Annotated in this window: 53 protein-coding genes (2 of these 53 running past the window's edge); 23 read left to right on the top strand and 30 right to left on the bottom strand. The window is 38.7% G+C overall.

Going from position 1 to position 57671, the window contains the following annotated elements; translation table 11 throughout:
- On the bottom strand, positions 1-229 hold the beginning of the coding sequence (locus tag GQR52_RS04900; protein ID WP_165721108.1) for a glutathione S-transferase family protein. The gene continues 449 nt to the left of window position 1, outside the view; the window shows 229 of its 678 coding nt (coding positions 1-229); its start codon is at positions 227-229; its stop codon lies off the left edge, out of view.
- 177 nt (positions 230-406) lie between these two features.
- Between GQR52_RS04900 and GQR52_RS04905 the strand changes: the two genes are divergently transcribed.
- Entirely contained in the window at positions 407-1177 is a 771-nt protein-coding gene (locus GQR52_RS04905) for a DUF1223 domain-containing protein (protein WP_165727646.1), read from the top strand.
- Positions 1178-1242: 65 nt separating this feature from the next.
- Here the strand turns inward: GQR52_RS04905 and GQR52_RS04910 are convergent, their stop codons facing one another.
- A complete protein-coding gene (locus GQR52_RS04910; protein ID WP_165727647.1) occupies positions 1243-1896 on the bottom strand; it encodes a hypothetical protein in 654 nt (217 codons plus the stop codon).
- Between the two features lie 184 nt (positions 1897-2080).
- Here GQR52_RS04910 and GQR52_RS04915 point away from each other — a divergent pair, with 184 nt between their 5' ends.
- Positions 2081-3439 (top strand): serine hydrolase domain-containing protein, encoded by a 1359-nt coding sequence (locus GQR52_RS04915; protein ID WP_165727648.1) that lies wholly within the window; start codon positions 2081-2083, stop codon positions 3437-3439.
- A 164-nt stretch (positions 3440-3603) separates the two neighbouring features.
- Here the strand turns inward: GQR52_RS04915 and GQR52_RS04920 are convergent, their stop codons facing one another.
- The gene (locus tag GQR52_RS04920) at positions 3604-4425 is read right to left on the bottom strand and encodes an AraC family transcriptional regulator (RefSeq protein ID WP_165727649.1); all 822 of its coding nucleotides are present in this window, start codon (positions 4423-4425) and stop codon (positions 3604-3606) included.
- Between the two features lie 126 nt (positions 4426-4551).
- On the opposite strand from GQR52_RS04920, the gene GQR52_RS04925 reads away from it, so the two are divergent.
- Positions 4552-5022 (top strand): YHS domain-containing (seleno)protein, encoded by a 471-nt coding sequence (locus GQR52_RS04925; protein WP_024599510.1) that lies wholly within the window; start codon positions 4552-4554, stop codon positions 5020-5022.
- A gap of 110 nt (positions 5023-5132) precedes the next feature.
- On the opposite strand, the gene GQR52_RS04930 is transcribed toward GQR52_RS04925, so the two are convergent.
- On the bottom strand, positions 5133-5474 hold the full coding sequence (locus GQR52_RS04930; RefSeq protein WP_007581433.1) for a YajD family HNH nuclease: 342 nt from the start codon (positions 5472-5474) through the stop codon (positions 5133-5135).
- Between the two features lie 144 nt (positions 5475-5618).
- Here GQR52_RS04930 and GQR52_RS04935 point away from each other — a divergent pair, with 144 nt between their 5' ends.
- Positions 5619-6095, top strand: coding sequence for a YqhA family protein (locus tag GQR52_RS04935; protein WP_007581432.1), 477 nt, complete (start codon positions 5619-5621; stop codon positions 6093-6095).
- A 95-nt stretch (positions 6096-6190) separates the two neighbouring features.
- On the opposite strand, the gene GQR52_RS04940 is transcribed toward GQR52_RS04935, so the two are convergent.
- The 3 genes from GQR52_RS04940 to GQR52_RS04950 all read right to left on the bottom strand — a co-directional run bounded on the left by GQR52_RS04940 (position 6191) and on the right by GQR52_RS04950 (position 8474).
- Positions 6191-7126, bottom strand: coding sequence for a hypothetical protein (locus tag GQR52_RS04940; protein WP_165727650.1), 936 nt, complete (start codon positions 7124-7126; stop codon positions 6191-6193).
- Between the two features lie 84 nt (positions 7127-7210).
- The gene (locus GQR52_RS04945; protein WP_165727651.1) at positions 7211-7825 is read right to left on the bottom strand and encodes an acyl carrier protein phosphodiesterase; all 615 of its coding nucleotides are present in this window, start codon (positions 7823-7825) and stop codon (positions 7211-7213) included.
- Between the two features lie 154 nt (positions 7826-7979).
- Positions 7980-8474 (bottom strand): hypothetical protein, encoded by a 495-nt coding sequence (locus GQR52_RS04950; RefSeq protein WP_165727652.1) that lies wholly within the window; start codon positions 8472-8474, stop codon positions 7980-7982.
- Between the two features lie 469 nt (positions 8475-8943).
- Between GQR52_RS04950 and GQR52_RS04955 the strand changes: the two genes are divergently transcribed.
- The 4 genes from GQR52_RS04955 to GQR52_RS04970 all read left to right on the top strand — a co-directional run bounded on the left by GQR52_RS04955 (position 8944) and on the right by GQR52_RS04970 (position 11958).
- A complete protein-coding gene (locus GQR52_RS04955) occupies positions 8944-9327 on the top strand; it encodes a hypothetical protein (protein WP_165727653.1) in 384 nt (127 codons plus the stop codon).
- A gap of 255 nt (positions 9328-9582) precedes the next feature.
- The gene (locus tag GQR52_RS04960) at positions 9583-9828 is read left to right on the top strand and encodes a DUF4235 domain-containing protein (protein WP_002958040.1); all 246 of its coding nucleotides are present in this window, start codon (positions 9583-9585) and stop codon (positions 9826-9828) included.
- 392 nt (positions 9829-10220) lie between these two features.
- Positions 10221-10529, top strand: coding sequence for a hypothetical protein (locus tag GQR52_RS04965; protein WP_165727654.1), 309 nt, complete (start codon positions 10221-10223; stop codon positions 10527-10529).
- 280 nt (positions 10530-10809) lie between these two features.
- The gene (locus GQR52_RS04970) at positions 10810-11958 is read left to right on the top strand and encodes a hypothetical protein (RefSeq protein ID WP_165727655.1); all 1149 of its coding nucleotides are present in this window, start codon (positions 10810-10812) and stop codon (positions 11956-11958) included.
- 231 nt (positions 11959-12189) lie between these two features.
- Here the strand turns inward: GQR52_RS04970 and GQR52_RS04975 are convergent, their stop codons facing one another.
- From GQR52_RS04975 to GQR52_RS05005, 7 genes are all read right to left on the bottom strand, one after another.
- Positions 12190-13083, bottom strand: coding sequence for an Abi family protein (locus tag GQR52_RS04975; protein WP_165727656.1), 894 nt, complete (start codon positions 13081-13083; stop codon positions 12190-12192).
- A gap of 504 nt (positions 13084-13587) precedes the next feature.
- A complete protein-coding gene (locus GQR52_RS04980) occupies positions 13588-17451 on the bottom strand; it encodes a hypothetical protein (protein ID WP_165727657.1) in 3864 nt (1287 codons plus the stop codon).
- A 294-nt stretch (positions 17452-17745) separates the two neighbouring features.
- Complete coding sequence (locus tag GQR52_RS04985; protein ID WP_165727658.1) at positions 17746-18030, bottom strand: addiction module antidote protein; 285 nt, start codon at positions 18028-18030, stop codon at positions 17746-17748.
- A 335-nt stretch (positions 18031-18365) separates the two neighbouring features.
- Positions 18366-21257: an aminomethyl-transferring glycine dehydrogenase gene (gene gcvP, locus GQR52_RS04990; RefSeq protein WP_165727659.1), complete on the bottom strand. Its 2892-nt coding sequence runs from the start codon at positions 21255-21257 to the stop codon at positions 18366-18368.
- Positions 21258-21418: 161 nt separating this feature from the next.
- The gene (gene gcvH / locus GQR52_RS04995) at positions 21419-21808 is read right to left on the bottom strand and encodes a glycine cleavage system protein GcvH (protein ID WP_165727660.1); all 390 of its coding nucleotides are present in this window, start codon (positions 21806-21808) and stop codon (positions 21419-21421) included.
- Positions 21809-21881: 73 nt separating this feature from the next.
- Positions 21882-22964, bottom strand: coding sequence for a glycine cleavage system aminomethyltransferase GcvT (gene gcvT, locus GQR52_RS05000; protein WP_165727661.1), 1083 nt, complete (start codon positions 22962-22964; stop codon positions 21882-21884).
- A gap of 114 nt (positions 22965-23078) precedes the next feature.
- Positions 23079-23678 carry a hypothetical protein gene (locus tag GQR52_RS05005; RefSeq protein WP_002958026.1) on the bottom strand — a complete coding sequence of 200 codons (600 nt, stop codon included), beginning with the start codon at positions 23676-23678 and terminating at the stop codon, positions 23079-23081.
- 126 nt (positions 23679-23804) lie between these two features.
- Here GQR52_RS05005 and GQR52_RS05010 point away from each other — a divergent pair, with 126 nt between their 5' ends.
- Together GQR52_RS05010 and GQR52_RS05015 are read left to right on the top strand one after the other, a co-directional pair.
- Positions 23805-24656, top strand: a complete 852-nt coding sequence (locus tag GQR52_RS05010; RefSeq protein ID WP_165727662.1) for a LysR family transcriptional regulator — start codon at positions 23805-23807, stop codon at positions 24654-24656.
- A gap of 188 nt (positions 24657-24844) precedes the next feature.
- Entirely contained in the window at positions 24845-27001 is a 2157-nt protein-coding gene (locus GQR52_RS05015; protein ID WP_165727663.1) for a TonB-dependent receptor, read from the top strand.
- Between the two features lie 416 nt (positions 27002-27417).
- On the opposite strand, the gene rlmB is transcribed toward GQR52_RS05015, so the two are convergent.
- The 5 genes from rlmB to GQR52_RS05040 form a co-directional block, all read right to left on the bottom strand.
- On the bottom strand, positions 27418-28161 hold the full coding sequence (rlmB, locus tag GQR52_RS05020; protein WP_007378377.1) for a 23S rRNA (guanosine(2251)-2'-O)-methyltransferase RlmB: 744 nt from the start codon (positions 28159-28161) through the stop codon (positions 27418-27420).
- Positions 28158-30653: a ribonuclease R gene (rnr, locus tag GQR52_RS05025; protein ID WP_165727664.1), complete on the bottom strand. Its 2496-nt coding sequence runs from the start codon at positions 30651-30653 to the stop codon at positions 28158-28160. The genes rlmB and rnr overlap by 4 nt, the downstream gene beginning before the upstream one ends.
- A gap of 409 nt (positions 30654-31062) precedes the next feature.
- Positions 31063-31797 (bottom strand): enoyl-CoA hydratase/isomerase family protein, encoded by a 735-nt coding sequence (locus tag GQR52_RS05030; protein ID WP_165727665.1) that lies wholly within the window; start codon positions 31795-31797, stop codon positions 31063-31065.
- Between the two features lie 100 nt (positions 31798-31897).
- On the bottom strand, positions 31898-32512 hold the full coding sequence (locus GQR52_RS05035; RefSeq protein WP_165727666.1) for a response regulator transcription factor: 615 nt from the start codon (positions 32510-32512) through the stop codon (positions 31898-31900).
- Entirely contained in the window at positions 32509-33612 is a 1104-nt protein-coding gene (locus GQR52_RS05040) for a sensor histidine kinase (protein ID WP_165727667.1), read from the bottom strand. The genes GQR52_RS05035 and GQR52_RS05040 overlap by 4 nt, the downstream gene beginning before the upstream one ends.
- Positions 33613-33933: 321 nt before the next feature.
- Here GQR52_RS05040 and GQR52_RS05045 point away from each other — a divergent pair, with 321 nt between their 5' ends.
- From GQR52_RS05045 to queG, 4 genes are all read left to right on the top strand, one after another.
- Complete coding sequence (locus tag GQR52_RS05045; RefSeq protein WP_007579930.1) at positions 33934-34800, top strand: DMT family transporter; 867 nt, start codon at positions 33934-33936, stop codon at positions 34798-34800.
- The gene (locus GQR52_RS05050) at positions 34797-35501 is read left to right on the top strand and encodes a glycerophosphodiester phosphodiesterase family protein (RefSeq protein WP_165727668.1); all 705 of its coding nucleotides are present in this window, start codon (positions 34797-34799) and stop codon (positions 35499-35501) included. The genes GQR52_RS05045 and GQR52_RS05050 overlap by 4 nt, the downstream gene beginning before the upstream one ends.
- A gap of 45 nt (positions 35502-35546) precedes the next feature.
- Positions 35547-36767: a methyl-accepting chemotaxis protein gene (locus GQR52_RS05055; RefSeq protein ID WP_165727669.1), complete on the top strand. Its 1221-nt coding sequence runs from the start codon at positions 35547-35549 to the stop codon at positions 36765-36767.
- A gap of 66 nt (positions 36768-36833) precedes the next feature.
- Positions 36834-37967: a tRNA epoxyqueuosine(34) reductase QueG gene (gene queG, locus GQR52_RS05060; RefSeq protein WP_121955309.1), complete on the top strand. Its 1134-nt coding sequence runs from the start codon at positions 36834-36836 to the stop codon at positions 37965-37967.
- A 46-nt stretch (positions 37968-38013) separates the two neighbouring features.
- Here the strand turns inward: queG and GQR52_RS05065 are convergent, their stop codons facing one another.
- The 3 genes from GQR52_RS05065 to GQR52_RS05075 all read right to left on the bottom strand — a co-directional run bounded on the left by GQR52_RS05065 (position 38014) and on the right by GQR52_RS05075 (position 41799).
- Positions 38014-39141 carry a response regulator gene (locus GQR52_RS05065; protein WP_165727670.1) on the bottom strand — a complete coding sequence of 376 codons (1128 nt, stop codon included), beginning with the start codon at positions 39139-39141 and terminating at the stop codon, positions 38014-38016.
- 55 nt (positions 39142-39196) lie between these two features.
- Complete coding sequence (locus GQR52_RS05070) at positions 39197-41191, bottom strand: ATP-binding protein (protein ID WP_165727671.1); 1995 nt, start codon at positions 41189-41191, stop codon at positions 39197-39199.
- 119 nt (positions 41192-41310) lie between these two features.
- Positions 41311-41799 carry a GNAT family N-acetyltransferase gene (locus GQR52_RS05075; protein ID WP_165727672.1) on the bottom strand — a complete coding sequence of 163 codons (489 nt, stop codon included), beginning with the start codon at positions 41797-41799 and terminating at the stop codon, positions 41311-41313.
- A gap of 81 nt (positions 41800-41880) precedes the next feature.
- Between GQR52_RS05075 and GQR52_RS05080 the strand changes: the two genes are divergently transcribed.
- The 6 genes from GQR52_RS05080 (at position 41881) to GQR52_RS05105 (ending at position 47337) form a co-directional block, all read left to right on the top strand.
- Entirely contained in the window at positions 41881-42456 is a 576-nt protein-coding gene (locus GQR52_RS05080) for a glutathione peroxidase (protein WP_024590220.1), read from the top strand.
- Between the two features lie 86 nt (positions 42457-42542).
- Positions 42543-42824 (top strand): peptidylprolyl isomerase, encoded by a 282-nt coding sequence (locus GQR52_RS05085; protein ID WP_002958009.1) that lies wholly within the window; start codon positions 42543-42545, stop codon positions 42822-42824.
- A 64-nt stretch (positions 42825-42888) separates the two neighbouring features.
- Positions 42889-43467, top strand: a complete 579-nt coding sequence (locus tag GQR52_RS05090) for a glutathione S-transferase family protein (protein ID WP_007579913.1) — start codon at positions 42889-42891, stop codon at positions 43465-43467.
- A gap of 17 nt (positions 43468-43484) precedes the next feature.
- Positions 43485-43835, top strand: a complete 351-nt coding sequence (locus GQR52_RS05095) for a DUF2750 domain-containing protein (RefSeq protein ID WP_007579911.1) — start codon at positions 43485-43487, stop codon at positions 43833-43835.
- Positions 43836-43934: 99 nt separating this feature from the next.
- The gene (locus tag GQR52_RS05100) at positions 43935-44615 is read left to right on the top strand and encodes a hypothetical protein (protein WP_024590219.1); all 681 of its coding nucleotides are present in this window, start codon (positions 43935-43937) and stop codon (positions 44613-44615) included.
- Positions 44616-44763: 148 nt separating this feature from the next.
- Positions 44764-47337 (top strand): M1 family metallopeptidase, encoded by a 2574-nt coding sequence (locus GQR52_RS05105; protein WP_165727673.1) that lies wholly within the window; start codon positions 44764-44766, stop codon positions 47335-47337.
- A gap of 82 nt (positions 47338-47419) precedes the next feature.
- On the opposite strand, the gene GQR52_RS05110 is transcribed toward GQR52_RS05105, so the two are convergent.
- Both GQR52_RS05110 and GQR52_RS05115 read right to left on the bottom strand, forming a co-directional pair.
- Entirely contained in the window at positions 47420-47785 is a 366-nt protein-coding gene (locus GQR52_RS05110; RefSeq protein WP_007579906.1) for a hypothetical protein, read from the bottom strand.
- A 75-nt stretch (positions 47786-47860) separates the two neighbouring features.
- Positions 47861-48736 (bottom strand): hypothetical protein, encoded by an 876-nt coding sequence (locus GQR52_RS05115; protein WP_165727674.1) that lies wholly within the window; start codon positions 48734-48736, stop codon positions 47861-47863.
- A gap of 157 nt (positions 48737-48893) precedes the next feature.
- Here GQR52_RS05115 and GQR52_RS05120 point away from each other — a divergent pair, with 157 nt between their 5' ends.
- From GQR52_RS05120 to yjjG, 3 genes are all read left to right on the top strand, one after another.
- Complete coding sequence (locus GQR52_RS05120; RefSeq protein WP_007579904.1) at positions 48894-49793, top strand: phosphoribulokinase; 900 nt, start codon at positions 48894-48896, stop codon at positions 49791-49793.
- Between the two features lie 66 nt (positions 49794-49859).
- Complete coding sequence (gene yjjX, locus GQR52_RS05125) at positions 49860-50405, top strand: inosine/xanthosine triphosphatase (RefSeq protein ID WP_165727675.1); 546 nt, start codon at positions 49860-49862, stop codon at positions 50403-50405.
- Positions 50406-50418: 13 nt separating this feature from the next.
- On the top strand, positions 50419-51093 hold the full coding sequence (gene yjjG / locus GQR52_RS05130; protein ID WP_165727676.1) for a pyrimidine 5'-nucleotidase: 675 nt from the start codon (positions 50419-50421) through the stop codon (positions 51091-51093).
- 92 nt (positions 51094-51185) lie between these two features.
- On the opposite strand, the gene lpxC is transcribed toward yjjG, so the two are convergent.
- The 6 genes from lpxC to murC all read right to left on the bottom strand — a co-directional run.
- Positions 51186-52097 (bottom strand): UDP-3-O-acyl-N-acetylglucosamine deacetylase, encoded by a 912-nt coding sequence (gene lpxC / locus GQR52_RS05135; protein ID WP_007582940.1) that lies wholly within the window; start codon positions 52095-52097, stop codon positions 51186-51188.
- 106 nt (positions 52098-52203) lie between these two features.
- Positions 52204-53451, bottom strand: coding sequence for a cell division protein FtsZ (gene ftsZ / locus GQR52_RS05140; protein WP_007582938.1), 1248 nt, complete (start codon positions 53449-53451; stop codon positions 52204-52206).
- A 21-nt stretch (positions 53452-53472) separates the two neighbouring features.
- The gene (ftsA, locus tag GQR52_RS05145; RefSeq protein WP_165727677.1) at positions 53473-54705 is read right to left on the bottom strand and encodes a cell division protein FtsA; all 1233 of its coding nucleotides are present in this window, start codon (positions 54703-54705) and stop codon (positions 53473-53475) included.
- Positions 54702-55481, bottom strand: a complete 780-nt coding sequence (locus GQR52_RS05150; RefSeq protein ID WP_007582934.1) for a cell division protein FtsQ/DivIB — start codon at positions 55479-55481, stop codon at positions 54702-54704. Before GQR52_RS05150 ends, ftsA begins: the two co-directional genes overlap by 4 nt.
- Position 55482: 1 nt before the next feature.
- Positions 55483-56403 (bottom strand): D-alanine--D-alanine ligase, encoded by a 921-nt coding sequence (locus GQR52_RS05155; RefSeq protein ID WP_024592944.1) that lies wholly within the window; start codon positions 56401-56403, stop codon positions 55483-55485.
- On the bottom strand, positions 56400-57671 hold the 3' portion of the coding sequence (gene murC / locus GQR52_RS05160; RefSeq protein ID WP_002957994.1) for a UDP-N-acetylmuramate--L-alanine ligase. It continues 180 nt past the right edge of the window; 1272 of the gene's 1452 nt are visible here — the last part of the coding sequence; the start codon falls outside the window, past its right edge; it ends in the stop codon at positions 56400-56402. Before murC ends, GQR52_RS05155 begins: the two co-directional genes overlap by 4 nt.

The raw sequence follows: 57671 nt of genomic DNA on the forward strand, positions 1-57671 counted from the left end.
CATATTTTTCAGAAAGGTACATTAAAATAGCATTCGAATCGAACACACGCGTTTCACCATCAACAATGGCTGGCGCTTTAGCGTTTGGGTTAATTGCTTTAAATTCAGGTGTATGTTGCTCACCTTTTAAAGTATCAAGAGGAACAAGTTCAAACGGCAAGCCTGTTTCTTCTAAAAAAAGAGCAACCTTCATTGGGTTAGGAGTATGGTGAAAATAAAATTTAATCATGTAAAGTTCCTCAATAATTGAGCAACGATTAAAACACAACTTGAGCGGGTGTTCAAATTAAGTTTTAACCAAGTAAAATATACAGTTAAAACGTGATTTAATTGTGAGTATTTCGTGATACTTCATTCGTAAATATCATTTAGGCTGAATGCAATATCAACCTTTGCGAGAAGTAACATGCCTTTTAAAGCACTATCCCGTCCATTTTTTATCTCACTTGTTGGGTTAATAATTTTTTGCTTTCAAAGCCAAGCTGCTGAGCAAGTGACTATTTCCAGTACAGCTAATCCGACTACCTTTTTAGAGCTTTATACATCGCAAGGCTGCAGTAGTTGCCCACCAGCAGAGCGCTGGATTTCAACGTTTACAGATGATGAAAAACTATGGACTGATTTAATCCCTATTAATTTTCATGTTACTTATTGGGATTATTTAGGATGGAAAGACCCGTTTGCCTCTGCTGTTTTTAGTAAAAGACAACGTACTTATAAGGCACTCGGTAAAAGTAGGATTGTAGCAACCCCAGGATTTATGGTTAACGGCAGCGGGTGGCAAGGTTGGTTTTATAAGCAAGCTATTCCTGTAGCTAAAGCCCCTTATTTAGGTAATTTAAAAGCGACTATAAACAACAGTAAAATTAATCTCGAATACGATACTGTTAATACCAAAGATGATACTAACCAAAACTTAATAGCCCATGTAGCTCTGTTAGGCTTTGGCATAGAAACACAAATACACAGCGGCGAAAACGCAGGCCATAAGTTAAAACACGACTTTGTTGTTATTGGCTACGAGCAAAGTGACATGCAGACCAAGCAGCAATTATCATTAACTGACTTACCCCTGCCTCGCGCTAATAATGTATCGCCAACAAAGCAAGCCTTAGTATTTTGGGTATCTGAAAAAAGCGACCCTACCCCACTACAAGTTGCAGCAGATTGGTTTTAATATGGATAAAATAAACAGCTGAAGTTTAAAAAGCATCAGCTGTTTAAAATCCATCTCAAAAAAGTTTAAAAGTAGGCCACCATAATGCCTTTAGCGATACAGCTTGTTAGTAGTCCACTCATACCCATATACGTAAACATAAAGCGTTGTTCAGAATCTGTTTTAAACACGAAAGCGACTAAATAAAGAGAAGCAATAATAGCTACGCTTAGCATAAGCCCATAAATAAATGAGCCGCAATAGTGTGGTAATACAGCTAAAGCGAGTGCGGTTAAATTAGTGCCAAAGAATGCTACGGGCTTTTTAATACCGCGTAAAATGGCAAATAGCGGTATAACAAAAGTAAGACAATACAACCAAATAATATGAGTAGACCATCCGTAACTTAAGGGAGCTTTAACTTCAAAAGTAGAAAGCTTAAAATTACTCGTAAATGTCCATGCAGCATTAATAATTATACTTACAATAAAAGCCCCAATAAATAGAGCGACTAACACCGCAATTGCACCGCCTGCGGTAGCCCCTGCTTTCTCTTTTTCTATAATTAAAATAATGACACTTAACAGCCCACTTAATTGTAACCACTGCCAATAATCGCTCGTAAATAGAGGAATAGCAGCTAAAACGATCGTAGTTATAATTAACTTACTTCCATCATTTGAGCGCAATAAATAAAAGGCCATTATGGCAATATAAAATAGAGCCGTTACATCAGGCATATCAACAACTTCCTTGTAAAAATATAATAAAAACCAATAAACGCAGCGATTATACCTATTACTGAGCCCCTATAAAATCCGATAATTGTGTTTACTTTTTAGCTGTGCAATATTAACTCACTATAAAACACAAGGATCGCTAAGCCTATCTAGAGGTTTGGTATAAAAACTAAAAAGGATGAATATGATTAAGCCATTTTACGCTAGCTGTTTGTTAGCCCTCTCGCTATTAACACCCAGCCTTGTAAAAGCCAACCCGACAGCCTCGCAATATCAGGAAATTCTTAACGAGAACCTTGCTGAAAACGAGCCTGGGGTATCGGTAATTATAAGTAAAAATGACAAAGTACTTTTTAAAGGAGCGCGCGGGCTTGCCAACCTTGAACATAACATTGCACTTAATGAGCAAAGCGTTTTGCGTTTAGGTTCTATTTCAAAACAATTTACTGCAGCTGCAATTATGATGCTGCAAGAGCAAGGTAAGCTAGCGGTTACCGATGATATTCATAAGTATGTTGCAAACTTCCCAACAGAGGGCAACCTCGTCACAATCGAAAACTTATTAACCCACACCTCAGGCATCGCCAACTACACAGATGACGACGACTTATTCGATAAAGAAATACAAGTACCCACCAGCGTTGACGATGCGTTAGCGAGATTTGCCAAACACCCAATGGTGTTTAAACCCGGCGAAGCCATGGCTTATTCAAATACCGGTTATTCACTGCTTGGTAAAATAATTGAAGTAGCAAGTGGCCAGTCTTACAAAGACTTTATTGAACAACACATATTTAAAAAGCTAAAAATGAACCAGAGTAGTTATGAAGGGCAAGAAATTGTTGCCCATCGCGCCTCTGGGTATGAGCAAACAGAGCAAGGATTTATCAACACCAACTACATTAATATGGATTGGCCATATGCCGCAGGTGCGCTTATATCTACTCCAACTGACTTAAACATTTGGTTTAGTGCGTTATCGTCTGGCAAGCTTATTAGTGAAGCAAGTTATGAGAAGATGGTAAGCCCTTTTAAATTAAATGACGGCAGCTTTTCATCCTATGGTTACGGATTAATTATTAAGCCTTTGAATGAATACACCGTAATTAAACACACTGGCGGAATAAATGGTTTTTTAGCGCATGCACGCTATATTCCAGAACAAAAGCTATATGTTGCAGTACTGGCTAATTCAAACCACATAAACCCTATTTTTATCAACGAAAAACTCACAGCCAGAGTACTAGGTATTGCACTCCCCGAGTTTAAAAAAGCAGAGGTAACAGAGCAGCAATTAGCGCCCGTATTGGGTGATTATCGCATTGATAAAAACACCTTACGCAGCCTAATTTTTGAAAATGACGTTTTGTATTCAAAGCGCACTGGTGGCGATAAAACAAAACTTATTACGATGTCTAAAAATAGCTTTTACTATCCTAATTCAAACAATTACTTAGTAATAGAAAAGAACAGCCAAGGGCAATTAGTGATGAAGTACTTTAGTGGGTTATCAATAATCCCTACTGAGGCAATTAAAATTTAATTTCAAGATTATCTAAATAAAAATGCCCGAAGTTCACTCAAGTCGTAACCTCGGGCATGACTGGTTTTATCGTGATTCTGAGGTAAATTAAGACCCTATTAATTTGATATTACGAAAACCTTCACCAGATTCAAAAATGCAGCTTACTCAAAGAAACTAAAAATTTACTGCTGACTCAATAACCACTCCTTTGGCGCTTGCCCTGTTTTTTTTCTAAATACACGAGCAAGTGCAGAGCCATTTTCGTACCCAACCTGATTAGCCACTAAATCCATATTTTGATTTTTTAAAATAAGCTTTTTAGCAACTGACAAACGCCAATCAGCCAAATAGTCAGCTGGTGTTTGCTCTATAATTCGCTTAAACGTGTCAGCAAATTTAGAGCGCGACATGCCACACGCCTCAGCCATAACACTAAGCGACCAGCTTTGCTCTGGGGTTTGGTGTATTTTTATTAATACCTTAGCCAACTGAGGATGGGCAAGCCCTGCCATCATCCCGGTTTTAATGGTGCCCTCTTCTAATACCTTGCGCAAAACACTAATTAAAAATACATCGCATAAGCGATCTATAATTAAATGCTTACCGCTGGCGTCTTTAAATGCCTCATCAAAAATCCAAAAAGCGCTCTGCGCTAATAATCCATCACCCGTTAATTCGTAATTTAAGCAAAAAGGCAGCGCCTGCAATAAAGGGCTATGCCCGCCGCTTTGATAGTTAATTTGTGCACACACTAAATCAGCACCGTCACCCTTATCCGAAAATAAACAGTGCCCTGTAGAGTGAGGAAAAAAAATAACCGAAGGCGTAGACAAAACTACTTCAAAGCCACTATTACTACGCACTTTTAACGTACCAGAACGTAATAAATGTAAATGCCCAACACCTTGATCGTCACTAAAGTCACTCGTACCGCACATGTTCCCACTAAAAAACACATTGGCATTAAGCGAAAAGTGACTCAGTACACTCGAAAGTACGTCCATAAGCGCCTCTTTGGATTATTGGTATGAAAATATAGACTAATAGACGCATATTAACCAAGCAATAACGATAAAGTACAGTTGAGTTTTAAACAAACACACTAATTAAATTACCCTTTGGAGATACACATGAAATTTTCGACACTCACTAAATCAGCTTTTTTTGCAGCATCAGTCCTTGCAAGTTCACTAAGCTTTGCAGCAGACATAGACGCAAATGCCGACGTTAACGACATTGCAATTAGTGGTTACGACACCGTTGCTTACTTTACCCAAAACAAAGCGGTAACAGGCAGCTCTGAATATACTGCAACGCATAAAAATGCCATTTATAAATTTACCTCAGCTAAGCACCGCGACTTATTTAGAGCTAACCCAGAAAAGTACGCACCACAATTTGGTGGCTTTTGTGCGTTTGGTGTATCAATGGAGAAAAAGTTTGACGTAGATCCTGAAGCTTTCAAAATTGTTGAAAATAAACTTTATTTAAATCTTGATAAATCAGTTCAAAAACAATGGCTAAAAGACGTACCTGGCTTTATTACTTCAGCCGATTCAAACTGGTTTGACATAAAAGACAAAACAGCAAAAGAGCTTTAATAAAACCAATTTAAAGTTAATTTTGAGGTTGCTTCGGTTTATAACCGTTCACCCTCAAAATGCCATTTAAATTAATAAAAATTAGGTTTAGGCTCTTAATTTAACTAATATTACTTTGATTTATTAAGCATCGCTTTTAAATCGGCAAATGGAGAATGCGTCGCAGCCTCAACTTTGCGATCTGTAGTCGACCCGCCATACATAATATGCTCGTGGTATTTATTGTGCTCATTGTCGTGGCAATAAATACACAATAACTCCCAGTTACTTCCGTCTTCAGGATTATTACTGTGGTTATGATCAACATGATGCACCGTTAACTCACGTAAATTTGAGTATTCAAACTCACGAGCACAACGCCCGCATACCCAAGGATATAATCTTAAGGCTTTTATTCTATAACCTTCCTCTTGCTTAACATAAGCCTGAGGTACATCGTTATTCTTACTCATAATATTCCAGTTAAATTTGTTATTTCTATGCTTAACAAGTAAATAGCCAATATGTTAAAGCAAATATAAAAGTAAAAAGTTCGTAAGGGATCTAACTTAAGCTACGTTTCGTATAAGTCAGGTCTAATTATAAAGTTGAGCAACATGGAAAATATATTCCAAACAAGTCGGTTTTTGGTCGTAATCGCCGTTATTACCGCTGCAATATCATCATTACTCGTTTATGTTTCATGCATTAATATTGTAGCTAATATAGTAATAACAACGCTATTTGACCTGCCTGATTCAGCTAAAGCCGGTAAAGCCCTAATAGTTGAACTACTGAAAATTCTTGATTTGCTACTAATCGGAATTACCTTACAAGTTATTGCTATTAGCTTGTACCGACTATTTATAACACCATCTAAGCCTGAGGAAAGTAAATTTCTTGCTGCTTTTAATATTAAAGACTTTCATGATTTAAAAATAACTCTGGTACAAGTAACTTCGGTTGTACTGGTAATACTATTTTTAGAGCACGCAGTTGAGTTCGGCGGCACAATAGAAACACTCTACTTAGGTATTGCCATTGCGATCGTTATTGCAGCATCTACATTTGCATGGCGCTCAATGAAAGACTAACTAAGCACTCATTACTATTAAGTAATTACATGAAGGTGTAATTACTTATCCCTAAAATTCTGCAAAAACTTAAGTGAGAGCCCCAGCACTCAATATTAAAAAAACTTAATTACTGACAAGTCACCAAAAGAAGTATCTATATGCCTACCTGTTTGCTCCCACGCACGTAGTACTACCATGAGTTTTTTGTTACTTGAAGTCCAAGAAATACTACCGCCGTATGCCGCTACTTTTTCACCGCCCGAATCTTTTAACCCCAGTCCTGGGTCTGTATTTCGAATATTTCCCTTACCTACTTTGTATTCAGCAAATACGTGAACATTATGCGGTAACGAAAATGATAAAAGCGAGCCAATACTCGCCCCGTACGAATTAGAAATTAACTTAGTGACCTGTGGTGCAGACGAATTTAAAAAATCAGCTTGAAACACAATATTATCTTTATTCTCAAGAGATACATGCTTGAAAGACCACGCGCCAACAACACTTAACGACAAATCAAATTTGCTGCTTAGCTTTGGTCTATTAAGAAAAAAATGCTCAAACAAAGACTCTTTATTATTGAAGGTATAAAAATTGTGTTGGCCAGATAGCTCAAACTTGGTTGAACGTGTATTTTGCGAGAAAATTTGATCCGTTTGATTGCCGCTTAAATTGCTAGCCGTGCTTTGTAGCCCTTCAAGCGTTTGATAGTTAAATGTGATTTTAGAATTTTTAAATTTTCTATACGAAAGCAGTATATCTTGTGTTTTTGTTTCAACATCATCTTCAAAAATATCGGCAGAATAACCAATTTCAATGTCGTTAATATCAAAAAACACACCCACACGTTGATTGTTTATGGGCTCTAACGAAAACAGTGTTTTTTGATTACTCCCAGCCAAGTCGTCATATATTAACGCGTGGCTAGTGTTAGGGTTTGAAATAGTGGTTCGTACCGACTTTAAGTCAAAGTCGAAAGCCAATACAGCACCAGATTGAAATGCCGCTAAAACAGCAAAGCTCACAATAACCAAGTAATTGCGATTCATTAAAAACACTCAAAAATTAATTTGTATTAGAGTAGCGTTTTTTTACCTTAAATTATCACAAAAGGTTAACAATTGATGAAAACTTTAAATAATGCGCTTTATGCCATTTTTTGAGGTGCTTTCAAGATCAAACTCACTTACATGCTTAATCAGTTCAGGGAAGAATTCTAAAAAAGTAGCCTCTAGTTCGTCGTAGTTGCGCGCAATATCGTCAGCAGCGCCCGCAAAAGTGTTAGCAAAGCGAATGCGCTTGGCAATGTTATCCAGTGCTAACCCTATTCCCTCAACGGTTTCGTACTCTTTAAACCAATCGTTTTTAGTCATGCTTGTTACAACATGCTGCATTCGCGGTGGCATAACGGGTAGGCGGTTATTTAAAAGCTGATAACTGGTGTACTTAAAATCACTTAAAGGTTGCTTGCTAAATCGTTGCCAATGCACAATTAAAAAATGATCAAATACCACATCAATAGCTACACCAGCAAAGCGCTTACGCTCGGGTGAAAAGTACTGTTTAGCGTGTTTTACTGCGCGGTGAGAGTCGGTAAATTTATCGACTAAATAGTGGTTATCGAGCCCGTTTTTAACCGTATTTGGTAAGTGTTCTACATGCCTTTTACCACCAAAGTCGCCCAACAAGTTCCCAAAGTGAGAATCGGCTGTAGGCTGTGCTAAATAAAGGTGAGCTAAATAATTCAAAGTGTTCTCGGGCTTAGTATTAATACAGTTAAAATAATAACTTAATTGTAAGCGCTACTTAAAGTTAGATTTTATGCCTAATCAAAAAAATAGCATAAAAAAGGTGAAACTAAGTTTCACCTTTCATATTAATTTTGAAACTAATTAGCTAGCATTACGCTGTAGAAACGTTACTTGCGCCTGCATTGTTAAGTATTTCTTCAATAGCGTTTTTGTTGTCACTATCGTACTTAATACCAATTAATATAGAGCCTTTTTCAATGGCGTCTTCATAATACTTAATTTCGTGCTCGGGGATAAACGCACCAACTGCGGCACCTAAAGTACCACCTACTGCAGCGCCTGCGCCACCAGCGGCAAATGCAGCGACTAATGGACCGGCAACTAATAAGCCCGTACCACCTGTTGCTACAGTCCCTACGGCAGTGAAACCGCCAATAATTGCAGCAAGAATACCACCTGAAGCCGCGCCTATAAGGCCGCCTTCGGCAGCTTTAGTACCTTCGTCTACAGCAAAATCTTCCTTTGCGTATGAGTCGTTGGCTACAATGCTTATATCTGCTTCATTAATACCTAAAGCTTCTAATCTATAAATTGCGAGTGTTGCTTGTGATGCACTTTCGAATAACCCAGTAATAACGGTACTCATAATAACTCCTTTATTTATTTAAGAAAATACACTTACTACCAAGCAAAACTCAAACCAAAAAAATTATTAAATTAAATCAATAAGATAAAACAAAACCCCTGTACTAGCACTCTTATTATTAGAGTAAAAATTGCTAAATTTTGTAAAAAACTCCTATCTACATAAACAAAATCCCTTGCGAAATAAAGAGAGGTTTTTATCACTCTCTTGTTTATGGTTATTACCGTGCTTACCAATAAAATTAAAAACACCAACAGAGCATTATTTTTCATGCGATTTGAAGGTTAAAACAAAGACGCTTATCCTCTTCAATTCCCCTACCCAGTTACAATTGTGTTTTATTAATTCAGTAAAGAGTCAGTCTAATTTTGTTATCACTGTGGTTCATTTTTCGGTGCGCATGAATCGTAAAACGCTGTGCTAAATTTCCTTTTTATATTGCCCTGCTATTAGCAGATATAGGCCACCCATGGATTACGAAAACTACTTTTTAAGTCAATCACAGCAAGCGGCACTGCAACAAGCGATGGTCAATACCAAGCTTTTAAACAGCACTTCAATAAATTCTGACAACATGCCAACACCTGAACAGCAGGCTTATAGTATTATTGCTGTCGCGCTTTATCGCTTTAATTTACAAAAAATAAAATGGTCATCATTTTTAAAAACAGCAATAAACACAGTTAACAACGCCTGCCAATGGCTAGCCACCGAGCTTGCAAGATGCCAACAAGAATATAAAGCCCAACCTAATGACGCTGTAATAATTGAGCAAAATGCATTTTTTAACGGGATTTTTAGCGAAGAACTCGCCTACATTGGCGCCTTACTAGGAAATGAAGCACAAGCTTAATAGACTTCCTAAGCATGAGTAGAATACCTTTTCAGTTAAACGCTCTGACTCTTGCCGTAATCTTACTCAGATTTTTACGCTTAAAGTTTTACGCTTAAAGTTTTACGCTTAAATTTTTAAAACTTTGAGTGAGTTTTTTTATAACTGTGCTTATTACTCAAACATCTATCGGTACGTAAATTGCTGTTATTAATATTCTTACTTAAAAAGTTACACATAAATAACGCTGCCGTTATTTATAAAAAGGAGAACATTATGAGTAATAAACAACTAATTACGACGATAGGTATAGGTCTGGCCGCTGCATCTGCAGGTATGCTAACAAGGAAAACTTTACAAAAATCGTGGGAAAAGGTTACCAACGAACCAGCCCCAAAAGATAGACCAAGCGAAGAAACAGATCTTAAAGAGGCCGTTACATGGGCGGTAGTTTCGGGCATTGGTGCGGGCGTTGCAAGAATGGCCGTACGTTATGTACTAGACAAGCGCCGATCTAAATAAACAGTCCCTATTGATACCTCTTATAAGTATTAAACGTAATACGGTGAGGCTCTAAAAGCGGCTTGCGACAGCTACTCCTTAGTTGTTGCAAGCAACCTGGCAAAAACCTTAATTAAGGTTATTAACCATAGAGTTAAAACACGCGTTAAAATTAATATCTAAAAAGGGGTTCTGTGGTGAAATTTAAAATGTCGGATGGCACGGCTGCGCCGCTTATCCGACCTGCGTAAGTTAGAAAAGCCGAAGGCGCCTTGCGACATGCACTTCTAAATTTTAAGCAGATACACTCTATTAAACATTAACTCCCTTTCAAAGTTGTTGCCTGCCTACAAGCTTGCGTATAATGCCCGTATTCCGGCTGCATTTATTAGCCGCTAACTTGGATTTTAATAATGAAAAAACTCTCTGCAGTGCAAATAAAACAGCAAGCACTTGTACTCAATACTGCTGAAAAATTAGAAGAACAAGGCCGCGCTGAGCTCCCAGGCATGCTGCAATGCTGGTTTGATGTTCAATATCACTTATTTCCAAGTACACTACTGCTGTGCTTTCAGTTTGAAAACGAGCAAGCCTTAGCCGCCGCAGAGCCAGATTTATTAAAATGGCAAAAGCGTTTAAGCGGAACAATGCTTAAAAAAGGCGTTATTTTAAAAGATATGCGTAAACATTTAAAATTTACGCTCAAAGGGCCTGATGAATAAAGCGAAGGTGTTCAAAGGTTACTTCGGGCTAACGCCATAAAAAAGCCGTTGCATTGCTGCAACGGCTTTTTACTTTTTATTAAAACTTAAAGTAGAACCCATAAAGATCAATTTAGACTCAGGGATTTTTATTAGCCGATAATGCTAATTGGCCTGTTAAACAATACCAACACTCGGCAAAAGCAAATATCAGTCGATTCAACGTTAATTGGTTGCTCTAAATTAGCAATAGTAGGATAGTAAATTACATATAAAACAATAGCTTTATCTTAGGAAGATTATGATCAAAGTATTATTAGCGACCAGCTTAATTGCCTCTTCATTCGCTGCTTTAAGTAACCCTTTAACTGTTGAAGAGCAGCGTATCAACAAAGCCCAATCAGCAATGCCAAATGTTTTAAATGCATTTACACCACAAGTATCAGCTTTTGAGCAACAATTTAAAGTATTAAACAACTTTAAAAGTGCAAAAATATTAGTACAAAGCTTTAGCTTTGAACTGTGGGAAAACGCCAAGCAACGCATAGTAAAAACTAATAATTACGACGATCGAGAGCTTTACTGGGCACGCCTGCTTTCAAGCAAAGTAATACGCACAACATCGCCTAAATTTTCAATTACGCAGGCTCAACTAAATACTTTACTGACCATACTTGAGGACGGCAGCAGAGGCCGTACCGACCTTGCTTTTTCATCAGGTAGCACTAAAAAAATATTACTTACAGGCTTTGACCCATTCTTACTCGATAAAAACATAAACCAAAGTAACCCCTCTGGTGTTGCGGCGTTATTGCTCGACGGCCAAGTTATTAATTACAACGGCGTGAGCGCAGAAATTAACACTGTTATGGTACCTGTACGCTATGAAGATTTTGATCAAGGCATAATAGAATCCTTACTTGCCCCTTACTACGCACTTAATAATGTAGACATGGTAGTAACCGTAAGTATGGGCAGAACAGAATTTGATTTAGAGCACTTTCCGGGTAAACGTCGCAGTGTAACTGCCCCCGATAATGCCAATATTGTGTATGGCGGAACGCAAACAAACCCAGTAATACCAAAACTTAATGGCCGACCACTTCCAGGCAACGAGTTTGTAAAATTTAGCTTGCCTGTAAGTTACATGCAACAAGCTAAAGGCCCTTATAAAGTTATCGACAATCACGAAGTCACCACGCTTGAAAAAACCTATAAAGCCGGTTCGTACGGCGAGCTTAAAAATAGTATTGCGGTAAATGGCGGCGGCGGTGGTTACCTGTCTAACGAAATATCGTACCGAAGTATTCGCCTGCGCGATGCGCTTAATTCAAGTATACCTACAGGGCACATTCATACCCCACGTATACAACAATTCGAACCTGAAACAGAAGCTAAAATAGTAAAACAAATAAAGGCAATGCTAGAGCAAAGCTTAGTAGCGCTATAGTTTATAACAACCAATTTAAGCGCATAAAAAAGGGCAATAATATTGCCTTTTTTTATGCCCTCTGCCACGGTCAATCACATGATAAACGCATTCTTAAACTCTATCCGCCGTGGTCTAGACACAGTAATTAACTCGATGAGCAATAAACTAAAAACCTAGGTACTTGATGTGTAATAAAAATCTAGTGCCTCTGGTTTTTACAATTAACTGAGGGCTTAATTAGCTCTTAATTTATTTAATGCTATTCCAGATAGGTAACGTTTTCCAATTTTCAGGGAAGCCCATTTCGGTTACGTCAATATTATACACCTCAATCAAGCTAGCTAACTTTTGTTTCCAATGGTGATTAGGGCTAGTTAAATCCATAAAATAAGCACACATAACGAGTGTGTTGTATAACTGCTTAGTTGTATCGCTAAAGCTATTAAGTAAAACACTGTCGCCATTTGTTGGCAGCTTCATGGTAAATGTAAAATCTCGGTTATATAAGCGACTATGATGGGCACAGATATTACGCACCGTAGTTATGTGGTGTAAAAAAGATGAAAGTATTGTTTCTTTTACTTTATATGAATCTGCAATATCATTTTTTAGCGCTCGTCGCCCTATTGCATCATAGCTCCTTGAAAGCCAGCCGAAGCTCATTACTTCAGCAATAATCCAAATAGCGGGTGTTTCTTCATTATATTTGTAATTTTGCTTTTTTATATTTGTATCTGACGTTCGTTGAATTTCAGCACAAATATTACTAACAAAGTCGTTATGATTAAATTTAGAAGAAAATGCAGCAGGCTCTAAGTGTGCATGTGAACCATGCTTTTTTGCTAAATGATATGCCCACTGAGTGCGCACAGATACTTCTATTCGCTCAATGGCATCAAGTAATAACAACCTTAGCTCTCTATCAAAAGAATACAGATTTAACACTTGCTCAAACGTAGTACCAGACTTAAAAGTATGATTTTGATGATCTTCAATAAACGACCACCAATAAGTGCCTAGCCTGTAATAATTAATATGGCTAAGATAAAAGGCTGCTGATTCTTTATCATTAATTACTAGCCCGCGCTCTTCTAGTAAGTCGACTTGCTGCGCAAATGTTATGGGGGCTTTAGGGAACTGCATGAAGGCTAAATCCTTTTACCATGCTATAGAAATAATTAACCCCTCGCAGGGCGCTGAGCTTACGGGTAGCGGGAGGGGTGTTGTTACGCGTAATTATAGAGCTTAAAAGTATAATTTCAAGATATTTATAGTTTGGGCTGATACTGGTACTAAACGATGAACGAGGCGCAAACCAAGAGCCTTAATTTATATGGAGTTCTTTGTTCAAGCCACGGTGCATACTCACACAAATCGACGTCATTACTAGGTTCGTAGTCATATTTAAAGTGAGTTTAAAAATAATAAGAGCACTTGGTTTTTGAATAAAAAGGTCAAGGAGATAGAGCAGCCTGCTTGACAGGAGTTATCTAATGGGTGACGACTTTGGTTCTTCGAAAAGTTTGGTTATAAAATAAAGCTGAAAATTTTTTCAGAGGCACTCAAGCAATTAAATAAGGATTGCCATGAGTGCTTGTAGCTTATTAGCAATTGTGGGGATCCCTCAGGATTTGACCCCTTTGGTTTTCAAAATCGTAAATTAATCATCATATGATATATAACAATTGGTTTACGGTCCCTGTACCGTACCTCTTTAAAGTAATTCAAGTTCTGTGATTTTTCTATAGGTGTAATCAAATCATTTTGCGAAGCCGACTTTTTAAACCCTATATAATCTCGACTTTTTGTATCCTTATAATATTTATCACAAAGGTCTATAAAGTTAGTTACATCGCAATAAGCGATAATAAAAACAGGGCTAAGACTCTCCTGATCATACCCTACTATTTTATTCAAATGACTATTTATGACAGTTGTATCATTGGAAAATAATCGAAAAGCCTCCATTATCGCAATACGCTCGTTATTATTGCCACATAAGAAAAAGTCTATTTCGCCGGGGTTCTTACTATCAAGAGAACCTGAACGCCCACCTCGTTTTTGATCCCTACAGTTTAAGCCAATATAAGATAATCTGTGATCAAACAACGAAGTGACCCAATCGTTAATTGAATCCTCATTTATTATTCGATAAGAGTTTGGTGTATCACCCTTTACGAGTTTATTATTTAGATTATTTTTTCTAAGTTGTATTTCCTTCATGATAAGGCTTAATTGTTTATATAGAAAACTCTCTATTGTAGAGTTAGGCTCTTCAACTATTATTACAAGATCAGCCAATTTTTTAGATTTTATTTCATAATATCTCTGCCTTAACTCGTCACTAGTCCTTGGCTGGTTAGCAAGCATACTAGTCAAAGCAGATGCTCGTTTCGGCTCTATATCTTTTATAATTAACTCTTCTAATTCAGAGAGTTGAAAATCCGCTTCATCTCCCAACGAGGAAACATTATGATAACCCTTTAACTTTTCAAAGATAGATTGTGCTGAATAATGATCTCCTCTTAGCTTTAATGAATGGCAATAAGAAGTAGCTATTAATATGTTGTGCTGTTGATTTTTAGACAGTTTACTCCAAAGAGCATCAACACCACGAAGGTCATGCACTTTGACTAAACAATAAATCCAATTTGAAATTATATTAAAGTCTAGTTCATGAATATTTTCATCATTAAAAAACTCTAACCACTCATTTAACGCTCTTTTATATTCAACGTCGGTGCTTTCTTGATTTGTATCTAAGAACTTCAATCTTGAAGCAAAACGATTTCCGGCGTAGTAGCCGGTTCTCCACTGTCTATATAATCCATCGAAGTATCTATATGCTGCTTCTGGGTTTAAAGTAAAGAGTACTAAAGCGCTCATTTGCCTTCGAAAACGTTCGCAATTTGAAACTAAACTTTGCTGTATTTGATTTGTACGATTACTTTTAAAAGGAACGGCGGTTTTTCTAATTTCTTCTAATTTACCTTCATCACTCAAATTTGCATCATTAACGATTATTAATAGCCTGACTTTGAATTCATAGACTTTCCATTTATCTTGAAGCCTTAAAATTTCAAGAGAAGGTAATCTCTTATTTAAATAGCTGTCTTCATCTGACAATAGCGTTAGTCCCTTCTCTAACATAACTTTTGCAGTATCAACTTGACCAATACTACATGTAAAGTCCAATGATTCCTCTAGAGCTATGATACTTAACTTATCTAAAGTTTTATCTGAGGCAAAATCCCCTATATTTCTTAATAAGTCAGATTTTCGAGCTTCTCTTTTAAGTTGGCTATATAACTCTAATACTTTATTTAAGGGTACTTCATCCCTTAGAACTAAAGTAACTCTATTGAATTCGTCATCATTTAAATTATCAACAAATAGCGTGAACTGCCGCCACAATGGGTAGTCATATTGAGATTCGTAACCAAAGATTTCATAGTCTTCATCAGAAAAGCCAAAACTTTCCAATAAATTAAGAGCCTTTGAAATAATCATTGAATTGTAAGAATTTTTTCGATTTTCGGTATGTAAACCTAATAAAAGTTGAAAGTAGCTTCTAATTAAGTCTTTATTGCCATATCCAAAATCATTTGAATTAGAAATTTTGTTAGCCCACTTGTTTGGCTTTTCAATCAGACCTAAATACTCGGGAATATACTCATCATCAATCCGCCACCAAGGAAGATAATCAAACATTTTGTAAGCATTAATTCCGCTCTCTTTATTATCAATACAGGATTTGAAATATTCACAATATAAATCAACTACTATGTGCTGGGTTTGTTCAGAGATTTTCTTCCCGCCTAATAAGTTAAAATCTTGGGCTTTTTCTAATAACCAAAAGAGTAAATAAAACTTCCAAACAGGTAGGCTTCGCTCAAATTCTTCTTTATCATTTCCGATTTTTGACAATAAACAAACAGAAACATCTGAAATTTGTTCTGAAGTAAATTTACTCATTAAGATATCTAAACAGCCTTTTTTAGCATTCAACTCTCCAGCATAATTATTATGAATAGAATTTTTTGCCATTAATATGAGTAACTCAACAATGTCAGTAGAAGGGCTTGCTTCTCCCTCAACCAATGATCTATTGAAAAAATTCTTAGAATATATATCCATAAATTCATCGCATACAGCAGGAAAGTATTCTAAATAAAAAGAGTCATTCTCCTTATGGTGTAAGTTAAGACTATTGCTTAAAGGGTTATTTGCGAAAATATATAATGCAGTTGTGGCCGTTTCCTTTTTTGTTAGAAGATATAATAAATACTTAACTCCAGTACTATGTATACTACCATTTAATAACATGAACCTCAGTTCATGGCTTTCATTTGAGTTTTCAAATAATCTATCTAACCTGCCACAGCTATTTATACTAGAGCTATCGACATAAACGTCAGAATTAATGATTTTCGTCAAGGAGCTTGAATAAAAATTACTAGTGTCATTTACATAAAAGAGATTACGATATGAATCATAAAAAGCTAAATTTGAAATAGACATATTATTACTATTCGTAAATAAACTTTCTTTTATATCATCTAGGCTTTTAGCTGTTTTTGTTTCTTTATAAGAGTTTTGCTTTTTTGAATCTGAAGCGGTAAGGTTTATATCTATACTATATTCTGAGCGAATATCTAAAAAGACCCGTCGAATATCAGAGGAACATAGCCATTTATTATCTAACACAGACTTCGGGTGCTTTAATTGCTCATCAGAAGCGACCAAAAGCTCCAAGTATTCTAAATATACATACTGATGAGTGTAGCTAATAAAAGAAAAATTTAATTGACTCAAGTAATTATCAGAATAAACACGACATATTAACAACCATTTACTCATTAAATTTAATTGCTGCTGATTAAAACCAATTCTATAGCTACCTGCTTCTTCATCTTTCAAAGCAAGTTTATTAACTAACGAATCCCACAGGTATTCAGCTATTATATTTTTAAAATCATGCTCTAAAGTGTCTAAATGGTAATAACCATTTCTCTCTTTAAAGTCACTAATAATACAAGGTAATGACCTCTTTGCTAGAATTGATTCAGCTTTTTGTTTATCTATTTTAAAGTGAGGTTTAACGAAGCTTTCCCAACCAAATATAATATTACGAAGTAGATCTAGTGCTTCAAGTAAAGGCCGACACGATTCATCAATTTCATTTATTTCAGGAATACTTCTAACATGTACTTGGCAATAGTTAGCATAAAAGGTCACCGCTCCTAATTTTTCTAACGTAGCCAATTCTACATTTAAGTTTTTTTTGTATTCTTCTCCATTGTCTTTAGGCCAAGCTAATTCTCCAGAAAATAACTTAGCAACATTTTCCCTATTTAACTCAGGGGTTGCTATGTTTGAGTTTAAGAGAAGTTCAGCTATAACTTTACTTTTCAAAACCGAATCAAAATTGGATAGATACTCTTCATTTCGCTCAGTATGTTCTTCCCTAAATAACCTTAAAATTCTTCCTATATTTTCTGAATAATACATATTGAGTTTGTGTTCCGTTTTATTTTAATTAAATGTAAGAGCTAAAAGGCTCAAACTTTGACTTCATACACCAAGCTATCCAGAAGTTTTTCGAATTGTAATTTGACCTTATTATCTGTAATTATTAACTTATTCAGTCGGGATACTGCTGAATAATGCTTTACTTTAAAAGAATAAATAAACTCAGGCTTTGCACTTTTTCTAGCTTGATTTTAATAGATAAATTTACTTGACTGACCCAAATGACTTATCAGTAAGCCATAAATTTACAGATTCTGATTAGGAGGAAAGCTTTTAAACAATTTGGCTAGTTAAGCGAAAATTAAGTGCTTTCATCACTTTAAAAATAGTTTCCCAACGTGGCTTGGTTTTACCGTTAACTGCTTTATATAAGCTTTCACGGTTTAATCCCGTTGCTTTAGCAATATCACTCACGCCATGCTTTTTAACTAATAAGCCAAGTGCTTCAATAAAGGTATTTGGATCATCATCAGCTAAACACTCTTCTAAAAATGTATTAATTTCTTGCTGTGTTTCCATATAGTCAAACGGGTTAAAATCTGATGTTTGTAGCGCCATAATAATTACTCCAATTTATTCAACCTGCTAAATAAATGTAGCCTAAAAGCTACAAGCGCACAATGTTATTTATAACTTTTGGGCTATCGCCCGCGCGTCAGCAAGCTAAACGCCTACAATAAATAACACATACGCTTGGCTTTTGAGCGAGTAAGTATATTTGCGACTTGTTGAGTTTCGTTTCACTCATCCCAACCTACGCCATATTATTTATGGCTTATCGCTACACACAAAAAAGCCGTTGCATTGCTGCAACGGCTTTTATAATTTTGATAAATTTTCAAACTATAATGGGATTTACTACCCATTAAAGCTCAAAAAATTAGTCTCTGCTCTTAGTCGCGATAAGTCTCAACCGCTGGGCATGAACATACTAAGTTACGGTCGCCGTATACGTCATCAATACGAGTAACGGTTGGCCAAAACTTGTTTTTAGCTACTGCAGGCACTGGGAATGCAGCGTAAAAACGGTCGTATGCACGGTCCCATTCGTTACCTAACACGTCGCCTTGTGTATGCGGTGCAAACACTAGCGGGTTGTTTTCGATTGACCATTCGCCAGAGATTACTTTTTCAATTTCGCCTTTAATCGATACCATTGCTTCAATAAAGCGGTCAATCTCACCTTTTGATTCAGACTCAGTTGGCTCAATCATTAATGTACCAGCTACTGGGAACGACATAGTGGGTGAATGGAAGCCGTAATCTTGCAAGCGCTTAGCTACGTCCATTTCAGTAATGCCTGATTGCTCTTTAAGCGGGCGTAAGTCAACAATACATTCGTGAGCAACACGGTTGTTACGACCACGGTATAAAATTGGGAAGTGCTTGCTTAGCTCATGCGTTAAGTAGTTAGCATTAACGATAGCCATTTCAGTGGCTTGTTTTAAGCCCTCTGATCCCATCATGGTGATGTAAGCCCATGAAATAGGTAAAATAGCGGCTGAGCCGTAAGGCGCTGCCGATACCGCACCGTTACCGATGTTAGTACCTGGTACGTTAATTACGCTGTGGTTTGGCATAAATGGCGCAAGGTGCGATTTAACACCAATTGGGCCAACACCTGGACCACCGCCACCGTGTGGAATACAAAATGTTTTATGCAAGTTTAAGTGCGATACGTCTGAGCCAATAAAGCCTGGGCTTGTTACGCCAACTTGCGCGTTCATGTTTGCGCCGTCCATGTAAACTTGGCCGCCGTGCTCATGAATAATGTCACAAATTTCGCGAATTGTTTCTTCGTATACGCCGTGCGTAGACGGGTATGTGATCATGATGCACGATAAGTTTTCAGCAACTTCTTCAGCTTTCGCTTTTAAATCTGCCATGTCTACGTTACCGTTTTTGTCGCAGTTAACTACCACAATTTTCATGCTTGCCATTTGCGCTGATGCAGGGTTAGTACCGTGCGCAGAGCTTGGAATTAAACATACATTACGGTGTGCATCGCCGCGTGACTCGTGGTATTTACGAATCGCGATTAAGCCTGCGTATTCACCTTGCGCGCCAGAGTTTGGCTGAAGTGATACTGCATCGTAACCGGTAATGTTTACTAGCCAGTCGTGAAGCTCGCCAATCATTATTTGGTAACCTTCTGCTTGATCTAGCGGGCAGAATGGGTGAAGGTTTGCAAACTCAGGCCACGTAATTGGGATCATCTCAGCAGTCGCGTTTAGTTTCATGGTACATGAGCCTAACGAGATCATTGAGTGATTAAGCGATAAGTCTTTGCTTTCTAATCGCTTTATGTAGCGAAGCATGTCTGTTTCGCTGTGGTAGCTGTTAAAGTTTGGATGCGTTAGTACTTCGTCATCACGTACTAAACTTGCAGGAATTGACTCGCTGCCATTTGCTTCAACGTCGGCTGCAATAGCATCAACACTTAAGCCATGGCCTTCGCCTAAAATAATATCGAATAACTCAGCGATATCGGCACGTGTTGTTGTCTCTGATACCGAAATTGAGTACTCGCCTTCGTGGTTTGTTGCAAAGTTTACGCCTTTTGCAATTGCACGTGCTGTTACGTCGTTTTTGTTGTCGCTTACTACTGTTAGCGTATCAAACCAAGTATTGTGCTTAAGTGCGATGCCTTTAGCTTTAAGACCACTTGCTAAAATATCAGCAAAGCGATGTATACGCTGCGCGATAGTTTTTAAGCCTTGTGGGCCGTGGTACACCGCGTAAAACGCTGCCATGTTGGCAAGTAATACTTGCGCTGTACAAATGTTTGAGTTGGCTTTGTCGCGGCGAATGTGTTGTTCGCGCGTTTGCATTGCCATACGTAGTGCGTCGTTACCTAAACGGTCTTTAGATACACCAATAATACGACCTGGTAATGAACGTTTGTATGCGTCACGTGTTGCAAAAAATGCAGCATGTGGGCCGCCGTAACCCATAGGTACACCAAAACGCTGAGCCGAACCAAGTACTACGTCTGCGCCTAGTTTACCCGGTGCTTTTAATAGTAATAAACTCATTATGTCGGCAGCAACACAGGCAATGGCCTTTTTGCTTTGTACGCCAGCAATTAGGTCAGTTATATCTACCACTTCGCCTGATGTAGTTGGGTATTGGAACAATGCGCCAAAAATGTCGTGGTTAACGGCATCTTCTGCTTTACCTACAATTATTTCAAAACCAAACTGCTCGGCACGCGTTGTTACTACGTCGATTGTTTGTGTGTGTACGTCGTCAGCGATAAAAAAGGCATTGGCTTTTTTAGCTTTTGATACGCGTTTTGCAAGGCCCATAGCCTCTGCAGCGGCTGTTGATTCGTCAAGGAGTGATGCACTTGCTAAATCAAGACCGGTTAAATCTAGGGTCATAGTTTGGAAGTTTAATAATGATTCTAAACGCCCTTGTGCAATCTCTGGCTGATACGGTGTGTACGCTGTATACCAACCTGGATTTTCTAGTACGTTACGTAAAATTACGTGCGGTACGTTAGTTGGGTGGTAGCCTTGGCCAATGTACGATTTGAAAACTTTATTTTTGCTTGCTACAGATTTTAAGTAGCTTAGTGTTTCAACTTCAGTACGGCTTTCGCCAACTGTTAGCGGCTGTTCTAGACGAATGCTAGCCGGTACAGTTTGGTCAATGAGCTCTTGCACACTCGATACTTCTAAAGCACTTAGCATATCGCTTACTTGTGCTGGGCTTGGCCCAATATGGCGGCGAATAAAATCTTGCTTTTGCTCTAGTTCTTCAAGAGATTTGGCGTTTGACATGAATCCAGATTCCTATGATCCTAAATGCTAATGGGTAACTAGCATTAATTAAAATATTTGACGATTTAACAGTTCACTCAGTATGGGGTTGTGCGCTGTAAAATCATAAAAGCCCCATTTTTATACATTAAACGGGGCTTTTAGTTATCTTCAAAAAATGATTATTCTTCGTCGATAGTGTGCGAGTAACCTTCAGCGTCTAATAAGTTGTCTAGCTCAGACTCGTCAGATGCTTTAATACGGAATAACCAACCGTCGCCGTAAGCGTCGCTGTTTACTGTTTCAGGTGAATCTTCAAGCTCTTCGTTAATAGCAACAATTTCGCCACTGATAGGTGCGTAAATGTCTGATGCTGCTTTAACTGACTCTGCTACTGCACAGTCTTCGCCAGCGTCTACTTCGTCGCCAACTTCTGGTAATTCAACAAATACCATGTCGCCAAGAAGTTCTTGTGCATGCTCAGAAATACCAACAGTAAATGTACCGTCGCCTTCACTGCGAACCCACTCGTGTGAAGGTGCGTATTTTAACTCGCTAGGAATGTTGCTCATTTTATTTGTCCTTTGGTTTATATTGGGAGGATACCAATCGCAATAATTATTGTGATTGGTATAACCAAATTATTTAAATTATTGATTTACCGTTACGTACAAAGCTAGGCTTTACTACTTTAACGTTTACTAATTTTTTACGCATTTCTACTTGAGCTGTATCGCCTGTTGAACGTGGTACACGTGCAAGGGCTACACTAAAACCAAGTGTTGGTGAAAAAGTACCAGAAGTAATAATACCTATCCCACCGTCAACAATTACTTTAGAACCGCTACGCAAAACGCCTTTTTCTTCAAACACTAAGCCAACTAGTTTGTCAGTGCTTTTTTCTGCGCGTTGCTTAACAAGTACGTCACGGCCAATAAAGTCGCGATCTTCTGGTTCCCATGCAATGGTCCATGCCATGTTAGCTGCAAGTGGTGATACGCTTTCGTCCATATCTAGGCCGTAAAGGTTCATACCTGCTTCTAAACGTAGCGTGTCGCGTGCACCTAAACCAGCTGGCGCAACACCTGCATCTAGCAGTTGTTGCCATAAATAGGCTGCTTGGTCGTTCGGTACTACTATTTCGTAACCGTCTTCGCCAGTATAACCCGTTGTGGCAATAAATAAATCACCTACTTGAACGCCAAAAAACGGCTTCATACCTTCAACGGCTGCTTGTTGCTCAGCATTTAAAAGTGTGGCTGTTTTTGCTTTAGCGTTAGGACCTTGTACTGCAATCATTGCAAACTCTGGGCGCTCTGTAACTGTTACGTCAAAGTCGCTCGATACGTTAGCTAAATGTGCTAGGTCTTTTTCGCGCGTTGCTGAGTTAACAACCAGGCGGTAAAAAGTTTCGCTAAAGAAATAAATAATTAAGTCGTCTATTACACCGCCTTGCTCGTTAAGCATGCCTGTGTAAAGCGCTTTACCTGGTACGGTTAATTTTGCAACGTCGTTAGCTACTAGCTTACGTAAAAATGCTTGTGCTTGAGGCCCTTCAATATCAACAATAGTCATGTGTGATACATCAAACATGCCTGCGTCGGTGCGAACGGCATTGTGTTCTTCTATTTGTGAGCCGTAGTTGATTGGCATTTCCCAGCCATGAAAATCAACCATTTTTGCGCCCGCTTCTAGGTGCTTAGCATGTAGTACAGTTTTAGAAGTCATAACATTCCTTCACGTTTAAATTAACCCTGTTTAGGGCGTGGCTTAAATTAGTTTTTACTTAACCGTAACTAAAAACAGGTAAACATTGTTATGTTCACCTGTTGTTTGTATTCGTTATGCGGCTTCACTATGCATAAGTGCAAAACCTTGCGCTTGCATGTAGCTTTGCCATTTTTGTAATTCTTGTTGTTTAGCTACTAATACAAAGTGTTGTTCGTCGTTTTTATCAATGGCGGTAATAAATACATCACCACTTTGCGCACCGTAGCATAGTTGCGCGTCAGAAAGGCGCAAACCTGGTGTTAATTTAAAAGCATTTACTAGAGTATCAAACGCGTTGTCGCCACTTAAAATAAAGCTTGCTAGGTCGGTGCGTACTACATAATCAATATCAAAACGTAGCTGTTGCTCGTTTATAAGTGCTTGTAGTTGAAGGCTTGCGTTGTGTGGCAGTACAAATCTAAAGGCGGTTTCGCTAAAGTAATAAACAGCAAAGCTGTAGTCAGAATTATAGTCGCCATCAAGCGTGCCCTTTAAGCCTAAACCGCTGGCGGTAAGCTTCGTTAAATCAAGGCCTAAAATAGTGCTTAAAAATACACTGGTTTCGGTGCCACTAAAATCCATTACAACGTGATTGTTGTTAGTTTGCAAAGCGTTAGTAACCGCACTACTTGCGTTGCTGTGGCGGGCAAACATTATTGGGTTAAAAGTCATAACAAACACCTGTGTATTTTCGATTATAAAAGTATATTGCCCACGCCTATCAACAACAAATTGTAATTTTTTATCAATTGATAAATAATACTTATATATATAGCTATATAAATTGTAATTTTAAATATGAAAAACATATCAACCGACAGTTTACGTACTTTTGTGATGGTAGTTGAAATAGGTGGCTTTGCTAAAGCAGGCGATTTACTTGGCCTTTCGCAACCTGCAGTCAGTTTGCAAATAAAGCGCCTAGAAGACGTGCTTGGCTATAAACTATTTAAAAAACAAGGACAGCGCCAAGTATTAAACCAGTACGGCGAGCTATTATTGCCTATGGCAAAACAAATGATGCAACACAACGATGCTATTTTGCAGCAGTTCACATCAGAAAACATTGCGGGTAAAGTGCGCTTGGGTATTCCGAGCGAATTTGCAGCGCGTATTTTACCCTCAATTATTGGCGACTTTGTCGCGCTCTACCCTGAGGTGTCGTTAGAAGTTAAGTCGCGTTTAAGTAAACATTTACTTTCGGCCTCAAGGCAAGATCAGTTCGATTTAGTACTTGCGCTAAATGAGCGACTTAACTCTGATAAGTTTCCTATTTTTATGCAAGACGAACTGGTGTGGGTGGGCGACCTGTCACTTGCGCAAAACGACGTGGTTACGCTAGTTACCGCACCAGAGGGGTGTATTTATCGCCGCCGTGCAATTGATGCATTAAAAAGTGCGGGCATAAAATACCGAATTGTATATAGCAACGCCGATTTAACCGGCCTTATTGCGGCATTAAAAGAAGGCTTAGGTATTACGGTACTAGCTAAAAGCACAGTACCGAGTGAGCTTAACTATCAAGTTCAAACCAAACATTTACCCACGCTTGGTAATATTGGTATTAGTTTAATTAAAAGCTCGGGCGAATCTGACCATGCAGTAGACAAACTCGCGGAGTTTATAGCGCTACGTTTAGGTTATAGCTAATCAAAACTTTATAACGAGTAAAGCAATTACAAACTAATACAAAAGAAACAATTTAGTTAACAAAGTTGCATAAGTAGGTGCTTTTAGTTCTATTAAACTGAATAATTAAATACTTAATAACATTGATTCGTATTCGTTAACGTGTTCAAATTACGCCAATTAAGATAATTGACATGATTAGGAACACAATGAACCCTAAGTTTTTAGTATCTACCCTGGCAACTGCGGTTGCTTTGTCTTTTAATGCTACTGCAATAGCAAAAGACACCATCAATAAAGAACAACGCTTTGAACAAATTACTGTTATTGGCTCACAGCAAGCAATTAACGATATTCCGGGTTCGGCTACGTTTATTTCTGATGAAGAACTTCAAAAATTCAAATTTACTGATATTTCTCGCGTTTTAGCGTCTGTTCCGGGCGTTTACGTGCAAGAAGAAGACGGCTACGGCCTTCGCCCTAATATTGGTATGCGCGGTACAGGTACAGGCCGTAACGATAAAATATCGGTAATGGAAGACGGTGTATTAGTTGCACCAGCACCCTATTCAGCACCATCTGCTTACTACTTCCCTACAATGGGTCGTATGGAGTCTATTGAAGTATTAAAAGGCGCGGCATCAGTTAAGTACGGCCCGCGTACTACGGGTGGTGTTTTAAACTTACTTTCGCGCAGCTTACCAACTGAGCCAAATAGCTCAAAAGGTATGGTAGATGCAGCCCTTGGTAGCGACGGTTACTACAAAGGTCACGCTTACTTCGGTAAAGAAAAAAACAACACAGCAGGCTTAATTGAAGTATTTACTTACGGCGCAGACGGCTTTAAAGAGCTGCCAGTAGGCAATGACAACACCGGCTTTGAGAAAACAGATTTACTATTAAAGTTTGGCAATACGTTTGGTCAAAACGATGCGCATAATCTTGAGCTAAAAATTAAGTACTCTGACGAAACATCAGACGAAACTTACATGGGCTTAACAGACGAAGACTATCAAGAAAGTCCTTATCGTCGTTATGCTGCATCGCAAAACGATGAAATGAATACTCGCCATAACGCATACCAACTTAACTACGCGTACCGTTTTGGTGATGGCTATGAATTTTTAGCTACGGCTTACTTAAACGATTTTCATCGTAACTGGTATAAAGCCAGCAAAGTAAGCGAAAGCTACCTTGAACAATACAGCGATTTTGAAGCAAACCCAACAAGCGAAGGCATTGAAGGTATTGGTGTTAAAGCTAATAACCGCGATTACCAAGCTAAAGGTATTCAGTCTGAATTACATATTCCTGCAGGCGATCACTATGTGACTGTTGGTGTACGTTACCACGAAGACGAAATGGATCGTTTTCAATGGGAAGACAAATACACACTTAATCAAGACCTAAGCTTAACGCTTACAGAGCAAGGCGTTCCGGGCTCTGACAGCAACCGTGTAGATAGCGCAGAAGCAAGTACCTTGTTTATTCAAGACGAGTGGACAATTGATGCATTAGTAGTAAGTGCAGGTCTTCGTTATGAAGACATTACTATTACGCGTGAAGAGTGGTCTAAAACTGACCCAACACGCAGCAACGGTTTAACTAAAGATGTGTCGAACGACACTGAAATTTTAGTTCCGTCGTTAGGTGCTACTTATACGCTTAACGAAAACGTAACGCTACTTGCGGGCATTCAAAAAGGGTATGCACCAGCAGCACCTGGTAATGCAGACCAAGAAGAAGAAGAAAGTGTAAACATTGAGTTTGGCTCTCGCTTTAATATGGATGGCTTTAGCGGTGAAGTAATTGCCTTTTACTCTGACTACAGCAACATGCACGGTAACTGTACTGCAGCGGTTGGTTGTAGCGACGACAACATTGGCGACCAATACAACTACGGTGAAGTAGAAGTAGCGGGCTTTGAATTTAGTGCAGCACGTACGTTTGCAACTGATACAGCTATGTTCCCAGTTAAATTAACGTATACCTACACAGACTCTGAGTTTAAAAACGATTTTGATTCAGAAATTTGGGGCGCGGTAGAAAAAGGCGATGCAATGCCTTACGTACCAGAAAACCAAGTAGCGTTATCGCTCGGTGCTGAGTTTTCTGCATTTGTAGTTAACAGCCAAATACGTTACGTATCTGATGCGCACGCTAACTTAACTGAGTCGGGCTTAAACGCAATTGATAGCCGCGTAGTATGGGATTTAGCTGCTAAATACTTAATCGGTGAGAATCAAAAAGTATACCTAAGCGTTGATAATTTGTTTGATAAAACATACGTTGCTAACCGTTCAAACGGTGGCATTCAACCAGGTAAGCCGCGTACTGTACAAATGGGCTACACTTACTCATTCTAAATTAAAAGCTGGTTAAACGGTTCACTAACTACGTTAATAATTTTTTATGTAAGAACACTACACATCTAAATTATTGCCTTGTTATTAAACCGTTTCCCTGCGCTTTGTATAGGATAAGTGGTTCACTAACAGCGTTAATAATTTTTTATGTAAAAGCACTACACATCTAAATTATTGCCTTGTTATTAAACCGTTTACCTGCGCTTTGTATAGAATAAGTGGTTTATTAGCTGCTTTAAATAACTCATATAAGAACACTATATTTCGTTATTTTTGCCTTGCTGTAGAGCTATTCTCCTATCGCTATAATAAAGCATCAATTGATGTAAAGTTAAAAGCGTAAGTTACAGATACAAAAAAGCCGAGATTGAATTTCAATCTCGGCTTTTTAATACATAAAACTTATCGTTTATATATTAGTTATTTGCGTTACGTTGACGTAATACTTCAAACAAACAAATACCTGTGGCTACCGATACGTTTAAGCTTGAAACTGTACCCGCCATAGGGATTTTAACGAGCATATCGCAATGCTCACGCGTTAAGCGTCGCATGCCCTCGCCTTCTGCGCCCATAACAATAGCCATTGGGCCTGTTAAGCTTGCATCAAATACGTGGTTATCAGTTTCACCAGCAGTACCTACAACCCATACGCCTGCATCTTTAATTTCGCGAAGCGTACGTGCAAGGTTAGTCACTTGAATAAGCGGTACTGTTTCGGCTGCACCACAAGCAACTTTACGTGCTGTGCCGTTAAGCTTGGCAGAGCGATCTTTAGGTACAATTATAGCGTGAACACCAGCAGCGTCTGCACTACGTAGGCATGCGCCTAAGTTATGCGGATCGGTAATACCATCAAGCACAAGTAAAAACGGTGTGTCTTCACGAGCGATGATCGCATCAAGATCTTTTTCGTTAAACGTTGGCGCTGCTTTTACGTTGGCAATAATACCTTGATGCTGCTCACCCTTTGATTTGCTATCAAGGGCTTTACGCTGCATAAACTGTACTGAAATACCAAACTTACGTGCTTCATCAATAATCGGAGTTGAGCGTTTGTCGTCACGACCTTTAAGGGCGTAAATTTCTACAAAGCGCTCTGGCTCGCTTTCTAAAATTGCTTCAACAGAGTGAAAGCCAAAAATTAATTCATTACTCACGTATTATCTGCTCCTGGGCTAGTACTTTTACGGGCATTTTTGCCAGCTCTTTTAGGCTTTTTAACTGCCTTCTTTTTCGGCTTTTTCTTTACGGCAGTGTCTGCTGCTTTTTTATCTGCGGGTTTAGTTGCAGACTTATTTGCAGGCTTGCCTTTATCTTTATTTGCTGGCTTTTTTTTACCTTTTGGTTTGTCATCGCTGTGCGACTTTTTACCCGGTACTTTGCCTGCTTTTAATTGCGAACGCACACTTGCTGGCGCATGCTCAGATTTACCTGAACCTTTTTTTGGCGCACGACGACGTGAGTATCTGTCTTGTGCAACATCGCCTTTAAGCGTTAAGTTGATACGACGGTCGTCTAAACTAACCGACGCAACTTTTACTGTTACTTTATCGCCAAGGCGATAAACTTTGTGAGAGTGCTCACCTATTAGGGTGTGCTTTGCAGCATCATGCGCAAAAAACTCGTCGCCTAAATTAGTAACATGAATAAGCCCATCAATTTGTAAATCGTCTAAACGAATAAACAAACCAAAGTTAGTGACCGATGAAATAACACCGTCAAACTCGTCACCTACGTGATCTTGCATAAACTCACATTTAAGCCAATCGGCAACTTCGCGAGTTGCATCATCGGCGCGGCGCTCTGTGGTAGAACACTGCTCACCAAGTTGATCAACTTCGTCGTCGGTATAAGCGTATTCGCCAGACGTTTGCTGACCTTGTGCTTTTATTACTGCTTTAATAGCACGATGTACTACTAAATCTGGGTAACGACGTATTGGCGATGTAAAGTGCGCATAAGCCGATAACGCTAAACCAAAGTGACCAATGTTATCTGGCTGATATACAGCTTGTTTCATTGAACGCAGTAGCATAGTTTGAATAAGCTCGGCTTCTGGGCGGTCACCTAGTCGCGCTAATACTTGGGTTATTTCTTTTGGTGTTGGCTCGTCGCTTAATGTGCTTTGAATACCTAACTCGCCTAAAAACTTAGTAAAGTTACCTAGTTTTTCGCTGTCTGGTTCGTCATGCACGCGATAAAGCGCGCTTGCTTCGTGCTTTTCAAGAATTTTAGCCGCCGATACGTTGGCTAAAATCATACATTCTTCAATCAGTTTGTGCGCATCGTTACGAATAACAGGCACTATTGATTCTATTTTACGCTGAGCGTTAAATACAAAACGTGTTTCTAGGGTTTCAAACTCAATGGCACCACGGTCTTGGCGTGCTGCTTTAAGTGCCATATACATTTGCTGTAAGTCAGTTAAATGTGGCACTACGGCTGAGTATTCTTCGCGTAGTTTTTCGTCGTTTTGTAAAATGGCATTTACTTTGGTGTAAGTTAAACGTGCATGCGAGTTCATTATCGCTTCGTAAAACTTATAGCCCGAAAGTTTACCCGCGCTCGATACGGTCATTTCGGCAACCATACATAAGCGATCTACTTTTGGATTAAGCGAACATAATCCGTTAGAAAGCACTTTTGGTAGCATCGGAATTACTTGCTCAGGGAAATACACTGAGTTACCACGCAAAATTGCTTCTTTGTTAAGCGGCGTGTTCATTCCTACGTAATGCGATACATCGGCAATAGCAACCCATAAGCGCCAGCCACCCGATTTTTTAGGTTCACAGTACACGGCGTCATCAAAGTCGCGAGCGTCTTCGCCATCAATAGTTACAAGTGGTAAGTCACGTAAATCTACGCGGCCTTTTTTGTCAGCGTCTTCAACAAACTCACCTAGGTGAGCAACCTGTGCTTCAACTTCTTCAGGCCATACATGTGGAATATCGTGATTGCGCAGTGCGACTTCAATTTCCATACCTGGGGCTAAATGCTCACCAAGTACATCAATAATTTTACCTACCGCGTTCATGTTGCGGCTTGGATTTTGAGTGATTTTAACCTGCACCATTTGGTTATGGCGGGCACCGTTTTCGTTGCCTGGTAAAATCATTATATCTTGCGTTATGCGCGGGTCTTCGGCTACCACAACGGCAACACCATGCTCTACAAAGTAACGGCCAACAATTGGCGCGCGCTCGTTAGTAAGCACTTTTATAATACGTGCATCGCATTTTGAGCCAGAGCCACGTTTAGTGCCTTTAGCTAGTACAATGTCGCCATGTAACACCATATTCATTTGGTGCTTAGCAATAAACCAATCTTTACTCTCGCCTTCAACTTCTAAAAAGCCAAAACCGTCTCTGTGGCCTATTACTTTGCCTTTGGTTAAACCGGCTTCGTCAATTAGGGCATAGCATTTAAATTTATTAAAATACAGCTGTCCGTCACGCTCCATAGCGCGAAGGCGGCGTTTAAATGCTATTTGGCGTTCGTCATCGTTTACTGCTAGTTCTTCACATAATTGCGCGTAGTTAGCAGGCTTTGAACGCTCTTGAAGGTGAGTAAGTATAAACTCACGACTAGGGACTGGGTTTTCGTACTTTTCTTGTTCTCGACTGAGATTTGGATCTTGGTTTGACATTCACTATCTTGTTAGTTGGTTATGTAGGTATTTTAACCCATATAGTTATAATGAGACAGGTAAAAGCGATTAAACTTTTAAGAAAGCACTTTTACCTTGCTGTTTATCTTGCTGTATAGTTTAAAAATCTAGCGCAATGGGGCTTAACGACCCCTTAACTGCAAAGTGTTTAGCCATATCGTAGTAATGCTAAAACCCTTTCGCGCTATTATAACCTGAGCTCTGGCTAATAAATCTATCTCGAGCAGCTATTTTCAGCGCTAACAGCGTTGAATATACTTGCAATAGGCCAGCTATTGACGCGTAAATTCGCCTTGTTTTCACTGAAAATCTCTGGCTAGAGAAAATAAATTTAAATATCAACATGATTCAATACGTTAGTAAATCTCTTAACCAGAGTTCAGGTTATTTATTTTTTTTGTAGGTTTTTCCAGAGCAGTTTGCTTATATTATCAATAAAGCTTGGGTCTTCTTCTTTCATTGTAAGCAAAATTTGCTTATTCATTTGTGATTTATTTTGAGCGTAAATCCAGCGGTTTTTATTAAACTGCTGGGCAAACTCAAGTGCACCCGCTTGTAGTTCGTCGTTATTTGCAAACACAGCTTCAACCACTTTATTGTCTAGCAACTGCTGTGCACCAACACGCTCTCCTGACATAGCTAAACGATTAAAGAATGTTTGCGAAATAGCTTTATTAATTATAGGAAACATCGACGGTACAAACGGCACCATTACATCCACTTCAGGAAAACAAAAGAAGCCTTTATCTGACTTCATAAATCTAAAATCGCACGCACACGCAAGCACAGCACCATTGCCATAGGTATGCCCGTTTAACGCAGCAATAATAGGCATAGGAAAAGTAACTATGCGCTTAAACAAGTCACTTATTTGAATCATAAAGTCAGAAATAGCTGCAGGTAAAATACTTGGATTGGACATCCATTGAAGGTCGATGCCTAATGACCAGTTTTTGTCACTCGAGGACGTTAAAATAACTGACTTAATATTTTGATCTGCCTCAATGTGGTCAAGATGTAAATTAAACTCAGCCACAAACGCTGGATTGTGGCGGTTTTCAGCGGTATTCATAGTGAGTATTGCAGTACTATTTTTAGTTATTAGTTCTATTAGATTTGCCATTAAACCCTCTTTTAACGCTTTTTAAGCTAACTTTAAGCACTGTTCGTTACTTTTATAAGTAACATAGTAATACTTTGCTTATAATTTATAAACCCACTATTTAAAGCCATCCTTTTTGTTTAGCTATACGCGCAGCATCTATGCGGTTAGTGGCGTTTAATTTTGCAATGGCGTCTGATAGATAATTACGTGTGGTGCCTTCGCTTATAAATAACTGCTTGGCTATTTCGCTTGTTTTAAGGCCATCGCTTGCAAGTTTAAGTGCTTTGCGTTCTTTATCGGTAAGTGGATCTGCGTCGTCAAATGCATTAATAGCAAGCTCTGGATCAATTACCTTTTGCCCCTGCATTACTTTTTTAAGGGCATTTATTAGATCTTCACTGGGTGCTTCTTTTAGTATAAACCCTTTAACACCCGAACTTAATGAGCGTCTTATGTAACCAGCGCGAGAAAACGTGGTCATAATAACCATTTTTATAGCGGGAAACTTAGCAGCTATTTTTTCGCTGAGCTCTATACCATTCATGGTTGGCATTTCTATATCGGTTAAAATTATATCTGGCAGTAAATCACTATCAAGCGCCTCAATTGCATTAAGTGCATCTTGCCCGTTACTTGCTTGCCCAATTATCTCTATATTAAAATCGAGACTTAATAGTGCTGCGATTGCATCACGAACAAGCGCTTGATCTTCCACTAAATACACTCTGATCATTGTAAATCCTTAGCTGAAATTGGTAGCATTACATTTAAAGTAAAAATATCGCCACAGGTAAATGTTGCACTGCCATTGAGTTGCTCTGCTCGCTCTTTAATACCATTTAGGCCATTGCCCGAATTTAATGTAGAGCACGGTGCACGATCAATAACGGTAATGAGTAGCTGCTGCGCTGTTTGTTCTATATTTATTTCGCAATTTTTTGTGCTGCTATGACGTAGCAAATTGGTAACGGCTTCTTTAATTATAAGGCCTGCGATGCCCTCTACTTTAGCGGGTAGAGTATTTAAAACTACATTAAATGAAACGTTAAAGTCTTGTTCTATTAATCTTTGTTTTAACTGTGCTACTTGGCTAACAAGGTTAAGCTGTTTTAAATCACTAACGGCGCTTCTTACATCACTGAGTAACTGCCTTGCCAGATCGGCCACTTGTGCAATTTCGCTATTTGCTTGAGCGTAACGCTCACCTTGGTTTAATTTATTTGCAAGCTCAGCTTTTAAAGCAATAGATGACAGTGAGTGACCTAAAATATCGTGCAAGTCGCGGGCTATCCGTTCACGCTCAGCAATTGCTGCTAATTGCTCTAATTGGTTAGCGCTTTCTTGCTCACGTTTTTTGTACAGGCTCTCTCTTTTAGCTGCAATACCGTAACTAAATAAGGCTGCACATAAAATCAAAGCAACGGCTAAAAAGTATTGAACCTTCCCTATATCACCAATATATGCGCTTAATAAAACCGTAGATATAATCGCGAGTGCAGCATAAATTCTTTGATGGTAGTTGTATGCATAGCCTGCTACGTAGGCTGCAAAGCCAAATAAAGTAGGAGTACCTGTGGTGTAAAAAGTAGCGCAAAAACAAATTAATAGCATGGCTACAAACAACTTGGTCACCCCTGCACTTTTGCAGTTTATTGCTTTTACATATAAAAGAATAAAAGCAACATAAAAGGCTAAAGACATCGTTATTTGGTTAGCAGTAAAGCTCGCAAAATTAATTATTAATGGGAGTAAATAAAAGCCTGTAAAAATTAAATGCCCATATTTCCAAAAACCTTTATCACTTTGTTGAGAAAAGGAGTTAAGCGAGCTCATACAAATACCTCTGGCATATTATTTTTACTTATAGGACTATTTTTATTAATAAATAACATAAAAATGCAGAGCAGCATAAAGCAATCTGCATAAGTGATCGTGAAACTTAACGTCTCTAGTACTTCATTAATAGCTAAGCTGATTAGAATTAAAGAATTCATAATTATCCCCTGTTGAGTAAGGTAACTATGCCAGCGTACAAAAATAATAAGAGTGTGAAGTGTCATCAACTTTTATGACATTTGTCATGCGATAAAAAAATTCATCTTAAGAGTTTTTAAGCAATGTTAATATGTTCAAAAAGTACAACAAGGAAACTAAATGCAATCTCAGCAGCAAAGTTTAATTTATTTGCACATAGCGGTATTACTTTTTGGCGGAACCGCTTTATTTGCCAAGCTTATTGGTTTAAATGCTTTAGATATTACCGTTTACAGAACTGCAATTGCAGGAATGGCTATTTTAGCCATGCTGTATTTTCAAAAAAAACAAATTAAACTAAACAAGCCTAAAGACTACCTTATTGCATTATTTTTAGGTGTTGCGGTGGGTATTCACTGGGTAACCTATTTTGCTGGTATGCAAATGGCCGGTATAACAATTGGGATGTTGGCATTTTTTAGCTACCCCGTAATGACGGTATTTTTAGAGCCCTTATTTAATAAAAGCAGGCCAAAAGCAAAAGATATAATAAGTGCAGCGGTGGTTGTTTTAGGGATTTACCTGTTAGTCCCAAGTGCAAATTTAGGCGACGATGTAACCTTAGGTGTAATAACTGGTGTTATATCGGCATTGTTTTTTTCAATCAGAAACATTACCCATAAGCGCTACTTTAGCCAATATGGTGGCCCGCAAACGATGTTTTATCAAACCTTAGTGGCAAGCATTATGCTGTGCGCATTTATAGAAGTGCCGGTATATGAGGTTAGTAATCACGACCTAATTTTAATTGCCATAGCGGGTGTTATTTTTACAGCTACACCGCACTCGTTATTTGCAGCAAGTTTAAAGCATTTATCAGCGGCAACTGCGGGGTTAATTTCTTGCTTACAACCACTTTATGGCACCATACTGGCTATAGTAATTATTCATGAACGTCCTACTGTTATGACGTTAGTTGGTGGAGCACTTATTGTTAGTGCCGCTTGTTTTGAAACGTGGTCAATCACTAAAAAGGCTCGACAATGAAAGTATTTGCACACCGTGGTGCCAGTGGGGATTTTCCTGAAAACACCAAAAGCGCTATTTTAGAAGCGTTAAAAGTAGGTGTTGATGGTATTGAAGTAGATATTCAAAGTTCCATCGATGATTACATGATAATACACGACTCATGGCTCGATAGAACCACCAGCGGTAAAGGTAGGGTGAGTAACTTTACGGCACATGAACTCTCTAAACTTGATGCTGGAAATGGTGAAAAAATTCCCACTCTTCAGCAGTTGTTTGATTGGAATAATAATAAATCTTTATTAAATATTGAGCTTAAACATACATTTGAACTAGAAAGGTTTGTGGCTCAACTTGAAGAAAACATTGAAGCTAACAAAATATCGAAAGCAAATATTTTAGTATCATCGTTTGATCATCATCAACTACAGTGGCTTAAAAGCAAGCTACCATGGCTTAAAATAGGCGCCCTTACTTCTTCTATTCCAATTAACTATGCAAAGTTTGCAAGTGATTTAAACGCTTATAGCGTACATGCAGATAAAACCTTTATAAATAAGGCTTTTGCCGATGATGCAAAAAAAAGAGGCTTAAAGATTTATGCTTATACGGTCGATAGAGAACAAGATATAGCGCTAATGCTTGAGTATGGCATAGACGGAATTTTTACAAATTACCCAGCGCGAACCAAAGCTTACTTGTTATCGTTACAAAAAAGCTAACTTACACCTCCCTAACTAAAATAAGAATCGTAGGGCTTAAGCATAATGAGTAGTTTTATGAAAATTTATAACTATATAGAGCAAACATTCTTTTTTACGTTAACGCGTAAAATAGTCGGTAATTTAAGTTTTGTATTATTGTTCCAAGCAATTACGTTATTTTGGCTGCATCAGAGCTTAAGCGAACAACAGCAAAGTACAGGGCTATTTTGGCTGCTTACGCTTGTTATTATATCTGGTTTTATTTTTACTCTTTTTTATATGCGTTTTTTAATTGTTCGCCCTGTTACTGCTATGCGCGATACTTTGATAAAAATAAACCAACAAGATGCAAATTTAGCAGCAAAACTTCCCCACTTTTCGTATGACGAATTTAAAGATTTAAGTTCACAATATAATATATTTACTGCCCATTTAAGTGAGTTACTCAGCACAACATATAACAGTGCTCAAGCTAGTGCACACAGTAATATACAAGTCACCGAATCGATGAAAAATACTGAGCAATCAAGTGAGCAACAAATACAGTTAAGCCACAGTATTATTAATGCCAGTATGCAAATAACCCAAAGCTTACAAAACATAGTAAATAATACAGATAGCGTGCATAACGTTAATAATGAACACCTTAACTTTGTAAAACTATCTGCATCAGAGCTCGCAGCTTTAGTAAAGCAGGTTAAACTTATTACTAATATCCTAGGTAGCTTTTCAAATACAATTGCGGGACTGAAAGAGAACAGTGAAAACATTCGCAGTATTTTAAAAATGGTTGAAGAGTTTTCTGATCAAACCAATTTGTTAGCCCTTAACGCCGCAATAGAAGCAGCTAGAGCGGGTGAAGCTGGCAGAGGATTTGCCGTAGTTGCAGACGAAGTACGCACACTTTCAATAAAGGTAAGTGGCGCAACTAGGCAAATAAGCGACTTTATTACTCAAATGAATGAGCTAGTAAATGAAACAAATAAAGAGTCAGAGCAATTAATGACTCACTCCAATAATGCACAAAGCTCAATTAGTGCAACCTCCGAGGGTTTTACAAAAATGCTTAGTGAGTTTGAGCACAACCAACAGCAACTACAACAAATAGCCAGTGCTGTACATATGCTTGAGGGCACTCAAACTAATACTCACCAATCGGTAGAGCAAATAGTAGCTTTAGGTGAGCAAGCTAAACAGCAAATAGATACGGCATTAGCCGATAGCGAGCAATCTCAACAATTAAGCTTACAAACCCAACAACAGTTAAAGCGCTTCGTGCGCTAAGAAGCGTTTTCGGGCTCGGAGAAATATGGTAAATTACGCAGCTATTAATTTAAGTGTGTGAAGTGTGTGAGCAACCCTACCCCAGACTATGAAAAATTAGCCCTACAAATAAAAACCTGGGGGCAAGAGCTTGGTTTTAGCGAAGTAGGTATTACTGATATTGACCTATCTAAGCACGAAGCCCAATTGCAACGCTGGCTTGATGCTGGCTACCACGGCTCGATGGATTATATGGCTGCTCACGGCATGAAACGCGCTCGCCCTGCTGAATTAGTACCAGGTACACAGCGTGTTATATCCGTAAAAATGAATTATCTCCCTCCCGATGCTGGCTTTGCAAAAACCTTAAAAAATAAAGAAAAAGCATACATAAGTCGTTATGCACTGGGTCGTGATTACCATAAATTAATGCGTAATCGTTTAAAAAAACTTGGCCAAAAAATAGAGCAAGAAATTGGCGAATATGGCTTTAGGCCATTTGTAGATTCAGCCCCGGTACTTGAGCGTCAACTTGCCGAAAAAGCCGGTTTAGGGTGGCGTGGTAAGCATTCGTTATTAATTAATCAAGAAGCAGGATCGTGGTTTTTTTTAGGCGAACTATTTATTGATTTACCTCTACCAATAGATGCAGAGAACACGTTTGAAGGCTGCGGAAAATGTGTTGCTTGTATTACTCTTTGCCCAACAGGTGCAATTGTAGAGCCTTACGTTGTTGATGCACGTAAATGCATATCGTACTTAACGATAGAACACCAAGGCCCCATACCCGAACAATACCGAACTTTATTAGGCAACCGTATCTATGGTTGTGATGATTGCCAGTTGGTATGCCCTTGGAATCGTTATGGACAAATAACGGATGAAAATGATTTTCATCCTCGTACTCAATTAAAAAATAAAGATTTACTTGAGCTATTTGCTTGGGATGAGCCTACATTTTTAAAAAATACCGAAGGCAGCCCTATTCGCCGCATAGGTCACGAACGTTGGTTACGTAATATAGCGGTCGGTTTAGGTAATGCAGAGTTTAGCCCGGCTATTATTCATGCTTTACAAGATAAAAGCCAAATATCCAGCGAGCTTGTTTTAGAACATATTGAATGGGCGCTTGCTCAACAAAACGATAAACAACGATTACAAATTCGTAAAACGGCTAGGTTAATCAGAATCGTAGAAAAAGGCTTACCCAGAGATGCATAATGCAGTTGGAGTAAGCCTTAAAGTAACATTATTTAATTAAATATATTTAGCTCTTTAAAAGCAATGACAGGTCTTGCTCAATTTCAGCAAAAGCTGCTTTTACCTGTTTAACAGACTCCTCTCTGGCCACTGAGTTTTGGATAGTTTCATCTACTTTTTTATAAATAAACACCTCCTGATCTTCATCTAATCCCATTGATGGGATACGTTCTTCGAGCTCTTCTTGTAACTGTTTAAACACTTTTTCGTTGTTTTGACGGTTGTCATTCAATAAGCTAATTAAGCCATGAAACTTACTGTGAACTGTACTTGCTACGGCATTAAGTTTTGCTTGTTGTGATTCAAGCATTTTCTTAGTCATGATGGCGCGTAGTTGCTGCTCGGTAACACTGACAATAAAACATACGTGGTCGCGTATACGCCCGTGTTTATCTGGATCGTGATCAGGCATATTTAAAATAAGTAAGCTAATCAATTCATAGTTAACTAAAATTCGATGCGAAAATTCATGTAAACGCCCTTTGTTTTTAAGCATTTCAAATAGCTCCACCACAATAGGTGAACACACGCCGCTTAATGCAAAGTGACTAATTTCATCGTTCTCTCTAAACTCAACATTACTTTGCAAATCAAAAGATTGTAGGCAATCTATAAGCGCTTTACCTAGCTCTTGAGGGTCGTTAATAAAGCCTATGTTTTCAACGTAGTTAACTATCTGCCCCATTTCACTGCTGTTAGCCATGGCATTAAATGCAGTTGATGTAGCATCTTCAACTTGCTTTTCAAGGCTTTGTTTTTCAACAAGTACTTGGTTTAAATTTTTAAGCTTTGACTTAAGTTCATCATGGCCAAAGGGTTTTACAATATAGTCTTCTGCACCAACCGAGTAGCCTTCCATACGCTCTTCAACTGTGCCACGAGCAGACACAAACATAACAATAATGTGTGCTGTATTTGGGTTTGCTTTAAGTGCCTTACATACTTCATAGCCGTTCATTTGCGGCATACTTACGTCGAGCAATATAACCTGAGGCATATAGCCTTCAACCATGTTTAAACACTCAGGACCACTTGTTGCTACTTGTAATTCAAAATCAAGATCCTCTAAAATCTCCTCAATAATTTCAAGGTTAAAGGGTTCGTCATCAACGGCAAGTATTTTAGTTAAGGCCATAATTTATCATCCATTCAAATTCTCAAAAAAAGTTACTTGGTATGCTAACTAGCAATTAATTACTGTGTTGTATTAATTGATCTTCAGCCAAATGATCATCTAGATTTATTTCTAATGGCACCTGTATAGATATAGTTGCACCACCATTTTCGTTGTTACGTGCAGTGATCTCACCTTGATGTAAAGACACAAACTCTCTACACAATGCAAGGCCCAATCCGGTACCACCGGCACCGCTATTTGTTTTGCTGCTTTGTACAAACTTAGTAAAAATATGTTCCAGCTCATCTTCTGGTATACCGACCCCATTATCGGTAACCTCTATAGTAGCAAGCTTATTATCTGACTCTAAATTTACCCGTATTTTACTTTTGGGTTCGCTAAATTTAAGTGCATTACCTAATACGTTTCGAAGTAACTGATTTATTTGCTCTTCATCACATTGCGCAATTACAGGTAATGGCTGCGCGGTAAATACAACCTCAATTTCTTTTTCCATTGCCGTACCAGATACATCATCAATACTTGTTTTTATAATGTTCGCTAAATTATATGGACGAGGATTAAATGGAAACTTACCCACATCTAGCTTAGATAGGTCGAGTAAATTATTTAGTAACGACAGTAAACGCTCACCACTACTCTCTATTCGCGATAGGTATTTAATGAGTTTTTCTTTTGCAAAATCTCCAGTTTCTAGTTTGCTTAAACCAAAACGCGAAAAGCTTAAAATAGAGTGCATAGGTGTTCGAAGTTCATGCGACATGTTTGCTAAAAATTCTGATTTACTTAAGTTTGCAGCCTCAGCCACGTTTTTAGCGTGCTCGAGCTGTGAGGTACGCGCTCTTACTTGCTCTTCAAGGATATCTTTTGCTTCAAGTAGTAAATCTTCTTTTTGCTTAAGGTGGGTTACATTTTTAAATATTACGGCAAGTGCTATTTCACCATGGTGATCTATCTCATTAAAAGATCCCACTAACGGTATATAGCCCCCTGCAGTTTTAGATAAACGTAAGTCGCAGCTAAATTGGCGATTACTATTTAATGTCGAAATTTTATTTTTAATACCTAACGTTGAATCATCATCTAAAAAGCTAAATACTGATTTACCTTCTAGTTCGTTAAACGGTAAGTTAAATAGTTTTAAACAAGCATCATTAGCTTCTATCACTCTACCGCATTTCTCAAACAACATAATTGCATCAGGCGTATGCTTATAAATAACCTGAAGTAGGCTGTCTTTTTCAATCAGGGCATCAACCGTATCTTGTAGCCTTTCGACAAGTTCTGCGTTATGGCGTTTTAATAACTCTGTTTGCCACAGTTTATGTATTGATTGTAATAATGAGCTGTCGTTCAATGGCTTAATAAGTACGTCTTCTACACCTTGACGAATAGCTTCAATCATTGAAACTTGATCGGGACGTGAGGTAAATAATAAGCAACGGCAATGTGGTTGCATTATTTTTAAGTTTGAAAAAATTTCTAAACCGGTTCCGTCATCTAAAACAAAATCACTTATCAGTATATCGATTTTCTTTTCTTTCGTAATTTCTAAAGCTTCTGCAGAGGTGGTTGCTGTATGGGTCTCGATATGAGCACCAATCAAGCTGCTTTTCATTTTTTCGAGGCGCTCAGGAACATGATCGACGAGTAAAATAGCGGGTAATTGCAAAATATGATTAGAGCCTAATTCTAGTAGGCTCTCTAAAAGAGAAGTAATTTCTTTATTAGAAAAAAATGGGTAGATCACGGTTGCGTCAGGCGCAACATGATTTAGCTCACTAAACGCAGTTAGTTGCTCACCACTTTGTGCTTTTGGAGCAAGCAGCATAAAACGCTCTTGCGCTACTTGGCTAACAAGCGGTTTTATAGAATCAACAGGCACACCATGGGCAACAACAACTAAGTCGTAGTCGCCTATATTGGTATACATGTCTAGCATGCTGAAATGAATTAATTCGACTTCACATCCTATTAATTCTAAAAGCACTTTCACACGCATTGCGATGACACTGCTACTATCAACAATTAATATTTTTCGAATCATCAAGCTACACTTCAAATTAATAAACTTAATATGATAATAGCGTAGACTATTTTTATTTAATTGGCATAAACCCTTCGTCTTATTTTGTAAAAAAATATTACAACATTATGAAAAATAATTTATTCCAGATGTTTTCCAAAAATAGTAAGGCTATACGCCTTATCATCCATTATGGCAACGCTTGGCAACTCACCCCATATTGCAAAATCAAAATGCTTAAACAATTTAACACTCGGTAAGTTATGACTAAAAATAAAGCCGAGTAATACTTTAATATTTAATTGCTTAGCTTGTGTTTGAGCAAATATCATTAGCTTTTTACCAAGCCCTTTACCTTGCGCTTTACTGGTAATGTAAATGCTCATTTCTACTGTGCCGTCGTAAGCTGGGCGCCCATAAAACGATTTATAACTTACCCAAGCAAGTACTTGGTCATTTTCGCAGTAAACGTAAATAGGCCTTTTATCGTTGTGGCTATTAAACCAGTTACGCTTTTCGTCAACGCTCACTTCTTGCGTATCTGCAGTTACCATTCGCCCTGCAATAGTTTCGTTGTAAATGGCTACAATTTCATTAAGATCATTAATAGTTGCTAAACGGATTGTCATAGGTCATTAGAGGGTTGATCAATTTGTTCCATATTAGCGTATGATTATCCAATCAAACAATCGTAAAGTTTAGGTAATGTAATGCTTAAAATAATTATAATAGGTTTAACGGCTTTACTTATTAATGCTCCCCTTCAAGCTCAAACACCATCAATCATAAATAAAACCTCTACACAGGACTGCCAAGATTTTACCAATGTAGATATACGAAAGCTTCGCTCAAAAGAATCTATTAACTTGTGCCAATTTAAAAATAAACCTTTGTTAATAGTAAACACGGCAAGTAATTGTGGTTTTACATATCAATTTAAAGGCCTTGAAGCGCTATATCAACAATACAAAGAGCAAGGTTTAGTCGTATTAGGGTTCCCTTCTGATGACTTTTTTCAAGAAGAAGACAATGAAAAAGAAACAGCGAAAGTATGCTTTGTAAATTATGGTGTAACTTTTCCCATGTTTGCCACCAGCAAAGTTCGTGGTAGCGAAGCAAATCCAATTTTTAAATATTTGAATGAGCAAACTAGCTCTCCAAATTGGAACTTTTATAAATACTTAGTGTCTGCTGATCGTAAAACAGTTTTACGGTTTAATAGCAAAGTGGCACCTAATTCAGAGCAAATGATTACTGCAATTGAAACTGCGTTTTCTGATAAATAAGTTTATACTGGTACAATTAGTTGAAACTAACTAGAATGATATTTCAATTCGGTTAAAAAAACACCACACTATACTCGGGAGATTTTATGACAGTAGCAAGCGCACGACATATACTTGTAGACAGTGAAGCACAATGCTTAGACTTAAAAACAAAAATTGAGCAAGGCGAAGACTTTGCTGAACTAGCAAAAGCACATTCTAATTGTCCTTCAGGTCAGGATGGCGGTGCTCTTGGTGAGTTTGGCCCTGGTATGATGGTTCCAGAGTTTGATAAAGTTGTGTTTTCTGCGCCAATTAATCAAGTACAAGGCCCTGTGCAAACTCAATTTGGTTATCATTTACTTGAAGTTACTAGCCGTTCAGAATAAATTTAACTGTACTGTAAGTAACATTTGATAAAAGCCGCTTATGCGGCTTTTTTATGGAGTAATTATGCAATTAATTGGTTCTGTACCTTCACCTTACGTGCGCCGCATTAGAATTTGGGCACAACAAAACAGCTGCAAACTAGAGCTTGTAAGTCTTGATATATTTTCTGAGCAAGATCGCCCTACTATGGCCAGTAAAAATCCAGCTCGAAAAATCCCAATACTGGTAGATGGCGACTTAACTCTTAGTGACTCTAATTCTATATTGCGTTATTTACTTGAAAAAACAGGTCAGCCAAAACTAACGTGGCCTCAAGAGCACTTACTTACGACTATAAATGCTTGTAACGATTCGTTAGTAGAAATGGTGTTATGTAAACGTTCTGGATTTGACACCAAAAGCGATAAATTATTTTTTAATCTGCAAAACGAACGTATTGAACAAACATTAAGCTTTTTAAATACCCATTTAAGCGATGAAGAATTTAAAAGCTGTGAATACCTCAACATCAGTTTATACTGCCTGCTTGATTGGATTTGCTTTCGCGAATTAGCTGACTTTAGTCAGCATTCAGCGCTTGTTGCTTTTCATAAGCAATATGACGAGCGCCAAGCAGCAATAGACACCAATCCTCGTCACTAATTTAAAAGGGTAAACACATGAGCGATATCGAAATTGAATCACAACTAGTTAACTTCGTAGAAAAAGTACGTGTTAGCGAAGTAATTTGGGCACTTGGTGCAGAAGATAATGGCTTTGTAGTGTGCGATTCTAACCAATTTGACGAAACTGACGTACTACTGCTTTGGGAAAGTGAAGCAGCAGCTAAAGCACAGTGTAAAGAAGAGTGGAAAGATTACAGCCCAGTAGAAATCAACCTTGATGAATTTTTAGATGCATGGGTTGAAGACTTAAATGAAGATAACGCACTTGTTGGTATCAATTGGAATGACGACCAAGTATGTGCAGAAATTGAACCTACAGGTTTAGCTCGCGCATTGAGTGAATAATACTTTATACGCTTTACTCTAAAAGCGGATAAAACCCGACTAGCATCTACTGCTAGTTGGGTATAAAATAAAACACATCATTATTTTCAAGGTATTACGTTGAAAACCCATCTTGGTCGCCGGCCCTTTTCAGCCATGGAACTGCACACTCTTTATAATGGATATATATACGGTGATTTTAAAGTTGCACGAGAGCAACCAAAACACTGGCATTTTTGGCTCCCTTTAATTGCATATTATAGTGGTGCTTATAGCGATGAGATTGGTTATTTAACGCTTGATGATCTGTCCCTTGAAAAAAACGTCTTATGCTTTAATTTTCATACCCACGGTAAAATAAAACCTCGCTTAGTTCCTGTACATCAAGCACTTATAAATGCTGGATTTAATGAATATATAACGTTCATCAAATCGCAAAACCAACACCGATTAATGTTCGACTTACCGGCTAAAACTGGCAGGTACAGTGAAAAAGTCCGCATTTGGTTTTCAGGCGAAGGTGAGCGAGCCGGTTATCTGCAAAAATGTGATATACCAAACGTAGATCAACTCGGTATGAAAACAGCAATAAGCAGTCTTCGTCTTAACTTTGAGCAACAAGTGCGTATATACGCCCTACAAGCTAACTCTAAAGACGCCTTTAATTACTTGATGGGTTTTAACGAGTATCCACACGATGTGTTTAGCGATACCCACTTATTAAATACCGTTGTCCAACAAATACGTATTATTAACTCACACCTGCATTGGCAGCGTTTTATAACGCGCGAAAGCCACTGACAAACTTTGTTACTATTTCCCCTTAAAGTCACCGTTATAATCAATTACTCTATTTAAAAAAACTGTTAGGATATCTAACCCCCTAATTATATGAGCATAAAAAAGCCTATTTAGGGTAGTTTCTAACAACAACAATCTAGGGATCACTATGTTTCTTAAAAGCCTCTTAACAGTGAGCGTTGCTTTAGCAATGGGTGCTGCAAACGCTAACGAATTCGTTATTGAAAAACTCGCAAAACCAAGTTCACAACAGGTGTCGTTAACACTCGACCCGAGCCAAGATACATTCACAGGGATGACTGAGATTTCCCTAGAAGTACTAAAACCAACAAAATACATTGAGTTAAATGGCGTAGCTTACGCTGTTAAAATGGCGCAACTGCTTGGTGATGAAAACTGTGATTTAAACAATGAAATGCTTAAAACAGGTAAAGTAAAATTTAGCTGTGATGAGCAAATTCAACCAGGTAAATACACACTTAAAGTTGATTTTTCAGCGCCATATAACCGTCAAAGTGTTGGTTTATACAAAACATTAGACCAAGGCACTCCTTACTTATTTACTCAATTTGAAATGAGTGATGCACGCCGTGCATTTCCTGTTTTTGACGAGCCAAGTTACAAAATTCCATTTCAGTTAACGATTACGGCACCTACATCACAAAAAGTATATTCAAATACGCCAGAGTTAAAAACAACAGTTAATGGCGATATGACCACACACTTTTTTGATAAAACACCGCCAATCCCTTCATACCTAGTAGCGATGGCTGTTGGCCCGTTTGAAGAATTAGAAATTAAAGGCATGCCAATTCCTGGTCGTGTAATTACCCCACAAGGTAAAATCCACTTAGCCCAATACGCTAAAGAAAACATGCCAAAAGTACTGGGCGCACTTGAAGCGTATTTTGGTATTCCTTACGTTTACAAAAAATTAGACTCAGTAGCGGTACCAGAGTTTCCATTTGGCGCAATGGAAAACTCAGGCTTAGTGACCTACAGAGAAGATATTTTATTGGTTGATTTAGCTGCCGCAACACGCAGTAAAAAACAACGTAATGTATCAATTATTGCTCACGAACTTGCTCACCAATGGTACGGTAACTTAGTAACCATGAAATGGTGGAACGACTTATGGTTAAACGAAGCGTTTGCTAGCTGGATGGCTGCAAAAATTACTAAGCAGCTTAACCCTGAGTTTGAATCGCACTTAGACCTGCCACAAAACAACGTAATGGCACTTGATGCACGCCTAAGCACTAAACCTATTCGTAAGCCAATTAAAACCGAAGCCGACATTATGGACGGTTTAGGTCTTGCTTACAGTAAAGGCAGCTCAGTACTTGCTATGGTTGAAAACTGGATTGGCGAAGATGCATTTCAAAAAGGTATTCAAAGCTACTTGAAAGAGTTTTCATATAAAAACGCAGAAGCGGCCGACCTATGGGAAGCACTTGGTAAAGCATCAAATAAAGACGTAGCGAGTGTTTTAAAATCGTTTATTGAACAGTCTTCTTTCCCATTAGTTAAAGTAAATCAACAAGGCAGCAAAGTAACTATTTCACAAAGCCGCTTTGTAAATGCAGGCGTTGATGCGCCAGAGCAGTTATGGAATGTACCGGTTGCAATTAAATATGGTGCTGGCGATAAAGTAAAAACAGCAAATGTATTACTTAATAAACAAAGCCAAACGCTAGACTTAGACTTTGAGCCAGAATGGATTTATCCAGATCAGGGTGCACTAGGCTACTACCGCTGGGTAATGGATGACGCACAATTTAGCGCACTTGTTAAAAAGGCGCCAAGCGTACTGAGTGACCGTGAACGCTTAGCGTTGTTATCGGCTACTGATGCACTACTTGACGCTGGTGTTATATCTGCGGCTAAGTTAATGCAAACACTTGAAGTGTTCGTAAGCGATAGCCACCCTCGCGTAGCAAATACCGCGCTAGGTTACTTAGTATCGCAACAACGTACTTTTAAAGACGATAGCAATAAAGACCTATGGCCTGAATTTATTCGTAATGCAGTAACGCCTGCAGCTAAAAAATATGGTTTAGAAGCTAAAGCGGGAGAAGACGGAGCTATTGCACAACTTCGTGCGGCCGTTGTATCACGCTTAGGCTTTGATGGTGAAGATCAAAACGTAATCAGTAAAGCGAAAGAACAAACACAAGTTTATTTAAATGCTCCACAAAAAGTAGACCCTTACTTAGCCGGTACGTACTTAACTCTTGCTGCTTTTCATGGTGACAAAGCGCTGCTTGATCAATTCATGACAACGTTTAAAACAACGAAAGATCCACAAGTACGCACTAACATGCTTGCTGCAATGGGCTTTTTTGGCAAACCTGAATTACAAAAAGCGGTATTAGCTTATAGCTTAACGGATGAAGTAACTGCATCTGACATGCGTACTATTTTGTCAGGTCAAAGTTACACAGATGAGCGCCAAGCGTTATTTATTGACTGGGTTTACAGTAACTACGATAAAGTAACAGCAAGCTTACCGCCTTTCTTTATTCCTAACTTACCGTACTTTACAACGGCGAGTTGTAATGCAGAAAGCTTAGCTAAAACAAAGACCTTTTTTAACGAAAAAGTAGCTGATGTAGCCGGTTACGCTCGTACATTAAGTAAGCTTGAAGAAAGTACAAACGATTGTATCGCGCTTAAAACACGTGAACTAGAATCGGTTAATAGCTTCTTAAAAAGTAAGTAACCCTTAGGTTTATTAAGCTATAAAAACACAAAAGCCGCTGAATATAAATTCAGCGGCTTTTTACGTTTATATTTTTGCTTTATTAATTACCAATAATCATCGTTAGCTTAGCAATAAAGTCTTTTGCTGCTTGCTCAGAATTTATTTTAAACGCAACACCGTAGTGAATAGGCTGAGCACTTTTAAAAATACGTGTAGGAAAGCGTGTCATCTCGCTGCTATGAAAGTAGCCTTGCGCACGAGTTACGCCATCAATATCACTAAAGTCATCGCTAAACACCTCAAATGCTGGGCGAATTACTATTTTACCCTTGCCGCTTTCGCTGTGGGTATAAAATGCTTCTTTAGAGTTTACTAACATGTACTCTGCAATATTTTTAATCTTAAAATTACTTCTGCACTGTAATTTAATAAGCTGTTCTGTCAGCTCGTCTGCACTATAAGCCACGTGTAATCCCTATTAGTTAATTTGCGTATTAGATTAACGCATACACACAATAAAATCTGAATTTATTTGTCTGCTTTACTGCGTTATATCACATACAAAAGCGAGTTTTTCATTGTTGTAACTCATTCTTGTTATATTTGTTTCGCAGTAGGTGCTTAAATTAAGCCATTGCGATACTTCATCACTTCCATCAAGTTTACGCTGATAAACGCGGTTTTTAATAGCATAAGCGATAGTTGCATCATCTTTCAAAATAAAATCTTGAACTTGAGCAGGTAACCTTAGTAGGTCTTCAACTTGTTTATCTTGTGGATTAAAACTCGCTAAAATATGTTGCTCGTTTTTAGTGTAACTAAATAAAAATGCAGCTGTAGAGTTGTTATAAATAAGCGTTCGGCCAATATTACTGGCAGCTATTTTCCCCTTAGCTTGTGCAACAGAAGTATATTGAAGAGTGTGAGGCTTTCCTAAAATAAACATTACTAAATCATTTTGAACACCCCATGCATGGTACCCAACAGGTTCAATCCAATCAAAAATACGACTTGGCGCATCTTCGCTTTTGAGTGGGTATTGCCACAGTTTTTGCTTACCATCTGCCTCTACAACAATCGCTGATACTGCATCACCACTTGGCATAACCGTTGGTGAATATTCGCTTACGGGAGAGTTACTGATATTAATAACTTTTTTTGATGTTAAATCATAATAAGCAATATCGGTTTGGCTTTGCTCACCTGCAGTCACCTCATGAGTAAAGTATAAACCTGTACTTGTTAAGTGCGGTTGGTTGTTATAACTGTTTTTATCACTCACTATATTAACTTGTACCCCATAAGGCGTATTTAAATCAGCAAGCAATACTTGGCTTTTTGGCATGCTAGCCTGCGCCATAATTGGGCTAAGCGCTGCTATAGAAAATATCCCAAATAATGGTTTAATAAGTTTCATGCTTTCTCTCGTTTTAATTTTAAGCACCTCATGATAACGTTATTTGCTGATGACGTCACTTGAGCTAAGTCAGTCAACTCTTAAGATACCCAAACGGCTTAAAATAATGTTAAGTTTAGTCTGGTTATAAAACCTGGTCCTAAAAAAGAGAATTAACATGTCAGCTAAAAATCCTATTATTGCGATTACGGGTTCGTCTGGTGCGGGTACAACCACCACAACCAATGCAATTAAACATATTTTCCGTAGCCTTAATATTGAAGCGGCTTTTATCGAAGGAGATAGCTTTCATCGTTACACTCGCCCTGAAATGGATAAAAAAGTACGTGAAGCACAACAAGAAAATAAACACATTAGTTACTTTGGCCGAGAAGCAAATGACTTTGGTGCTTTAGAAGCGTTGTTTGAAAACTATAGTGAAACAGGCCAAGGTAAGTTACGCCGATACTTACACACCTTTGATGAAGCCGTTCCATACAATCAATTACCGGGTACATTTACTCCTTGGCAAGACCTTGATAGTAATACTGATATATTGTTTTATGAAGGGTTACACGGCGGCGTAGTTGATCAAGATGTAGACGTTGCAAAGCATGTCGATTTATTAATAGGCATGGTTCCAATTATTAACCTTGAGTGGATTCAAAAATTAATACGCGACACATCCGAACGAGGCCATTCTCGCGAAGCGGTTATGGGCTCTATTGTGCGCAGTATGGATGACTATATAAATCATATTACCCCGCAGTTTTCTCGTACCCATATTAATTTTCAGCGGGTGCCTACTGTTGATACCTCAAATCCATTTAGCGCCAAAGATATTCCATCTCTTGATGAAAGCTTTGTAGTTATTCGCTTTAGGGGTATTGATGATGTTGATTTTCCTTATTATTTACGCATGATCGAAGGCAGTTTTATGTCTCGTATTAATACGCTTGTAGTACCAGGCGGCAAAATGGGCTTGGCTATGGAGCTTGTGCTTACCCCATTAATTAAAGATATTATTTTGAAAAAGCGTGCACTGGAAAACCTAGCACCACTCGATTTACCTATTTGATTACCGACTCTTTTTTGTTAAAGCTAACTCACGTACACTGCTGATTTTGCTCAAGGTGAGATCAGCATGTCACAACAATTAAAAATTATTGTCGGTTCTAAAAATCCTGTAAAAATAAATGCCGCTAAACATATTTTTACTATGTATTTTCCAGAATGTATCATTGACTGTGAAGGTGTGAATGCTCCCTCAGACGTGCCCGATCAGCCTATTGGCGAAGACGAAACACGTATTGGCGCGCAAAACCGTGTTAATTATTGTAAAAAGCACCACCAAGCTGACTATTATGTAGCCATGGAGGGCGGTGCAGAGCAATTTAGCTATGGGCCTGCAACATTTGCTTATGTTGTTATTGATAATGCCTTAAATCAAGTTGTAGGGCGTAGCAGCAACCTTCCTCTACCCCAAGTACTTTATAATGCATTACTTAAAGGTGAAGAACTTGGCGATGTAATGGACAAAGCATTTAATACCACCAACGTTAAACAAAAAGGTGGCGCTATTGGTCTACTTACCAACAATCATGCCACGCGCGAAAGTACCTATACACAAGCACTCACTTTAGCTATGGCGCCTTTTTTACACCCTGAGCTATACGGCCAAACAAATTAATTTAGGAAGTTTAATGAAGTACAACTATGTATTGTTTGATGCAGACGAAACCTTATTTAGGTTTGATATTTTAGCGGGCATGACTCGCATGTTTAAAGCTTACAACGTAGATTTTAGCCAAGACGATTATATTCATTATCAAAAAACCAATAAGCAGCTGTGGGTGGATTATCAAAACGGTTCTATAACTGCTGATTATTTACAAGTAACACGCTTTAATGAGTGGGCTTCAAAACTTAATGTGCCAGCAAAAGAGCTAAACGATGCTTTTTTAGATTCTATGGCGCAAATTTGCGAGCCATTACCTGGTGCTATTGAGCTTTTAAATAAACTTAAGCCAAATGCTAGATTAGGTATTATTACTAACGGATTTGCCCGCTTACAAACCGTACGCCTTGAGCATACTGGCTTAAAAGATATGTTTGAATGGTTAGTTATATCTGAACTTGTAGGTATAGCAAAACCGAATAAAGCGATTTTCGAGCACACATTTGAGCTAATGGGTAACCCAGATAAAAGCGAGATACTTATGGTGGGTGATACTGCTGCAAGTGACATACTTGGCGGCAACAATGCAGGTATTGATACTTGCTGGTTACAGCACCCTGGTGAGCAATTAGCCGACGGAATAAAGCCAACCTATACCGTAGCTAGTTTAAATCAGTTACAAGCTCTTTTGGAGCTATAATAAAGTATAGAGCTATTAAATTTCACACAAAAAAATGACGCTAATTAGCGTCATTTTTTATAACTGTTTTTCGAGCTGCTCTTTTACTGCTTTTAGGCTGGAGCTAACTCAAGACCGGGTGCAGGCATCGTCACAGGCGTTTCAAATGTTGCCCACTCCCATGCTGACTCTGTAGCCATAATTTTACGAAGTAATTTATTATTTAAATCATGACCCGATTTAAATGCAGTTACTTTACCTAAAAGGTTATGGCCTGTCATAAACATGTCACCAACACAGTCTAATATCTTGTGCTTAACAAACTCGTCGCTATAACGTAAACCGTTAGGATTTAACACTTTGAACTCATCAAGTACCACAGCACTATCCATGCTACCACCTAGCGCTAAGTTGTTTGCATGCATGTATTCAATATCTTTCATAAATCCAAAAGTACGCGCACGGCTAATTTCTTCAATAAAGCTTTGCGTTGTTATATCCAACCCAATACGTTGGCGACTTTCATTGATAGCTGGGTGGTTAAATGCAATCTCAAAGTCGATATGAAAACCATCATATGGTTCAACTTCAGCCCACTTATCACCTTCTTCAATGCGTACTTTTTCTTTAATACGGATAAAGCGTTTAGCAACGTTTTGCTCTTCAATTCCGCCTTTTTGTAACAGATATATGAATGGTAATGCACTACCATCCATAATCGGCACTTCTGAGCTATCTAATTCTACAATTAGATTATCAATGCCCATTGCAGCAACAGCTGCAATAAGATGCTCAGTAGTCGATAAGCGAACACCATCTTTGTTAATTAAACAGGTACACAACTGCGTATCACCAACGGCTTCAGGTGTTGTTTCAAAATCAACAACCGGATCAAGGTCGACACGACGAAATACAATCCCAGTATTTGCGCTCGCAGGTCGGAGAGTTATTGTGACCTTCTCACCTTTATGAAGTCCAATTCCTATGGCTTTGACTACTTCTGCAATCGTACGCTGTTTAATCATAGGTATGCTCACTTTTAAATCAGTTACAGTTATATGGCGGAGTTTAACATAAATCCTTTTGCCTTTCAATATTCGTACATATTTCAAACAAAAGTATTATTAAATGTTAATCAGCCTGCTTACGTAAAAAAGCGGGGATATCAAAATAATCACCACCTTCTGATTTATCCGCTTTTTTACTATTTTGTGCTGAAGAGCTTGATGCACTGCTTGAACTAGTTGTAGGCGCTTTTTCTTTGCTTTGCGTTTGCGCTTTAGCAGTGTTTTCTTCAGTGTTTGTATCTTGGCTTGCAAAGCTTGGTACGTACATACTGCTCGTTTGGTTTGATGTGCTTGCAACATCAGAACCTGATGCTTTTTTAAAGCCGTTATCAACAATACCAAACTGTGGACGACGATCGCCGCCTAACCCAGTTGCAACAACCGTTACACGTAGCTCATCAGTCATTTCTGGGTCGATTACCGCACCAACAACAACCGTTGCGTTTTCTGACGCAAGTGCTTTAACGTGATTACCAACAATTTCAAATTCTTCAATCGCAATGTCCATACCTGCGGTGATATTAACTAAGATACCTTTAGCACCTGTTAAATCAACGTCTTCTAGTAGTGGGCTTGAGATAGCCGCTTCTGCTGCTTCTTGTGCACGATCAGGGCCTGATGCAGACGCAGTTCCCATCATTGCAGTACCCATTGCAGACATTACAGTTCTAACATCGGCGAAATCCACGTTAATTAAACCAGAACGTGTAATTAGCTCTGCTATACCTTGTACCGCACCAAATAATACGTCATTAGCTTTAGCGAAGGCATCTAGAAGTGTAGTCCCTTTTCCTAAGACTTTAAGCAATTTATTGTTCGGAATTGTAATAAGTGAATCTACAATTTCTGACAATTCGTTAATGCCTTGTTCAGCGGCTGCTGCACGTTTTTTACCTTCAAAATCAAAAGGACGTGTTACAACTGCAACGGTTAAAATACCGAGTTCTTTAGCAATTTTAGCAACTACCGGTGCTGCACCAGTACCTGTACCGCCGCCCATACCGGCTGCAATAAATACCATATCGGCGCCTTCAAGGCTGGCACGAATTGTATCTGCATCTTCTTCAGCCGACTTACGGCCTACTTCAGGGTTTGCGCCCGCACCCAACCCAGAGGTTATTTGCGTGCCTAGCTGAACTGTAATATCGGCAGCAGAGTTACGTAATGCTTGCGCATCCGTATTAGCGGCTATAAAACGCACGCCTTCTATTTGTTGTTTAACCATGTGCTCAACAGCGTTACCGCCACCACCGCCCACGCCGATTACTTTTATTACAGCTTCTTCGCTGTGTTGTTCCATTATATCAAACATGTTTACTCTCCGACTTGAGTCTTAAAACTCGCCTTGGAACCATTTAGTAATGCGGTTCCACCAATTATTGTTATCCTCTGCTTTCGACTTTTGTGCATTCATCGATTGCATGGTACGCCCGTATTGTAACAAACCAACAGCGGTTGCGTACGAAGGATCATCTACGTAGTCTGTCAAACCAACCATCCCGATTGGTTTGCCTATCCTTACTGGCATTTGGAAGATGTCTTCTGCCACTTCCATCGCGCCAGTCATTTTAGCAGTTCCGCCTGTTATAACGAGACCTGCCGCAATTTGGTCTTCTAAGCCTGAACGACGAATTTCTTCCATCGCAAGCTCAAATAATTCTCTAAAACGAGGCTCTACCACCTCAGATAATGTATGGCGCGACATCAGTCTTGCTGGTCGTCCGCCTACACTAGGTACTTCAATCGTGTCTTCACTACTAGCCATTTGACTACTAGCACATGCGTATTGTACTTTGAGTGACTCTGCATGTGATATAGGTGTACGAAATATTTTTGCAATATCACCAGTAACTTGGTTACCAGCCACAGGTATAACGGCAGAGTGACGAAGCGCACCATTAATATAAATGGTGATATCCATAGTACCGCCGCCAATATCAAGTACTGCAACACCAAGCTCTTTTTCGTCATCTGTTAGTACAGAATAACATGACGCTAATGCAGTAAAGATAAGTTGATCGACTTCAAGACCACAGCGCTCTACGCATTTCTCGATATTTTTTGCCATATCGTTTGAGCACGTAATAATGTGTGCACGCGCTTCCATACGAACACCACTCATGCCCAATGGGTTTTTAATGCCCTCTTGCATGTCGATACTGTATTCTTGCGGCAATGCATGCAGCATTTTACGCTCTGCCGAAATAGGCACAGAACGCGCAATATGAATTACATTTTCAATGTCTTCTTCAGTGACTTCAGTGTTATTAATTGCCACCACGCCACTTTCGTTTTGACATTGTATATGCTTGCCAGAAATACCCAAATACACAGAGCTAATACGACAATCAGCCATTAACTCGGCTTCGTCTATTGCTCGGCGAATAGACTCAGACACTAAGTTTAAATCGTTAACGCCGCCTTTATCCATACCATGAGATACTTGGCTGCCCACACCAACAATGCTGAGCTTGTTATCTGCGGTGATTTCACCTACCGTGGCAACCACTTTCGAGGTGCCAACGTCTAACCCTATTACTAGGTTTCTTTCTGCTGACTTAGTCATGCCTTACTCTTATTTTGTAATTGTTCTTCTTGCACTGGCTTAAAGCTGACTGCAAGGCCGGTATCATACCGTAAATCTATTGTATCTACTTGTGCATCTGCACGTTGTTCCATTCGTGGATAAACGTCTATAAAACGTTGTACACGCTTGGCTTTATCTTTACGTCCTAAATTTAAACGTATTCCGTTATCTAACCATAGTTGCCACGAAAAGCGCTCCGACAATGCCAAACTTGTTAACGTTAAGCCGTTAACTTTTAGCATTTCATCAAATTGCTTAAAAGCAATCCACGCTTCTTCTTCGCTGCCTTCTGGGCCGTATAACTGCGGTAAGTCATCATCTAACTTATCGCTGCTGGCTTGAAATGCTTGACCACTTTGGTTGAGCAATAAGTCGCTATTCCAATGTGCTACTACTTCATGTTCAACAACATATACTTGTATAGTATCAGGCCATTGTTTACGCACCGAAGCGGTAGCAACCCAGGGTAAGTCTTGAACTAGCTGCTGCACATGCTTAACATCAAGTTCAAAAAAACTACTTAAATCGGCTTTTTTAATCGCTTTTATAATTGCCGTTTCATCTGTGTATTTAGGCTGCCCTTGCACTGTAAGGTGCTTAATTTGAGCATCTTTGTTTTCAACTAACCAATCCGATACACCTGTCGTAATTTGCACTAAGCCAATTACAACTATCAGAAAAAAGCTCACACCAAAAATCAGAGACCAATTAAGTTTCAGTTTGATTTCCTGAGCTTTTTCTAAAAGGGGATGCATATTAAAGCGTTTGCTCTAAAATGCGAACAACTAATTGTTCAAAAGTTGCCCCATTCGCTTTTGCTGCCATTGGCACTAACGACTTTTCAGTCATGCCAGGTACTGTATTTACTTCAAGCAGGTAAAAGTTACCTTGCTCGTCTTGCATCGCATCAACACGGCCCCAACCACTTGCGCCCACTAAATCAAATGCATCTAGCGATATAGCTTGTAAGTACTTAGTATCTTGCTCTGATAAATCTGCAGGGCAATGATACTGCGTTGTATTTGATTGATACTTAGCTTGGTAATCGTAAAAACCATTTGGTGTCGTCATCTCGATGACTGGTTGTACTTCATCGCCAAGCACTGTAACTGTGAATTCACGTCCCGTGATCCACTGCTCTACAAGCACTTGATTATCAAACTTAAATGCATTAGCTAGTGCGTCTTCAAGTTCTTGTGCTGTACTTGCTTGCGCCATACCTATGCTTGAGCCTTCGTGCGATGGCTTAACCATTACCTTTTTAAACTCACCCATAATAGCTGCAGCATCAAAGCCTTTTTTAGCGTCAACTACGGTATAAGGTGCAGTGCTTAAACCCGCTGATTTAAATAAGTGCTTACAACGTACTTTATCCATAGCAAGTGCTGAACCCAGTACATTACTGCCCGTGTAAGGCAGGTTCATAAACTCAAGCGCACCTTGTACAGTTCCGTCTTCGCCACCACGACCATGCAAAGCAATAAAAACGCGCTCTACATTTAATTCTTTTAACTCCCACAAAGAACGACTTTGCGGGTCAAATGCAATTGCATCAATGCCACTATTTTGCAGCGCATTTAAAACAGCCTGACCCGATCGTAAAGACACTTCACGTTCTGCTGAGTTACCACCTAGCAGTACCGCTACTTTACCAAATTGTGTGTTTACCTGAGTCATACTTCACCTTGCTTAAGTTTTTCTATCGACATACCCGTCGCAGCTAATGTTTTAACTAACTGACCTATATTACCAGCGCCTTGGGTTAATACTAAATCATTATTTTGTAAATTTGCGGCCAAAACGCCTGCAAGCTCTGCATTTGTTGCTACATGTAGCGGCTCTTTGCCACGTTGACGAAGGCTACGACATAAACTTTTGCTATCTGCGCCTACAATAGGGTCTTCACCAGCGCTATACACATCAAGCAATAGCAACTGATCTACATCAGCAAGTACTTTTACAAAATCTTCGTATAAGTCGCGTGTACGGGAAAATCTATGAGGTTGATATACCATTACTAAACGCTTATCAGGCCAACCTTCACGTACTGCTGCAATTGTTGCTGCAACTTCTGAAGGATGATGCCCGTAATCATCAACTAACATCACATTGCCACGCTCGTTTTCAAATTCACCATAGTGCTGAAAACGACGACCAATACCTTCAAACTTCTGCAGCGCTTCTAAAATTGCATGATTCGCAATGTTTTGATCTTTTGCCACAGCAATCGCAGCGGTTGCATTAAGTGCGTTGTGTCTACCTGGCATATTCAACGTGGCAGTTAAACACTCACCTTGTTTGTTAGTTACTGTAAATGTGCATGTATTAGCTGATTGGCTAAAGTCGCTCATGCGGTAATCAGCATCCTTCGATTCGCCATACGTGATAACTGGGCGACCAAAACGCGGGATAAGTTCAGCAGCAACTTCAGAATCAATACATACAACAGCTAAACCATAAAACGGCAAGTTATGGATGAAATCTACATACGTGTCTTTCATTTTTTCAAGACTGCCGCCATAAGTATCCATGTGATCTTCTTCAATATTTGTGATCACCGATACCATTGGCTGTAAGTGTAAAAACGACGCGTCGCTTTCATCAGCTTCTGCAATTAAGAAATCACTTTTGCCTACTTTTGCGTTACTACCTGCGCTATTTAACAAGCCACCAATAATAAAGGTTGGATCAAGCCCTGCTTGTCCATAAATACTCGCAATTAAGCTTGTTGTCGTTGTTTTACCATGCGTACCCGCAATTGCTATACCGTGGCGAAAACGCATTAATTCAGCCAACATTTCTGCGCGGCGAACAACAGGAACTCTTGCGGCTTTGGCTGCAATAATTTCAGGATTTGTTTCATCAATCGCACTTGAAACAACGACTACATTGGCATCTTTCACGTTATTTTCATGATGGCCTATAAATACTTCTGCACCGGCTTT

The sequence above is a fragment of the Pseudoalteromonas sp. 31A1 genome (genome assembly GCF_011378815.1).
Lineage (GTDB): Bacteria > Pseudomonadota > Gammaproteobacteria > Enterobacterales > Alteromonadaceae > Pseudoalteromonas > Pseudoalteromonas arctica.

Excerpts from the sequence above, each read along its gene's own strand:
- GQR52_RS04905 (WP_165727646.1), top strand. The coding sequence starts at position 407 with ATGCCTTTTAAAGCACTATCCCGTCCATTTTTTATCTCACTTGTTGGG.
- GQR52_RS04910 (WP_165727647.1), bottom strand. The coding sequence starts at position 1,896 with ATGCCTGATGTAACGGCTCTATTTTATATTGCCATAATGGCCTTTTAT.
- GQR52_RS04915 (WP_165727648.1), top strand. The coding sequence starts at position 2,081 with ATGATTAAGCCATTTTACGCTAGCTGTTTGTTAGCCCTCTCGCTATTA.
- GQR52_RS04920 (WP_165727649.1), bottom strand. The coding sequence starts at position 4,425 with ATGGACGTACTTTCGAGTGTACTGAGTCACTTTTCGCTTAATGCCAAT.
- GQR52_RS04925 (WP_024599510.1), top strand. The coding sequence starts at position 4,552 with ATGAAATTTTCGACACTCACTAAATCAGCTTTTTTTGCAGCATCAGTC.
- GQR52_RS04930 (WP_007581433.1), bottom strand. The coding sequence starts at position 5,474 with ATGAGTAAGAATAACGATGTACCTCAGGCTTATGTTAAGCAAGAGGAA.
- GQR52_RS04935 (WP_007581432.1), top strand. The coding sequence starts at position 5,619 with ATGGAAAATATATTCCAAACAAGTCGGTTTTTGGTCGTAATCGCCGTT.
- GQR52_RS04940 (WP_165727650.1), bottom strand. The coding sequence starts at position 7,126 with ATGAATCGCAATTACTTGGTTATTGTGAGCTTTGCTGTTTTAGCGGCA.
- GQR52_RS04950 (WP_165727652.1), bottom strand. The coding sequence starts at position 8,474 with ATGAGTACCGTTATTACTGGGTTATTCGAAAGTGCATCACAAGCAACA.
- GQR52_RS04955 (WP_165727653.1), top strand. The coding sequence starts at position 8,944 with ATGGATTACGAAAACTACTTTTTAAGTCAATCACAGCAAGCGGCACTG.
- GQR52_RS04960 (WP_002958040.1), top strand. The coding sequence starts at position 9,583 with ATGAGTAATAAACAACTAATTACGACGATAGGTATAGGTCTGGCCGCT.
- GQR52_RS04965 (WP_165727654.1), top strand. The coding sequence starts at position 10,221 with ATGAAAAAACTCTCTGCAGTGCAAATAAAACAGCAAGCACTTGTACTC.
- GQR52_RS04970 (WP_165727655.1), top strand. The coding sequence starts at position 10,810 with ATGATCAAAGTATTATTAGCGACCAGCTTAATTGCCTCTTCATTCGCT.
- GQR52_RS04975 (WP_165727656.1), bottom strand. The coding sequence starts at position 13,083 with ATGCAGTTCCCTAAAGCCCCCATAACATTTGCGCAGCAAGTCGACTTA.
- GQR52_RS04980 (WP_165727657.1), bottom strand. The coding sequence starts at position 17,451 with ATGTATTATTCAGAAAATATAGGAAGAATTTTAAGGTTATTTAGGGAA.
- GQR52_RS04985 (WP_165727658.1), bottom strand. The coding sequence starts at position 18,030 with ATGGCGCTACAAACATCAGATTTTAACCCGTTTGACTATATGGAAACA.
- gcvP (WP_165727659.1), bottom strand. The coding sequence starts at position 21,257 with ATGTCAAACGCCAAATCTCTTGAAGAACTAGAGCAAAAGCAAGATTTT.
- gcvH (WP_165727660.1), bottom strand. The coding sequence starts at position 21,808 with ATGAGCAACATTCCTAGCGAGTTAAAATACGCACCTTCACACGAGTGG.
- gcvT (WP_165727661.1), bottom strand. The coding sequence starts at position 22,964 with ATGACTTCTAAAACTGTACTACATGCTAAGCACCTAGAAGCGGGCGCA.
- GQR52_RS05005 (WP_002958026.1), bottom strand. The coding sequence starts at position 23,678 with ATGACTTTTAACCCAATAATGTTTGCCCGCCACAGCAACGCAAGTAGT.
- GQR52_RS05010 (WP_165727662.1), top strand. The coding sequence starts at position 23,805 with ATGAAAAACATATCAACCGACAGTTTACGTACTTTTGTGATGGTAGTT.
- GQR52_RS05015 (WP_165727663.1), top strand. The coding sequence starts at position 24,845 with ATGAACCCTAAGTTTTTAGTATCTACCCTGGCAACTGCGGTTGCTTTG.
- rnr (WP_165727664.1), bottom strand. The coding sequence starts at position 30,653 with ATGTCAAACCAAGATCCAAATCTCAGTCGAGAACAAGAAAAGTACGAA.
- GQR52_RS05030 (WP_165727665.1), bottom strand. The coding sequence starts at position 31,797 with ATGGCAAATCTAATAGAACTAATAACTAAAAATAGTACTGCAATACTC.
- GQR52_RS05035 (WP_165727666.1), bottom strand. The coding sequence starts at position 32,512 with ATGATCAGAGTGTATTTAGTGGAAGATCAAGCGCTTGTTCGTGATGCA.
- GQR52_RS05040 (WP_165727667.1), bottom strand. The coding sequence starts at position 33,612 with ATGAGCTCGCTTAACTCCTTTTCTCAACAAAGTGATAAAGGTTTTTGG.
- GQR52_RS05045 (WP_007579930.1), top strand. The coding sequence starts at position 33,934 with ATGCAATCTCAGCAGCAAAGTTTAATTTATTTGCACATAGCGGTATTA.
- GQR52_RS05050 (WP_165727668.1), top strand. The coding sequence starts at position 34,797 with ATGAAAGTATTTGCACACCGTGGTGCCAGTGGGGATTTTCCTGAAAAC.
- GQR52_RS05055 (WP_165727669.1), top strand. The coding sequence starts at position 35,547 with ATGAGTAGTTTTATGAAAATTTATAACTATATAGAGCAAACATTCTTT.
- GQR52_RS05065 (WP_165727670.1), bottom strand. The coding sequence starts at position 39,141 with ATGGCCTTAACTAAAATACTTGCCGTTGATGACGAACCCTTTAACCTT.
- GQR52_RS05070 (WP_165727671.1), bottom strand. The coding sequence starts at position 41,191 with ATGATTCGAAAAATATTAATTGTTGATAGTAGCAGTGTCATCGCAATG.
- GQR52_RS05075 (WP_165727672.1), bottom strand. The coding sequence starts at position 41,799 with ATGACAATCCGTTTAGCAACTATTAATGATCTTAATGAAATTGTAGCC.
- GQR52_RS05080 (WP_024590220.1), top strand. The coding sequence starts at position 41,881 with ATGCTTAAAATAATTATAATAGGTTTAACGGCTTTACTTATTAATGCT.
- GQR52_RS05085 (WP_002958009.1), top strand. The coding sequence starts at position 42,543 with ATGACAGTAGCAAGCGCACGACATATACTTGTAGACAGTGAAGCACAA.
- GQR52_RS05090 (WP_007579913.1), top strand. The coding sequence starts at position 42,889 with ATGCAATTAATTGGTTCTGTACCTTCACCTTACGTGCGCCGCATTAGA.
- GQR52_RS05095 (WP_007579911.1), top strand. The coding sequence starts at position 43,485 with ATGAGCGATATCGAAATTGAATCACAACTAGTTAACTTCGTAGAAAAA.
- GQR52_RS05105 (WP_165727673.1), top strand. The coding sequence starts at position 44,764 with ATGTTTCTTAAAAGCCTCTTAACAGTGAGCGTTGCTTTAGCAATGGGT.
- GQR52_RS05115 (WP_165727674.1), bottom strand. The coding sequence starts at position 48,736 with ATGAAACTTATTAAACCATTATTTGGGATATTTTCTATAGCAGCGCTT.
- GQR52_RS05120 (WP_007579904.1), top strand. The coding sequence starts at position 48,894 with ATGTCAGCTAAAAATCCTATTATTGCGATTACGGGTTCGTCTGGTGCG.
- yjjX (WP_165727675.1), top strand. The coding sequence starts at position 49,860 with ATGTCACAACAATTAAAAATTATTGTCGGTTCTAAAAATCCTGTAAAA.
- yjjG (WP_165727676.1), top strand. The coding sequence starts at position 50,419 with ATGAAGTACAACTATGTATTGTTTGATGCAGACGAAACCTTATTTAGG.
- lpxC (WP_007582940.1), bottom strand. The coding sequence starts at position 52,097 with ATGATTAAACAGCGTACGATTGCAGAAGTAGTCAAAGCCATAGGAATT.
- ftsZ (WP_007582938.1), bottom strand. The coding sequence starts at position 53,451 with ATGTTTGATATAATGGAACAACACAGCGAAGAAGCTGTAATAAAAGTA.
- ftsA (WP_165727677.1), bottom strand. The coding sequence starts at position 54,705 with ATGACTAAGTCAGCAGAAAGAAACCTAGTAATAGGGTTAGACGTTGGC.
- GQR52_RS05150 (WP_007582934.1), bottom strand. The coding sequence starts at position 55,481 with ATGCATCCCCTTTTAGAAAAAGCTCAGGAAATCAAACTGAAACTTAAT.
- GQR52_RS05155 (WP_024592944.1), bottom strand. The coding sequence starts at position 56,403 with ATGACTCAGGTAAACACACAATTTGGTAAAGTAGCGGTACTGCTAGGT.